54 protein-coding genes and 1 pseudogene (1 of these 55 only partly in view) are annotated in these 55239 nt (G+C 61.8%); 19 read left to right on the top strand and 36 right to left on the bottom strand.

Annotation, left to right across the window (positions count from 1 at the left end; all coding sequences use genetic code 11):
* The 4 genes from BCF11_RS11245 to BCF11_RS11230 all read left to right on the top strand — a co-directional run.
* Positions 1 to 1141 carry the 3' portion of a sensor histidine kinase KdpD gene (locus BCF11_RS11245; protein WP_098494820.1) on the top strand. The gene continues 179 nt to the left of window position 1, outside the view, so 1141 of the gene's 1320 nt are visible here — the last part of the coding sequence; its start codon lies beyond the left edge, outside the window; the stop codon is at positions 1139 to 1141.
* A gap of 53 nt (positions 1142 to 1194) precedes the next feature.
* Positions 1195 to 2208 carry a response regulator gene (locus BCF11_RS11240; protein ID WP_098497446.1) on the top strand — a complete coding sequence of 338 codons (1014 nt, stop codon included), beginning with the start codon at positions 1195 to 1197 and terminating at the stop codon, positions 2206 to 2208.
* A gap of 14 nt (positions 2209 to 2222) precedes the next feature.
* Positions 2223 to 2960 (top strand): LuxR family transcriptional regulator, encoded by a 738-nt coding sequence (locus tag BCF11_RS11235; protein ID WP_098494819.1) that lies wholly within the window; start codon positions 2223 to 2225, stop codon positions 2958 to 2960.
* Between the two features lie 104 nt (positions 2961 to 3064).
* Positions 3065 to 4264 carry an MFS transporter gene (locus BCF11_RS11230; RefSeq protein ID WP_098494818.1) on the top strand — a complete coding sequence of 400 codons (1200 nt, stop codon included), beginning with the start codon at positions 3065 to 3067 and terminating at the stop codon, positions 4262 to 4264.
* A gap of 31 nt (positions 4265 to 4295) precedes the next feature.
* Here the strand turns inward: BCF11_RS11230 and BCF11_RS11225 are convergent, their stop codons facing one another.
* The 3 genes from BCF11_RS11225 to BCF11_RS11215 form a co-directional block, all read right to left on the bottom strand.
* Complete coding sequence (locus tag BCF11_RS11225) at positions 4296 to 5285, bottom strand: alginate lyase family protein (protein WP_098494817.1); 990 nt, start codon at positions 5283 to 5285, stop codon at positions 4296 to 4298.
* Positions 5286 to 5411: 126 nt separating this feature from the next.
* Positions 5412 to 5666: a hypothetical protein gene (locus BCF11_RS11220; protein WP_098494816.1), complete on the bottom strand. Its 255-nt coding sequence runs from the start codon at positions 5664 to 5666 to the stop codon at positions 5412 to 5414.
* Positions 5667 to 5762: 96 nt separating this feature from the next.
* A complete protein-coding gene (locus BCF11_RS11215; protein ID WP_098494815.1) occupies positions 5763 to 6179 on the bottom strand; it encodes a MarR family winged helix-turn-helix transcriptional regulator in 417 nt (138 codons plus the stop codon).
* Positions 6180 to 6326: 147 nt separating this feature from the next.
* On the opposite strand from BCF11_RS11215, the gene BCF11_RS11210 reads away from it, so the two are divergent.
* The 3 genes from BCF11_RS11210 to BCF11_RS11200 all read left to right on the top strand — a co-directional run bounded on the left by BCF11_RS11210 (position 6327) and on the right by BCF11_RS11200 (position 8747).
* Positions 6327 to 6896, top strand: a complete 570-nt coding sequence (locus BCF11_RS11210; RefSeq protein ID WP_098494814.1) for a TetR/AcrR family transcriptional regulator — start codon at positions 6327 to 6329, stop codon at positions 6894 to 6896.
* 154 nt (positions 6897 to 7050) lie between these two features.
* Positions 7051 to 7686: a glutathione S-transferase family protein gene (locus BCF11_RS11205; protein WP_098494813.1), complete on the top strand. Its 636-nt coding sequence runs from the start codon at positions 7051 to 7053 to the stop codon at positions 7684 to 7686.
* Positions 7687 to 7754: 68 nt separating this feature from the next.
* On the top strand, positions 7755 to 8747 hold the full coding sequence (locus BCF11_RS11200) for a pyridoxamine 5'-phosphate oxidase family protein (RefSeq protein ID WP_098494812.1): 993 nt from the start codon (positions 7755 to 7757) through the stop codon (positions 8745 to 8747).
* An 86-nt stretch (positions 8748 to 8833) separates the two neighbouring features.
* Here BCF11_RS11200 and acpA read toward each other — a convergent pair whose 3' ends face one another.
* Complete coding sequence (acpA, locus tag BCF11_RS11195; RefSeq protein ID WP_098494811.1) at positions 8834 to 10978, bottom strand: acid phosphatase; 2145 nt, start codon at positions 10976 to 10978, stop codon at positions 8834 to 8836.
* A 192-nt stretch (positions 10979 to 11170) separates the two neighbouring features.
* On the opposite strand from acpA, the gene BCF11_RS11190 reads away from it, so the two are divergent.
* On the top strand, positions 11171 to 12439 hold the full coding sequence (locus BCF11_RS11190) for a cytochrome-c peroxidase (RefSeq protein ID WP_098494810.1): 1269 nt from the start codon (positions 11171 to 11173) through the stop codon (positions 12437 to 12439).
* A gap of 65 nt (positions 12440 to 12504) precedes the next feature.
* Here BCF11_RS11190 and BCF11_RS11185 read toward each other — a convergent pair whose 3' ends face one another.
* The 9 genes from BCF11_RS11185 to BCF11_RS11145 all read right to left on the bottom strand — a co-directional run bounded on the left by BCF11_RS11185 (position 12505) and on the right by BCF11_RS11145 (position 22591).
* Positions 12505 to 14169, bottom strand: a complete 1665-nt coding sequence (locus BCF11_RS11185) for a bifunctional aspartate transaminase/aspartate 4-decarboxylase (RefSeq protein WP_098494809.1) — start codon at positions 14167 to 14169, stop codon at positions 12505 to 12507.
* Between the two features lie 65 nt (positions 14170 to 14234).
* The gene (gene aspT / locus BCF11_RS11180; RefSeq protein ID WP_098494808.1) at positions 14235 to 15920 is read right to left on the bottom strand and encodes an aspartate-alanine antiporter; all 1686 of its coding nucleotides are present in this window, start codon (positions 15918 to 15920) and stop codon (positions 14235 to 14237) included.
* A 178-nt stretch (positions 15921 to 16098) separates the two neighbouring features.
* Positions 16099 to 16632, bottom strand: a complete 534-nt coding sequence (locus tag BCF11_RS11175; RefSeq protein ID WP_098494807.1) for a response regulator transcription factor — start codon at positions 16630 to 16632, stop codon at positions 16099 to 16101.
* Positions 16629 to 17894 carry an ATP-binding protein gene (locus BCF11_RS11170; RefSeq protein WP_098494806.1) on the bottom strand — a complete coding sequence of 422 codons (1266 nt, stop codon included), beginning with the start codon at positions 17892 to 17894 and terminating at the stop codon, positions 16629 to 16631. The genes BCF11_RS11175 and BCF11_RS11170 overlap by 4 nt, the downstream gene beginning before the upstream one ends.
* A 74-nt stretch (positions 17895 to 17968) precedes the next feature.
* On the bottom strand, positions 17969 to 18601 hold the full coding sequence (locus BCF11_RS11165; protein WP_098494805.1) for a glutathione S-transferase family protein: 633 nt from the start codon (positions 18599 to 18601) through the stop codon (positions 17969 to 17971).
* Positions 18602 to 18696: 95 nt separating this feature from the next.
* Entirely contained in the window at positions 18697 to 19401 is a 705-nt protein-coding gene (locus tag BCF11_RS11160) for a YafY family protein (RefSeq protein ID WP_233212444.1), read from the bottom strand.
* Between the two features lie 99 nt (positions 19402 to 19500).
* Entirely contained in the window at positions 19501 to 20640 is a 1140-nt protein-coding gene (locus BCF11_RS11155) for a branched-chain amino acid ABC transporter substrate-binding protein (RefSeq protein WP_098494804.1), read from the bottom strand.
* A 154-nt stretch (positions 20641 to 20794) separates the two neighbouring features.
* Positions 20795 to 22045, bottom strand: a complete 1251-nt coding sequence (locus tag BCF11_RS11150; protein ID WP_098494803.1) for a glycosyltransferase family 9 protein — start codon at positions 22043 to 22045, stop codon at positions 20795 to 20797.
* Positions 22046 to 22123: 78 nt separating this feature from the next.
* On the bottom strand, positions 22124 to 22591 hold the full coding sequence (locus BCF11_RS11145; RefSeq protein ID WP_098494802.1) for a hypothetical protein: 468 nt from the start codon (positions 22589 to 22591) through the stop codon (positions 22124 to 22126).
* Positions 22592 to 22813: 222 nt separating this feature from the next.
* Between BCF11_RS11145 and BCF11_RS11140 the strand changes: the two genes are divergently transcribed.
* Entirely contained in the window at positions 22814 to 25225 is a 2412-nt protein-coding gene (locus tag BCF11_RS11140; protein ID WP_098494801.1) for an alkaline phosphatase family protein, read from the top strand.
* Positions 25226 to 25329: 104 nt separating this feature from the next.
* Entirely contained in the window at positions 25330 to 26670 is a 1341-nt protein-coding gene (locus tag BCF11_RS11135; RefSeq protein ID WP_098494800.1) for a cytochrome-c peroxidase, read from the top strand.
* A 6-nt stretch (positions 26671 to 26676) separates the two neighbouring features.
* On the opposite strand, the gene BCF11_RS11130 is transcribed toward BCF11_RS11135, so the two are convergent.
* The 4 genes from BCF11_RS11130 to BCF11_RS11115 all read right to left on the bottom strand — a co-directional run bounded on the left by BCF11_RS11130 (position 26677) and on the right by BCF11_RS11115 (position 32281).
* Positions 26677 to 27192 (bottom strand): BON domain-containing protein, encoded by a 516-nt coding sequence (locus BCF11_RS11130; RefSeq protein ID WP_098494799.1) that lies wholly within the window; start codon positions 27190 to 27192, stop codon positions 26677 to 26679.
* 72 nt (positions 27193 to 27264) lie between these two features.
* Positions 27265 to 28248 carry a prolyl aminopeptidase gene (gene pip / locus BCF11_RS11125; RefSeq protein ID WP_098494798.1) on the bottom strand — a complete coding sequence of 328 codons (984 nt, stop codon included), beginning with the start codon at positions 28246 to 28248 and terminating at the stop codon, positions 27265 to 27267.
* A 529-nt stretch (positions 28249 to 28777) separates the two neighbouring features.
* Positions 28778 to 30853, bottom strand: a complete 2076-nt coding sequence (locus tag BCF11_RS11120) for an NADPH-dependent 2,4-dienoyl-CoA reductase (protein ID WP_098494797.1) — start codon at positions 30851 to 30853, stop codon at positions 28778 to 28780.
* A 162-nt stretch (positions 30854 to 31015) separates the two neighbouring features.
* Positions 31016 to 32281 (bottom strand): SGNH/GDSL hydrolase family protein, encoded by a 1266-nt coding sequence (locus tag BCF11_RS11115; RefSeq protein ID WP_098494796.1) that lies wholly within the window; start codon positions 32279 to 32281, stop codon positions 31016 to 31018.
* Positions 32282 to 32413: 132 nt separating this feature from the next.
* Here BCF11_RS11115 and BCF11_RS11110 point away from each other — a divergent pair, with 132 nt between their 5' ends.
* Positions 32414 to 33331 carry a LysR family transcriptional regulator gene (locus tag BCF11_RS11110; RefSeq protein WP_098494795.1) on the top strand — a complete coding sequence of 306 codons (918 nt, stop codon included), beginning with the start codon at positions 32414 to 32416 and terminating at the stop codon, positions 33329 to 33331.
* A 14-nt stretch (positions 33332 to 33345) separates the two neighbouring features.
* Here the strand turns inward: BCF11_RS11110 and BCF11_RS11105 are convergent, their stop codons facing one another.
* The 4 genes from BCF11_RS11105 to tagH are packed head-to-tail and all read right to left on the bottom strand — an operon-like array spanning position 33346 to position 37578.
* Positions 33346 to 33816: a TssQ family T6SS-associated lipoprotein gene (locus BCF11_RS11105; protein ID WP_098494794.1), complete on the bottom strand. Its 471-nt coding sequence runs from the start codon at positions 33814 to 33816 to the stop codon at positions 33346 to 33348.
* A 27-nt stretch (positions 33817 to 33843) separates the two neighbouring features.
* Positions 33844 to 35517 carry a serine/threonine-protein kinase gene (locus tag BCF11_RS11100; RefSeq protein WP_098494793.1) on the bottom strand — a complete coding sequence of 558 codons (1674 nt, stop codon included), beginning with the start codon at positions 35515 to 35517 and terminating at the stop codon, positions 33844 to 33846.
* A 53-nt stretch (positions 35518 to 35570) separates the two neighbouring features.
* Positions 35571 to 36383 (bottom strand): PP2C family serine/threonine-protein phosphatase, encoded by an 813-nt coding sequence (locus BCF11_RS11095; protein WP_098494792.1) that lies wholly within the window; start codon positions 36381 to 36383, stop codon positions 35571 to 35573.
* A complete protein-coding gene (gene tagH, locus BCF11_RS11090; RefSeq protein WP_098494791.1) occupies positions 36376 to 37578 on the bottom strand; it encodes a type VI secretion system-associated FHA domain protein TagH in 1203 nt (400 codons plus the stop codon). The genes BCF11_RS11095 and tagH overlap by 8 nt, the downstream gene beginning before the upstream one ends.
* Positions 37579 to 37862: 284 nt before the next feature.
* Between tagH and BCF11_RS11085 the strand changes: the two are divergent.
* Positions 37863 to 38194 (top strand): annotated as a pseudogene (locus BCF11_RS11085) (type II toxin-antitoxin system RelE/ParE family toxin).
* Positions 38184 to 38489 carry a DNA-binding protein gene (locus BCF11_RS11080; RefSeq protein WP_098494790.1) on the top strand — a complete coding sequence of 102 codons (306 nt, stop codon included), beginning with the start codon at positions 38184 to 38186 and terminating at the stop codon, positions 38487 to 38489. Before BCF11_RS11085 ends, BCF11_RS11080 begins: the two are co-directional and overlap by 11 nt.
* Positions 38490 to 38494: 5 nt before the next feature.
* Here the strand turns inward: BCF11_RS11080 and alaC are convergent, their stop codons facing one another.
* The 9 genes from alaC to BCF11_RS11035 all read right to left on the bottom strand — a co-directional run bounded on the left by alaC (position 38495) and on the right by BCF11_RS11035 (position 46540).
* Entirely contained in the window at positions 38495 to 39694 is a 1200-nt protein-coding gene (gene alaC / locus BCF11_RS11075; protein WP_098494789.1) for an alanine transaminase, read from the bottom strand.
* A gap of 756 nt (positions 39695 to 40450) precedes the next feature.
* Positions 40451 to 41668 carry a hypothetical protein gene (locus BCF11_RS11065; protein ID WP_098494787.1) on the bottom strand — a complete coding sequence of 406 codons (1218 nt, stop codon included), beginning with the start codon at positions 41666 to 41668 and terminating at the stop codon, positions 40451 to 40453.
* Between the two features lie 45 nt (positions 41669 to 41713).
* The gene (locus BCF11_RS11060) at positions 41714 to 42421 is read right to left on the bottom strand and encodes a hypothetical protein (protein WP_098494786.1); all 708 of its coding nucleotides are present in this window, start codon (positions 42419 to 42421) and stop codon (positions 41714 to 41716) included.
* A gap of 26 nt (positions 42422 to 42447) precedes the next feature.
* A complete protein-coding gene (locus BCF11_RS11055; protein WP_098494785.1) occupies positions 42448 to 42987 on the bottom strand; it encodes a hypothetical protein in 540 nt (179 codons plus the stop codon).
* Complete coding sequence (locus BCF11_RS11050) at positions 42984 to 43262, bottom strand: DnaJ domain-containing protein (protein ID WP_098494784.1); 279 nt, start codon at positions 43260 to 43262, stop codon at positions 42984 to 42986. Before BCF11_RS11050 ends, BCF11_RS11055 begins: the two co-directional genes overlap by 4 nt.
* A 182-nt stretch (positions 43263 to 43444) precedes the next feature.
* Positions 43445 to 44083 carry a tRNA-uridine aminocarboxypropyltransferase gene (locus tag BCF11_RS11045; protein ID WP_098494783.1) on the bottom strand — a complete coding sequence of 213 codons (639 nt, stop codon included), beginning with the start codon at positions 44081 to 44083 and terminating at the stop codon, positions 43445 to 43447.
* An 82-nt stretch (positions 44084 to 44165) separates the two neighbouring features.
* Positions 44166 to 44315 (bottom strand): hypothetical protein, encoded by a 150-nt coding sequence (locus BCF11_RS28155; RefSeq protein ID WP_199110827.1) that lies wholly within the window; start codon positions 44313 to 44315, stop codon positions 44166 to 44168.
* Positions 44308 to 45510 (bottom strand): MFS transporter, encoded by a 1203-nt coding sequence (locus BCF11_RS11040; protein ID WP_233212442.1) that lies wholly within the window; start codon positions 45508 to 45510, stop codon positions 44308 to 44310. Before BCF11_RS11040 ends, BCF11_RS28155 begins: the two co-directional genes overlap by 8 nt.
* 136 nt (positions 45511 to 45646) lie before the next feature.
* Positions 45647 to 46540, bottom strand: a complete 894-nt coding sequence (locus BCF11_RS11035) for a LysR family transcriptional regulator (protein WP_098494782.1) — start codon at positions 46538 to 46540, stop codon at positions 45647 to 45649.
* Positions 46541 to 46643: 103 nt separating this feature from the next.
* On the opposite strand from BCF11_RS11035, the gene BCF11_RS11030 reads away from it, so the two are divergent.
* Positions 46644 to 47579: an alpha/beta fold hydrolase gene (locus BCF11_RS11030; protein ID WP_233212441.1), complete on the top strand. Its 936-nt coding sequence runs from the start codon at positions 46644 to 46646 to the stop codon at positions 47577 to 47579.
* Here BCF11_RS11030 and BCF11_RS11025 read toward each other — a convergent pair.
* Positions 47554 to 48549 carry a LysR substrate-binding domain-containing protein gene (locus BCF11_RS11025; protein WP_098494780.1) on the bottom strand — a complete coding sequence of 332 codons (996 nt, stop codon included), beginning with the start codon at positions 48547 to 48549 and terminating at the stop codon, positions 47554 to 47556. The genes BCF11_RS11030 and BCF11_RS11025 overlap by 26 nt on opposite strands.
* A gap of 124 nt (positions 48550 to 48673) precedes the next feature.
* On the opposite strand from BCF11_RS11025, the gene BCF11_RS11020 reads away from it, so the two are divergent.
* Positions 48674 to 48937 carry a hypothetical protein gene (locus tag BCF11_RS11020; RefSeq protein WP_098494779.1) on the top strand — a complete coding sequence of 88 codons (264 nt, stop codon included), beginning with the start codon at positions 48674 to 48676 and terminating at the stop codon, positions 48935 to 48937.
* Here the strand turns inward: BCF11_RS11020 and BCF11_RS11015 are convergent.
* Together BCF11_RS11015 and BCF11_RS11010 are read right to left on the bottom strand one after the other, a co-directional pair.
* Positions 48934 to 49848: a 1-aminocyclopropane-1-carboxylate deaminase/D-cysteine desulfhydrase gene (locus tag BCF11_RS11015; RefSeq protein ID WP_098494778.1), complete on the bottom strand. Its 915-nt coding sequence runs from the start codon at positions 49846 to 49848 to the stop codon at positions 48934 to 48936. The two genes, BCF11_RS11020 and BCF11_RS11015, sit on opposite strands and share 4 nt — an antisense overlap.
* A gap of 18 nt (positions 49849 to 49866) precedes the next feature.
* Positions 49867 to 50862, bottom strand: coding sequence for an LLM class flavin-dependent oxidoreductase (locus tag BCF11_RS11010; RefSeq protein ID WP_098494777.1), 996 nt, complete (start codon positions 50860 to 50862; stop codon positions 49867 to 49869).
* A 221-nt stretch (positions 50863 to 51083) separates the two neighbouring features.
* Between BCF11_RS11010 and BCF11_RS11005 the strand changes: the two genes are divergently transcribed.
* Complete coding sequence (locus tag BCF11_RS11005) at positions 51084 to 51563, top strand: HAD domain-containing protein (protein WP_098494776.1); 480 nt, start codon at positions 51084 to 51086, stop codon at positions 51561 to 51563.
* 36 nt (positions 51564 to 51599) lie between these two features.
* Positions 51600 to 52454 carry a cysteine hydrolase gene (locus BCF11_RS11000; protein ID WP_098494775.1) on the top strand — a complete coding sequence of 285 codons (855 nt, stop codon included), beginning with the start codon at positions 51600 to 51602 and terminating at the stop codon, positions 52452 to 52454.
* A gap of 84 nt (positions 52455 to 52538) precedes the next feature.
* Here BCF11_RS11000 and folE read toward each other — a convergent pair whose 3' ends face one another.
* Positions 52539 to 53174 (bottom strand): GTP cyclohydrolase I FolE, encoded by a 636-nt coding sequence (folE, locus tag BCF11_RS10995; RefSeq protein ID WP_098494774.1) that lies wholly within the window; start codon positions 53172 to 53174, stop codon positions 52539 to 52541.
* A gap of 77 nt (positions 53175 to 53251) precedes the next feature.
* Between folE and BCF11_RS27970 the strand changes: the two genes are divergently transcribed.
* On the top strand, positions 53252 to 53392 hold the full coding sequence (locus tag BCF11_RS27970; RefSeq protein ID WP_158229177.1) for a hypothetical protein: 141 nt from the start codon (positions 53252 to 53254) through the stop codon (positions 53390 to 53392).
* An 11-nt stretch (positions 53393 to 53403) separates the two neighbouring features.
* Here BCF11_RS27970 and BCF11_RS10990 read toward each other — a convergent pair whose 3' ends face one another.
* Positions 53404 to 53688 carry an HU family DNA-binding protein gene (locus BCF11_RS10990; RefSeq protein ID WP_061935477.1) on the bottom strand — a complete coding sequence of 95 codons (285 nt, stop codon included), beginning with the start codon at positions 53686 to 53688 and terminating at the stop codon, positions 53404 to 53406.
* 179 nt (positions 53689 to 53867) lie between these two features.
* On the opposite strand from BCF11_RS10990, the gene BCF11_RS10985 reads away from it, so the two are divergent.
* Entirely contained in the window at positions 53868 to 54491 is a 624-nt protein-coding gene (locus BCF11_RS10985; protein WP_098494773.1) for a glutathione S-transferase family protein, read from the top strand.
* 15 nt (positions 54492 to 54506) lie between these two features.
* Here BCF11_RS10985 and BCF11_RS10980 read toward each other — a convergent pair whose 3' ends face one another.
* Positions 54507 to 55166 (bottom strand): epimerase, encoded by a 660-nt coding sequence (locus tag BCF11_RS10980; protein ID WP_098494772.1) that lies wholly within the window; start codon positions 55164 to 55166, stop codon positions 54507 to 54509.
* Positions 55167 to 55239: the final 73 nt, after the last annotated feature.

The raw sequence follows: 55239 nt of genomic DNA, 5'->3' as shown, positions 1-55239 counted from the left end.
TCCGCAGCCGTATGAAAACCTCGGTCTGCGCATGTTTTGCGTCGCCCTGTGCGCGCCGATTATTTTCATCCGCCATCTGCGCCAGAGAAAATGGCTGGCGGTGTATTTTTTTGTTTGCCTGACTTACGGGCTGCCGTTTTTTTTCACCTTCATGTTTCTCATGAATGACGGTTCAGCGGTCTGGGGCCAGTCATTGCTGATCGGGCTGATTCTCCTGTTTCACTTCGATACTACGCTGGCTTTCCTTTCCTATCTTGTCGGCACCCTGGTGGCTTATGTCATTTATGCAACGCTACACGGCAGCATCATGCCGCTGAGCGCCCAGATGCTGGAACAATTGCCGATCCAGGTCTTTGCCATCTTCACGGTATCGCTGGCCAAGGTGGGCAGAAAGGTGCTGGCTCAGGAAAAGCTGGCCGGCATGGCAACCGCCCTGGCGACGGTATCGCACGAATTGCGCACGCCTTTGCGCAGCATCAACGCCAACGCCCGCGGCCTGAGCCGGCTGCTGCAGGAAAACGCCGTGCCGCTGGCAGCCAGCGGGGTGCCGATAGAAAAGGCGCTGGCGCGCATCGAGTTTGAAGTGCGGCACATGAACAATGTGATCGACCTGTTCCTGCTGAGCGCTTCCACCGGCAAGGAGAATCTGATTCCAAAGGATATCGTGTCGATGGCGGCGGCGGTCGAACTGATGATGCAGCGCTATCCTTTCGTCAATCAGGAACAGCGCGACCTGGTTGCCATCACGGTCCGCTCCGATTTCCGTTTGCTGGGCCAGAGCGAGCTGTGCTCGATGGTCCTGATCAACCTGCTGCGCAATGCGCTGACTTCGATCCAGCGCGTCGGCAAGGGCCGCATACGGATCGTGCTGGACGGCGCGCGGGCCCGGCCCAGGCTGCTGTTCATCGATACCGGCAGCGGCATCGAAGCCGGCCGCATGTCGCAGATATTCGAACGTTTCTACGCCTATCCAGAGCACAACGGCACCGGCATCGGACTGGCTTTTTGCCGCGATGTGCTGAATGCCTGGGGCGCCCGCATACGGGTGATTTCGCGGCCGCTGGCCTACACCGTTTTTGTGCTGGAATTTCCGCCGGTAGTGCAACAAAAAGCAGCAGATGTGCGCTCTCTGTTAAATTAGCAGTCTTATCTAATCAAGCGCATATGCCGTAATTGCGCCTGCAACGCACCGCCATGAATATTTCATTACCTGTTTATCAACATCCGACGCTGACGATCCTGATCGACGACAGCCAGAGCTTCCTGGACAGCCTGGCTTTCCAGTTGCCGCCGCATATGGCGCGCAAGGTCTTCCATGATACCCAGGCCGCCCTGGACTGGCTGCGCGACGCCTATCGCCATTCACCCAGCAAAAGCCAGTCGATCCGCGTCAACTACGACGAACAGACCTATTCCTTCGACCGCCGCACGGTCGCGGTCGATATCGACCAGATCTACCGGCAGTCGATGAACCGCCGCCGCTTCATGCTGCCGTCGGTACTTGTGATCGATTATGCAATGCCGCAGATGAACGGCCTGGCGTTCTGCCAGGCGGTGCAGGACCTGCCCTGCAAAAAGATCCTGTTTACCGGCCAGGCCGACGAAAAAATCGCCATCGAGGCGTTCAACCGGGGTCTGATCGACCGCTTCATCAAGAAAAGCGACCACGACGCCCTCGATCATCTGGAAATGGAAATCCGCGCCCTGCAGAAGGAATTCTTCCACGCTCAGTCGCTGACGCTGAAAGACCTGCTGTCGCGCCATTCCTACACCTTCCTGTCGGATCCGGCGCTGGAGGCGCTGGTGGAACAACTTTGCAAGCGGCACGGCTTTGTCGAGTATTATCTGTTCCCTAACCCGACCGGCATCCTGTTCTTCGACATCCAGGGCAAGGCGACGCTGATGGTGGTGGAAACCGAAGCCAGCCTGATGTCGCAGCTGGAGGTGGCGCAAGACTATGGCGCGCCGCTGGAACTGCTGACCGGCTTGCGGGAAATGCGGCTGGTGCCCTTCTTTTCCGACACCGGCGGCATGTACACCGACGCCTTGCGCCATGATTGGATATCATATTGCCTGCCGGCGCAGATTTGTTTTGGCGCGCAAGACTATTATTGGGCCTTGTTTGATTTCCCGGCGCACTATCTGCGCGAATCGTTTTATTCATTCGCGGAATTTTTACGTGATCAATCCGCTGACGTTAAATCCTAACCGAAGATAAATCCATGCTGCGAAGCGAAACCGCTCCTCGATTATCCGCCCCCGATCTGCTGCTGATCGCGCAAGCTCCTGACTGGGATCAGTTGCGGGCGCGCAGCCAGCGCCTGCTGGCGCAGCTCGGCATCTGCGACTTCATGCTGAAGATGGATGTCACCGGCGCCAACGGCGCCTCGGTGGTGCAGATGTTCGGCACCCTGCCCGGCGCCACCCTGCAGCTGTTCACCCAGCCCACGGACGACAAGACCGATCCGGTCCAGCAGCACCTGGCGCGTTCCTGCCTGCCGCTCAGCTGGCAGGTCGAGCAGCTGTGCCTGCTGCATGGCGGCCAGATCTATCCACTCTTGAAAACCATGGGCATCACCCATGGCATAAGCCTGGCGCTGCATACCAAGCAGTCGTTCAACCGCCTCGATTTTTACAGCAACGCGGCGCCGTCGACGGCGCCGCCGGCCGGCAGCCAGGCCGACACCCTGCTGCTCGGCCTGTATCTGCAGGAAGCCGCCGAAACGCTATGGCGCAAATCCACCCCGAATCAGGAATCGCTGTTGTCGGCGCGTGAACTGGAATGCCTGCGCTGGAGCGCCGACGGCAAGACCAGCAGCGAGATCGGCCTGATCCTGGGCATTTCCCAGCGCACCGTGTATTTCCACATGAAGAACGTAGCGATGAAGCTGGGCGTCTACAGCACCCGCCACGCCATCAGCCGCGCGGTCATGATGGGCATCATCAAACCCAATAATTGATTTGATTTTCAACTAGCAAGCGCGTACCGGCATTCCGCATTGATGGCCCCGCCATCGACTGTTTCCTGCTGCAGCCAGCTGCAAAACTTTAAACGGAACTGTCCATGGATCGTCGTATCTATCTGCTGGCGCTGACGGCTTTCATTGCCGGCCTCGATGAAAACCTGGTCGGCGGCATCCTGCCCTTGCTGGCGCACGACCTGGCGGTATCGGTCAGCGTCGCCGGCCAGCTGACCAGCATCTTTTCCCTCTCCTTTGCCCTGTGTGCAGCACTGCTGCTGTCGCTGACGGCCCGCATTGAAAGGCGCACCCTGCTGCAGGCGGCGCTGGCGATTTTCGCGCTCAGCAACCTCGCGGCCGCGCTAGCGCCCAACTATGCCAGCCTGTTTGTCCTGCGCATCGCGTCGGCCGCCAGCTGTTCGCTGATCGTGGTCCTGTGCACCACCTTCGCCTCCGCGCTGGTGACCCCCAGCCACCGCGGCCGCGCCATCGGCGTCATCTTCATGGGCATCAGCGCCTCGCTGGTGCTGGGCATCCCGTTCGGCATCCTGCTCAGCGACCGGCTCGGCTGGCGCCTGCCGTTTGCCGCCATGGCGCTGCTGGCCGCCGCGCTGATCTTCTGGCTGCAAGCCAGGCTGCCGCGGATGACCGCGCCGCAACCCTTGCCGCTGCGACGCTACTGGCAGCAGCTGGCGGTTCCCAGCCTGGCTTTGGCGCAGCTGGTGTCGATCCTGATGATCGCCGGGCATTTCACCTTGTTTGCCTACCTGGCGCCCTACCTCGGCGCCACGTTCGGCCTGCACGGCGACAGCCTGAGCCTGATGTATGCGCTGTTCGGCGTCTCAGCGGTGAGCGGCGGCTATCTCGGCGGCTGGCTATCGGATCGCCTCGGCGCGCGCCGCACCGTATGGCTGGTGCCGGCGCTGTTCACGCTGGTGCTGGCCAGCCTGCCGCTGTTTGCCGGATCGTTCTGGCTGTTCTTGCCGGCGATGATGTTATGGAGCAGTTTGAGCTGGAGCATTTCGCCCACCGTGCAGAGCTACCTGATCAGCTCGGCGCCAGCGGCCAGCGAAGTGAATATCGGCCTCAATACTTCCGCCATGCACCTCGGCGTGGCGCTGGGCGCCGCCTGCGGCGGCCTGGTGATTGCCTGGCGGTCGCTGGTCTGGACTCCGCTGGTGGGCGCAGCGGTGTCCGCCGCCGCGCTGTCATGCGCGCTGGCGTCTCTCTATTTCAGCCGCGGCTGCGGTCTGCATGCAAACACCTCAGCTGGGTCAGGCCAGCTGACGCAGCCGGCCGAATAGGAAGCTGCGCTTTCCCGCTGGCGCCTGCAGCTCAGGGCCGCTCGAAGAAATGTTTTTCGGCCAGCACGCTGAGATTGCCGCCCAGCTGTGCGTAGCGGAATGGCGCCTGCTCCATCAATGCCTGCGACGGCGCCGTCAGTTCCGGCGCGATTTCACGATAGAACACGATCCAGCCCAGGATTCCGCCTTTCGGTATTTCCTGTGCCGCGCCGGTTTTCTGCACGAACCAGGCCGGATCGGCGATACCGTCCAGCACCAGACGCGCCAGCCTTTGCAGGCGGCCGTGGCGGCGCTGGTACCAGTTATCGTGATTCATGCGCGACAGCTCAGCCATCATGACCAGCGGCGCCAGCGCATAGTTGTGATAAGCCAGTGCGCGGCCTGCGCGATTCAGCTCAAGCGGCAGGCTACCGTCGTCGCCGATGTCGTTCAGCGCGCTGTCGTAGATCTTGCTGGCGGCGTCGATATAGCGCGCATCGCCGGTAGCGACGCCGGTCGCCATCACCGCCAAGCCGACCCAGTAATAGTGATTATTGCGCGCCCGCTTGGCGTCGCTGACATACGCCAGCGCGGCGTCCGCCAGCCGCGGCAGCCAGCTCTCGATATGCAGACGTTGCGCCGGCTCGGCCAGCGGCCGCAATTTGATATACGCAAGCGCCACGCCGGCCAGCGTCCATTTGCGTTCGTACTGCGCCTGGCTGCTGCTGACCTTGCCCAGCATCGCGCCATCCACCGCCCAGCGGTCGAGCCAGCGCAAGGCGCACTCGGCGGCTGCGGTATCGCCGCTGGCGATGTAACGGTCGGCATTGGCGCTGACTGTCGCCAGGTAGTCGCTGAACGGCTTGACCGCGGCTTCGTTGCGGGCTTTCAGCACCGGATCGACGATGGAGTAATGCGCATCCGAGTAATAGCCGTTGGCCTCGATATTGCGCAGGCCGGCAGGCGCGTCGGGACAGGCAGCGAAGGCGCTGCTGCCGTACAGGCAAAGCGGCAGGATAAACGGGAGTAATCGACGCGGCATGCGGCTCTCTCAAAAGGTATATGGAAACAGGTGAACAGGCGATCTAGCCTGGGCAATGCCAAGCCACGCAGGAATTAAAACATAGGCTTGCCACGCGTACAGCTGCTGAAATTTCTTGTTGCAATTTCATGGCGTCATGCCGCTGCAGGCAGACAGGATCGCAACCAGGTTCTCCTGATAACGCATCTGGCTGGCCAGCTGCTGCCTGCTGATGCCGCGTTCGGCGGCGTGCGCCGCGATGCACGCAGCCTGGCCCGTCTCCGGCTCGGCAATTGCCAGATAAGCGATGGCGAGCAACAGCGCGATCACCGTAACGATAACGCTAACGATCAAGGTGGAACGGCGTGCGGCTTGCTGCGGATTTTGTGAAATGACAGGCATGGCGGCTCCTCGCGCAAAAGAAGTTAGCTAAACAACTAAATGATGAAAAATAATGCGCCCGGGCGGCGCACTGTACTCACTGTGCTTACTGCTGTATCAGCCTATGCTTTCGCGAATCCCGCGCAGGGCCGCAATCGAGCCGTCGAAACGGTCGCCGCCGATCTGCTGCCGCAGCCGCTGCGCCACCTCGGCGCTGACGGCGTTGATCGGTCCGTCCAGCGCCAGCCCGGCGGCGGTCGGGAAAATATTCCATTCGCGGCCGTCTGCCGCCGACGGCCGGCGCTCGATCAGCTGCTTGGCCAGCAAGGCATCCAGTAAACGGGTCGCGGTCGGCCTGGCGATGCCGAAGACATCCGCCACTTCGCTGCTCAGCAGACCGGGCCGCCGCAGCACGGTGCGCAAGACAAAACCTTGCGGTGCGGTCAGGTCGAAAGGCTGGTAGGCAGCGTTCCACTCGCGCTCGACGATGCGCGCCAGCGCGGTGGTATTGAAATAAAGGCAGTGATCAAACATAGGGCCAGTGTAGATAAATATGATTAGCTAAGCAATCATTATTTGTCGCGGTGTTGCCGGGTTTTTGTCTTTTTTACGCGCTAAGTGCTTGCTGTTTTGCCATTTCACCTCTAAATTGATAACAACGAACATTCGGTACAAATCATCATGCCCACCGCCGCCCTTACCCGAGACGAAGTCATCGAACGCATCCTGGCCGCCTTCCGCCGCTTCGGCTACGAGGGCAGCAGCCTGTCGCGCCTGTCGGACGCCACCGGCCTGGGCCGCTCCAGCCTGTATCATTATTTTCCGAACGGCAAGGAAGACATGGCCAGCGCGGCGATGGCCGCGGTCGGCGGCTGGTTCACCCAGTATGTGCTGCCGACGCTGACCAGCAAGCAGCCGCCCGAGCAGCGCGCACTGGAGTTTGCCGGAAAATTGTCAGAGTTTTATTCCAACGGCATGGCGCCTTGCCTGACCGATGTATTCACCATCGGCGAGGCCGGCTCCTTGTTCCAGCAGCATCTGGGCAGCCGCATGCGCAGCCTGATGGCTTTGCTGGCGGCGGTGGCGGAAGACGCCGGCATCGACAAGGTCGAGGCCGCGGTGCGCGCCGAAAATGCCGTGATCGCGATCCAGGGCTCGCTGGTGGTGTCGCGCGCCCTGGGCAGCAACGGGCCGTTCATGCGCATGGTCGAGAATTTCCCGAATATCTTGCTCGGCGCGCCGGCCGCCTAAAAAATCTTGCGCCGGTTTAGCTGGTTTTTACTTGACAAGACTGTTTTGGCTTTGTATTGTACCGATTGTTCGGTACAGAACTACCGTATTACAGCTAGCAGCGTCCGCGCCGCATTTTGTCAGCGTCTTATTCAAATTCTCCAGGAGTCTTGCCATGCCAGTCGTCCGCCCAGCCCAGCCTATCCGCCTCTACCGCTCGCCCTTCTCCGGCCATGCCCACCGGGTAGAACTGTTTTTGTCGCTGCTGGATTTACCGTTTGAAATGATCGAAGTCGATCTGCGCGCCGGCGAGCAAAAAAAGCCGGCATTCCTGGCCAAGAACCCGTTCGGCCAAGTGCCAGTGATTGAAGACGGCGCGGTCACACTGGCTGATTCAAATGCCATCCTGGTCTACCTGGCCAGCAAATACGGCGATGCCGCCTGGCTGCCGCGCGACCCGCTCGGCGCCGCCGCCGTGCAACGCTTCCTGTCGCTGGCGGCCGGCGAGATTTTCCGAGGCCCTGCCAGCGCCCGCATGGCGGCCTTGTTCGGCGCGCCGCTGGACCGCGAAGCCGCGCGCGCCACCGCCTTGCAGCTATTCGCGATCCTGGAGCCGCACCTAGCCGGCCAGAACTACCTGACCGGCGGCCATCCGACCATTGCCGATGTTGCGGCCTACAGCTATATCGCGCATGCTCCGGAAGGCGGGATCGCGCTCGATGCTTATCCGCAGATCCGCAGCTGGCTGCGCCGCATCGAAGCGCTGCCGGGCTTTGTCGCCATGCGCGCCAACCAGCCGCTGGCGGCCTGAGCTGGCGCGATCTGCTGTGAACGCGCCGCGGGTAATACTGTGCTCAATCATTGACGAGGCAAGCAATCATGAACCATCCGGAAACAGCCAGCGCCGGCGCTGGAAAATCGGTGTTCCATCGCGGCGAGCGGGCAGTGCAGCAACGCGCCGGCGTACTGGAAAAAATGGCGGCGCGCAGCCAGGTGATCCGCGCCGCGATGCCTGACCAGCACCGCGAATTCTTCAGCCAGCTGCCGTTCATGATCGTCGGCAGCGTCGACCGCCAGCAACAGCCATGGGCCTCGATCGTGACCGGCGCCCCCGGTTTCGTCACCTCGCCGGATGCCGAGCATCTGCGCATCCATGCCCATGCGCTGGCGGCCGATCCGCTGCAGCAAACCCTGGCCGCCAACGCCGCCATCGGCTTGCTGGGCATCGAGCCGCACACACGCCGCCGCAATCGCATGAACGGCAGGGTCGAGCAGCTGGATGCGGATGGCTGGACCCTGAAAGTCGAGCAGAGCTTCGGCAACTGCCCCAAATACATCCAGGCGCGCCGCCCAAGCGCCATCGACAGCGCCAGCGCCGCGGCGCCGCGGGTGCATCGCACCGGCGAGCTGGACGGCGCCATGCAGCAGCTGATCAGCAGCGCCGACACCTTCTTCATCGCCACCGCTTTTCTGCAAGAGCAATCCGCAGATGGCGAGGCCGGGGAGGGCGGCTACGGCGCCGACGTTTCGCATCGCGGCGGCAAGCCCGGCTTTGTCCGCATCGACGACGCCAAGACGCTGACCGTGCCGGACTTCGTCGGCAATTTTTTCTTCAACACCATCGGCAACCTGGTCGTGCATCCGCGCGCCGGCTTGCTGTTCATCGATTTCGCCAGCGGCGACCTGATCTACCTGGCGGTGACGGCCGAGCTGATCTGGGACGGACCTGAAGTCGCATCGTTCGCCGGCGCGCAGCGCTTGCTGCGCTTCCATGTGGAACAGGCGATACGGGTCGAGGCATCGTTGCCGCTGCGCTGGAGCGCAGCGGAATTCTCACCGGCGCTGGCGCCGATGGGCGCCTGGCCGGCGTAAAAAAACCGGCTGCCTTTTTCAAGGCAGCCGGTGCGATGTCGCCAATCAATCGTTGCCCGGACCTGCAGCAGCGACCTTCCTGCAATTTACTCCTGCGGCACTGGCGTCAGGGCGCCGGTCAGATCGCCCATCGGCTTGCCGCCGTTGGCCACCAGCGCCTTATCGCGCGCCGTGATGCCGGGCAGTACCGGCAGCGAATAGCGGTTCGTGATGAAGCGCAGGATCGAAGCGGTATCGTACTGAGTGTGGTCGACAAAGCCCTTTTTCGCATACGGTGAAACCAGCAAGGTCGGCAGGCGCATGCCCGGACCCCAGCGGTCGCCCTTAGGCGGCGCGACGTGGTCCCAGAAGCCGCCGTTTTCATCGTAGGTCACGACGATCAGCATGTGTTTCCACTGCGGGCTGGCTTGCAGCTTGGCGATCACATCGGCGATATGCGCATCGCCGTCGACGACGTTGGCGTAACCAGGGTGCTGGTTGAGGTTACCCTGCGGCTTGTAGAACGCTACCGCCGGCAGTTTGCCCGCCGCCGCATCTTGCAGGAACGAGGCGTCGAAATCCTTCAGGTGGCTGGCGCGTTCGGCGGCGCCGGTCGCCGTGGCCGGATCGAAACGGCTGTAGTAGTTGAACGGCTGGTGATGCGGCTGGAACTGCACCTTGCCGCTATAGATCACGCTGCGGCTGGCGTTCGGCGCATCCGCCAGCGCGGCGTTCCAGGCGCCGGCATACCAGGCCCAGTTGATGCCCTTGGCGCTAAGCTGGTCGCCAATCGTGGTCTGCGATTGCGTCGGCAAGGTAGTCGCCTTGCTCGGATCGGCATACGCAGCCACGGCGGCCGCGGCATTGCCACTAGGCTGGTACGGCGGCTGCATGGTGTTGACCGCATAGAACATGCCGGAGGCGTCTTTCGGTGTGATGGTGCTGTCTTTCTGGTAGACAGGCGCGCCATTCAATACCGAGGTCGGATTGCCGGTGCCCGGCGCCAGGCCGATCAGGTTGCCGCTGGCGTCCAGGTTGACCGCCGAAATGTTATTCTTGGCCGGCGAAGTGGCGGCGTCGGCATTCGGATAGGTCGGGGCGCAGGCGCAGATCAGGTATTGATGGGTCAGGAAAGAACCGCCGAAGGCGCCCATGAAGAAGTTGTCGGCCAGCGTGTACTGCTTGGCGATGTTCCACAGCTTCATCTTGCTGCCGTCGTAGTAGCCCATGCTGAGGCCGCCGGCGTCAGAGTAGGCGGTGAACTTGTCGTTCTTGCCGCCGTTGATCTGCATCTGATTATTGTAGAAACGATGCACCAGGTCGCGCGTGATCACGGCCGAGGACATGTAGATCGGGCTATTGCTGTCATCGATCTGGAACGGCTTGTTCGGCAGATTGGCCGACTGCGCCTGAGTGATGACCGTGCTCTGGCCGGCCAGGGTCATGCCGCCCCAGGTCGGCGGCAGGACGGGCAGGGTGCTGCCGTCGAAGTCTTTCTGCGGCACGTAGGCCGAGGTTGAAGTCGGATTGACGCCGGGAATGCCGTTAGCGCCCGGGTACAGGCCGTACAGATTGTCGAAGCCGCGGTTTTCGGCAAAGATCACCACCACGTTCTGGATGTTGTTCATGGCCAGCGCGCGCCCCAACGCCTGGCCCAGATCAACGTCGCCACCCTGCGCCACGGCGGCAGCGATGGCGGCATTGATTGCCGCGGCTTCTGCCTTCAAGGCAGCCAGGTCCTGGCCGCCGAGCTTGTTGATGTCGGCCAGCAGGTTGGCTTCAGCGGTGCCGATTTTTGCCGCCAGCTTCTTGCTGGCATCGGCGAAATCGCCGCCGTTGGCGTCCATGGCCGCAGCCAGTTCAGTGGAAATCGCGCTGACGAAGGCGCTGCGGCCTACAGGTGCGCGGAACAGCAGCTTTTGCGCGACGGCCGTGCCTTTGTCGCCCAGCACTTCGTGATGGATGGCGCTGGTGTCGATGGTCGCCAGCACCGGACCCTGGCCTCGCAAGGAGTAGGAACCGTCGGCGCCGGTCTTGACTACCGGCGATGCCGCATCGCAGGTGGCTTTCTTGACCTTGTCCTCAAAACATACTTGCGCATTTTCGTAGTAGCTGCCAGTCACCTGGCCGGCGGTCACTGCGCCTGTATCGCCGCCGACCGAACCGCTGCCACCGCCGCCACATGCACTCAATCCCGCCGATAACGTCACCGCGGCTACCGTAACCGGCAGCCAATCCATAGTCCGCTTCATAACCCCTCCCTGGGCGATAAAAAGCGCAATCCTATGCCCCGAATATTTCAACTGTGTGAAATGCCGGTCTCCGGCCGGTATTTATTTTTTTGCAAAGGAGCGTGTCATCGTTCTGTCATGCAGGACTGCTAGTCTTGCGCACAAAATAACAACACTTGCGGCAGTTCGCCCACCACTTCGCCTTCCATCATCATGAAACCAGCGGTCCTTGCATTCCTGAGCGGCATAGCCGCGCTCTTCCTGAACGGCTGCGGCCAGCAGCATGCCGACGCCGGCCCGGTAGCGGCCGCCAAGCCGGCGACGCCGGCCTATCTCGGCGCCACCTACGCGCCCACGCTGAAACAGCAGCCGTCGGTAGCTGCGATGACGGCGCTGGGACGCACCATGTTTTCAGATTCCTCGTTGTCGGCCTCAGGCAAGATGTCCTGCGCCACCTGCCATAGTCCGGAACACGCCTTCGGCCCGCCCAACAACCTGGCGGTCCAGCTCGGTGGCAAGGAGATGAAAACCCTCGGTACGCGGGCGGCGCCGTCGCTGCGCTATATCCAGAACGTGCCGGCGTTTACCGAACACTTCTTCGATGACGACGGCGACGACAGCATCGATGCCGGCCCTACCGGCGGCCATAACTGGGATGGCCGCGCGCCGTCGACGCACGACCAGGCGCGCATTCCCCTGTTGTCGGCGCATGAGATGGGCAACGCCAGCCCGGCCGAGGTGGTGGAAAAACTGAAGCGGGCCAGCTATGCGGCACAGTTCCGCCAGACTTTCGGCGCAACTATTTTCGACAACCAGGAACAAGCCTTCAAATGGGCGCTGATGGCGCTCGAAGTGTTCCAGGAAAGTCCGACCGAGTTCTACCCCTACAACAGCAAGTACGACGCCTTCCTGCGCCAGCAAACCCAGCTCAGCAAGCAGGAGCTGCGCGGCCTGCAGCTGTTCAACAATCCCGCCAAGGGCAATTGCGCCTCTTGCCACATCAGCGAAATCAGCCCCAGCGGCGCCTTCCCGCAGTTTACCGATTACGGCCTGATCGCCATCGGCGTGCCGCGCAACAAGCATATCCCGGCCAACACCGACCCGAAATACTACGACATGGGCCTGTGCGGCCCCGACCGCACCGACCTGAAAGACAAGACCGAATACTGCGGCATGTTCAAGACGCCATCGCTGCGCAATGTGGCGACGCGCAAGGTGTTTTTCCACAACGGCAGCTTCAGCAGCCTGGAACAGGTCATCAAATTCTATGTGGAGCGCGATACCCAGCCGCAGAAATGGTATCCGAAAGCAAAAGACGGCAGCGTCATGAAATACGACGACTTGCCGCCGGCTTATCACGGCAACGTCAATGTGGAGGCGCCGTTCGACCGCAAGCCGGGCGGCCAGCCGGCATTGACGGACAGCGAAATCAAGGATGTCATCGCCTTCCTGAAAACCCTGAACGACGGCTATAAGCCGTAACGCGGTCATCAAAAAAAAATCCCATGGCATGCCATGGGATTTTTATCGTCTGCCGCTATCTTTACTTATTTCTTCGCTTTCTTCGCAGCCTTGGCTTTTGCGCCTGCCGCCTTGCCGCCGGCCGCGCTCTTGGCGCTTTTTTCGCCGCCTGCATTTTTCTCAAACTGCACATGGAATTCCAGCGCCAGCTTGCGGATCGCCTTGCCGATGTTGGCGTAGTCGTATTCATTGAGATTGGCCAACGACACGCGTCCCGACGCGTGCGCCGTGCCGAAGCCGCGCCCCGGCAGCAGGATCACGCCGGTTTCTTCCGCCAGCCGGAACAGCGCTTCGTTCGGCTTCAAACGCTGCACCATCCATTTGGCGAAATCGGCGCCATACATTTGCGTGGCCAGCGTTTCCAGGTCGAGCAGATGGTAGTAGTGGACCGAATCGGCGTCTACCGGCATCGGCAACGCCAGCGCCCGGTACAGTGCTTCCTTGCGGCGCAGGACGATGCGCTTCATCGATTTCTTGTATTCCTGCGGTTCGTCCATCAGCGAATACAGGGAGAACAAGGTCATCTGCGCCTGCACCGGAGTTGACAGGCCAGCGGTATGGTTGAGCGCCACGGTGCGGCTGTCGGCTACCAGGCGGTCGATGAATTTCAGCGCGCGCGGCTCGGTGGTGATCGAGTTGTAGCGCAGGTCCAGCTCCTTGCGGCGGGCTTCCGGCAGGGCGGCGATCTTGTCGTCCAGGATATTCTTTTCGTGGGTGGCGACCACGCCCATGCGCCAGCCGGTGGCGCCGAAGTATTTCGAGAACGAGTAGACCAGGATGGTGTTGTAGGGACAAATCGCAAACAGCGAGACGAAGTCGTCGGCGAAAGTGCCGTAGACGTCGTCGGTGAGGATGATCAGGTCGGGGCGTTGCTTGACGATCTCGGCGATATGCGCCAGCGTCTCGTCGTTGATCCTGACCGATGGCGGATTGCTCGGGTTGACCAGGAAGAAGGCCTTGACTTTGGGATCGAGCAGCTTGTCGAGCTCTTTCCTGGTGAACTGCCAGTTGTTCTCGGACGGCGCGTCGACCAGCAGTTCGACCAGCTGGTAATCGTTGAGCTGCGGGATCTCGATATACGGGGTGAAGATCGGCATGCCGAGCGCGATGGTGTCGCCGGCCTTGAGGATATGGTTTTCGCGCAGGCTGTTGAAGATGTAGGTCATGGCGGCGGTGCCGCCTTCCACCGCGTACATGTCGAAGTTGCCGATGAACGGATGCGCCCCTATCATCTCGCGCCGGATGTACTGGCCGACGATCTTCTCGCTCAGGTTCAGCATGCGGTCCGGCACCGGATAGTTGCAGCCGAGGATGGCCACGCACATCTCGTAGAGGAAATCGGCGGCCGACAAGCCCAGCTGGTCACGCACATACGACACCGCCGCTTCGATGAAACGGATGCCTTCGACGCCGGCGTGCGACTTGGTAAATATCTCGAAACGCGCTTCGATGCCGTCGAGCTTCGGAAAGCCGCCGACGCCATCCATGTAGATATAGGAACGCTCGGCTTCGCTCATGGCGAACAGGCCGAACTGGAAAAAACCGTGGCGCGGCGTGGTCGCCAGGAAATTCGGGTTGCCGCGGCCGGCGTTGAGCATCGAGCGGTCGTTTTTCGCCGCCACGTGGATCAAGGCATCTTTCAATTCAAACGGGCTGAGCAGGGCGAGTTTATCTGGGTTGCTGAAATCCATTTCCGATACTCCTTATTGAATAGTGTGAGTCCGCCGCGGCAGACCCGGGATGGGTCACAAACGGATCAGACCAGCGCCACCACCAGCGGTCCGAGCAGGGTCAGGAATACATTGGCCAGTGCATAGGTGATGGCGAAAGGCACGGTCGGGATGGCGTTTTCGGCCTTGTCGAGCACTTCGCCGAAAGCTGGATTGGCGCTGCGCGAACCGCTCAGGGCGCCGGCGAACACCGCCGTATTGTCATAGCGCAGCACATAGCGGCCGATCAGCATGGTCAGGATCATCGGCAAGATGGTCACCACCATACCGACGCCGAAGATGGTGAAGCCCTGCTGCCGCACCGTCTGCACCGCCTGCAAGCCGGAAGACAGGCCGACCACCACCACGAAACCGGCCAGGCCGAGGTCTTTCAGGATCTGCACCGCCGCCACCGGCATGGCGCCGAAGGACTGGTGCTTGGAACGGAACCAGCCGAACAGCAGGCCGGAGAGCAGGGCGCCGCCGCCGCTGCCGAGGGTCAGCGGAATCGAGCCGACCTTGGCCACTAGCAGGCCCGCCAGCAAACCCACCACCAGGCCGGCGCCCAGATAGACGAAATCGGTTTTGGCGGTGGGAACGATCACGTAGCCGACGATATCGGCCACCCGCTTGACGTCCTGTTCGGCGCCATAGATGGACACCACGTCGCCCACCTGGACGATGGTTTCAGGCAGGATGGGCAGCACCTGCCCCATGCGGCTGATCTGCACCACGTAGATACCGTGGCGTACGTCGCCCGCGGTTTGCTCCCGGATTGCCGCCACGCTCTTGTTATGGAATTCCCGGTTGGTCAGCACCACTTCCCGATGCTGCATGGTCAGCTCCATGCCTTCCACCGCATACACTTCCTTGCCGAGGAAACCGGAGGTGCTGACCACCGCTTCGCGGCGACCCACCACCAGCACGATATCCTGCGGCTGCAGCTGCAGCTGCGGATTGACTTCGATCACCTGGCCCGCGCGCATGACTCTTTCAATCGTGACGGCGGTGGCCGGATCGAGATTTTCCACTTCCTCGACCGAGATCTTGCCCTGGGTGACTTCATACAGGCGCCCGACCAGCTCCGGCAAGGCCGCATGCTGCTCCGGCCCCAGCACCTTGACCCCGGCCTGCATGGCGGTCTCAGCCCTGGCCGCATCTTCGCGGATGCTGCGCCCCATCAGCTTGGGCAGGATATTGACGCAGACGATGATGGCGCCGAAGGAACCGAAGACGTAGGTCACGGCATAGCCCACCGCGACATTGCCCTGCAGGCGCGCCACTTCGGCCGCATCCAGCCCGAGCTTGGTGATGGCGTCGCCGGCGGTGCCGATGATGGCCGACTGCGTCAGGCCGCCGGCCGCGATGCCTGCCGCCAGTCCCTTGTCGAGGCCGAACAGCCGGGCCATGATCACTACCGTCGCCAGGCCGGTGAGCGCCAGGATCGCCGCCAGGAAGATTTCGCGGATCGACTGTCGGCCCAGAGAATTGAAGAATTGCGGACCGCTTTCATAGCCGACCGCATAAATGAACAGTGCGAACAAGACTGCCTTGACGCCCGGATCGACCTGCACCCCCACCTGGCTGACCAGCACCGCCACCAGCAACGACCCGGCGACGCCGCCGAGCTGGAATTTGCCAAACTTGATCTTGCCGACGTAATAACCGACTGCGAGCGAAAAAAACAGCGCTATCTCAGGGGATCTCTTGAATAGGTCATGCAGCCATTCCATAGCGGACATCCTTCCATGACGAGTTTGGACAATAAAAATTGTATTTTTACAAGTTTCCAAAAGGCATTTTTCATCATAGCAGAGTTGCTATTTCCGGAAAGAAATCATCGGTGCATTGCAAGCCGCACCGGCAATCCGCCCAGTGCTGCCCTTGCCGTTCCGGGCCGGCCTCGGGCGCTTACTTGGCCACCGGCTTTTTCGCCAGGCGCCGCTGCAAGGTGCGGCGATGCATGTTGAGGGCGCGCGCGGTCGAGGAGACATTGCCCTGGTGCTGGGCCAGCACGTACTGGATGTGCTCCCATTGCAAACGGTCCACCGATAAAGGCAGCGCCGCCGCGGCTGCCGTCGGCGGCTGAGCGGCGCAGTCGTGCTGCAGCGCCAGCAGGATGGAATCGAGATTGGCCGGCTTGGCCAGGTAATTGTCGGCGCCCAGCTTGATCGCCTGCACCGTGGTGGCGATGCTGGCATAGGCTGTCAGCACCAGCAGCCGCGCCTGCGGCAAGGCCTGGCGCAAAGGCGCGATCCACTGCAGGCCGGAATCCTGCTCCAGCTGCAGGTCTATCGTCACCAGCTCGAAAGCGGTCTGGCTGGCGGCTGCCAGCGCTTGCCGGCCGTCATGGGCGACCGTCACGCTGAAACCGCGCCGGCCCAGCGAACGCGCCAGCGTCTCGGCGAACACCAGGTTATCGTCAAGTATCAGGAAGCTGCTCATGCCAGCGCGACCGTCAAGTCAGCAATGGTGCCGCCGGCCGCTGGCGCGCTCAGCCTGATCCCGGCGCCGATCTGGCGCGCGCTCTCGAACGCCAGCAGCAAGCCTATACCCTTGCCGCCGGCGCTGCCGGCGACCGGCTGGTAACCGAGCCGCGGCAACAGTCCGGCATCGATGCCGGCGCCGTCGTCCCGCACCCGGATCAGCGCGCCGGCAGCGCTTATCGTCAGCGTGACCTGGACCCAGCCGCCAGCAGCCGCCACCGCGCGCGCCGCATTGTCGAGCAAGGTCAGCAGAATCTGGCCCAGCACCTGGATGTCGCTGCTCATGCCATCCTGCTCCGGCAGGGACAGAGACAGCTTGATCGCCGGATAGCGCAAGCGCCAGGCGTCGATGAATTTCCCCAGCCATTCTTTCAGCGCGTGCGGCCCCAGCGCGGCCTGCGGATCGGCATCGACGCGCATGCGTTCGAGCGCGTTCTTGCACACCGCGATCTGCTGTTCGATGAGGGCCAGGTCGGCGCCATACACCAGCAACACCGGACTTTGCCGGGCTTCATTGCGCAATTCGCCGGCGATGACCGCGATGGTAGCCAGGGGCGTGCCCATTTCGTGCGCCGCGCCGGCGGCCTGGGCGCCCAGCGCGACCATGCGCTCGCCTTGCAGCTGGCGCTCGCGGGCCTGCGCCAGCTGCGTCTCGCGCTGCCGCAGGTTGGCGGAAATGCGCGTCACGAACCAGGTGATCAGCGCCGCCGAGACGGCAAAATTGGCCCACATCCCGGCCAGGTGATAAGCCATGCCGCGGCTGCTGTCGTGGATGTGCAGCGGCTGGTAGACATAGGTCAGCAAGGAATAGCTGGCAAATGCATACAGCGCCAGCGCAAACGCCAGCCGCCACGGCAGGATGGCGGCGCCGACCGCCAGCGCCGGCAGGTAAAACGAGACGAAGGGATTGGTGGCGCCGCCGGAAAAATACAGCAGCAGCGACAGGCTGCTGACATCCACCAGCAGCTGCATGAACAGTTCTGAATCGCCGGCCGGCCGCGCATAGCGCATGCGCCACCAGCTCAGCAGGTTGAATATGCCGAGCAGGGCGATCACGCCAAACAGCGACTTCAGCGCGCCGGCCGACAGGCCGACATCGAGGGTGAAATGCACCACCGCGATCACCAGCAACTGCGCCACGATGGCGATCCAGCGCATCCATATCAGGCGGCTGAGGATCTGGTGCTGCGGCAGGGTGCTGAAAATCGGCGGAAGGTCCATCGCCGGATTATAGCCTTGCCGGCGCCGGACCTTGCGAATTTGCCATCGGATCTGCTATTGAATTTGCTATCGCCTCAGGCCACCATCAGCTCTTCTTCGAGTTCGGTCTGGCGCCAGGCTTCCAGTTCCTGCATGCGGCTGAACCAGGCTTGCAGATGACGGTAGGGCGCCAGCGGCACCCGCCCTGGCCCGGTCGCCATCAGCGGCGCGGCGATGGCAAGGTCGGCCAGCGTCAGGCCGTCGCCGCAGACCCACTGGCGCCGCGCCAGATGGCCATCAAGCACGGTGGCGACCGCTTCCAGGTCGACCGCGCCGCGCTTGAGTTCGAGCGGATCGGGCTGGCCGGCGCCGATCAGGCCCTTGATGAAATTTTCCCAGTAAAAGATGCTGATCGCCGGCGTCAAGTGCTGGGCCGACCAGAACATCCAGCGATTGACGTCAGCGCGCGCCTGCAACTCGGCTGGATACACGGTCTGGCCCGGCGTCTTGTCGGCCAGGTATTGCATGATGGCGCAGGATTCCCAGAGGATGAAGTCGCCATCCACCAGCACCGGGATTTTTTCGTTGGGATTGAGGCTGAGCAGGTGCTTGCGCTGCTCGCTGCTGGACAGGTCCAGCAGCACCAGTTCTACCGGCTGCTGCAGATGATGGGCAGTCATGACGGCGCGGCGGGCGTTCGATGAAATTGGATGGTGATAGAGGCGCATGATGAAGATCTCCCGGGGTGGTTGAGGCGATGCAGCCATCTTAGTCCCGGGCTACTGACAGTCTGTGTCAGTAGCGTTTTGACAAGCAACATCTGCTAATCTTCTGGAAACGGATTCTCGCGCCGCCAGCTTTGCAGCAGCACGCTGCGATGCTCCGGATAGCGCAATTTAGTGAGCGTCAGCAGCTTGATGCGGTCGCAACGGAAATGGCGGAAGCCGCTGCGCAGCTCGCACCAGCCGATCACCAGGCGCTTGCCCTCGAAGAACGCCAGCGCAATCGGCCAGATCAGGCGTTCAGTGGCGCTGCCGCGTTCATCGCTATAACGGATGTTGATCTTGTGCTGGCGCCGGATCGCTTCGCGGATCGGGCCCAAGGCAGTGTTGTCGACCGCTTCCTGCTGATAGCTGGCCGCCAGCAAACCCATGTCCGCCATGCTGTCGCGCAGGTCGGCCGGCGCAGCGCTGGCGATCTTGCTGAGCGCATTGGCGGCGGCCAGCGCCAAGTCGGCGTCGCCCTGGCGCTGCACCCAGCGCGCGCCCAGCACCAGCGCTTCCAGCTCATCCTCGCTGAACATCAGCGGCGGCAGGAAAAAACCGGAGCGCAGCACGTAGCCGAGCCCGGCTTCGCCTTCCAGCGGCGCGCCCAGTTCAACCAGTGTCTGGACATCGCGGTAGATGGTGCGCACAGAGACCCCCAGCTGCTCGGCCAGCCGCGCCGCCGTGACCGGCCGCCGGTGGCCGCGCAATGCATCCATCAGCATGAATAAGCGCCCGGTGCGGCTTGCCGCCTGTGCCAACATGCTCTCCTTGTGTTATCTGCCGCGCGGTGCGCGGATCGAAATGCGGCGGCCATTCGGCCGCCGCGTTCTCTTACTGAAGACTAAAGCCTTACCCGGGCCTTACCTGGTCAGCGACAGCAAAGTCTGCTGGCCGTTGCGGAAGGTATAGATCGACAGCGTGCCGTTCTTGATGTCGCCCTTGTCGTCGAATGCGATCTTGCCGGTGACGCCGGTGTACTGGATCTTGCTCAGCTTCGGCAGATACTTCTTCGGATCGACCGAATCCGCCTCTTGCATGGCTTTGGCCATGAGCATCACGGCGTCATAGGTATACGGCGCGTACTGCACGATATCGGCCTGGTATTTCTGCTTGTAGGCCGCCTTGAAGACATCCAGCGGCGCCTGGTTTTCAACGCCGCCGGCGATCGCGCAATACACCTGGTCATCCTGCAAGCCTTCGCCCGCCAGGCGCGGCAGGGCGCCGGTGCAGATGGCGTCGCCGCCCATGAACTTGGCGGTAATGCCGAGCTGGCGCATCTGCCGCAGCATGGTGCCGGCGCTGGCATCGATGCCGCCGAAGAAAATCAGGTCAGGCTGCCTGGCCTTGACAGCGGTCAGGATGGCGCTGAAATCGGTGGCGCGGTCATTGGTGTACTGGGTAGCGACGATATCGACGCCGTTAGCCTTGGCGTCCTTCAGGAACTCGGTAGCCAGGCCCTGGCCGTAGGCGGTGCGGTCGTCGATCACGGCGATTTTTTTGGCATGCAGTGTCTTGGCCGCATAGCGTCCCATGGCGGCGCCAAGCTGGGCGTCGTTAGCCACCACGCGGAAGGTAGTGTTGAAACCTTGCTCGGTATATTTGGCGCTAGTGGCCGACGGTGAAATTTGCGGAATGCCGGCATCGAAGTAAATCTTGGAAGCCGGAATCGAGGTGCCCGACTGCAGGTGGCCGACCACACCCGCGACCTTGGCGTCCACCAGTTTCTGGGCGACGCTGGTGGCCTGCTTCGGATCGCTGCCGTCGTCCTCGGCCTGCAGCACGAACTTGATCTGCTTGCCGCCGATGACCAGGTGCTTGGCGTTGAGATCCTCGATCGCCATACGCGCGCCGTTTTCATTGTCCTTGCCGACGTGCGCCACCGGGCCGGTGATCGGGCCGACATGGGCAATCTTGACTACCTGTTCCTGTGCCTGCACGGTGCCCGCCAGCGTCAAGGCAATGGCGGCGGACAGTAACGTGGTTTTGGCATTGATCTGCATTTTATCTCCCAATTTTGAGTGGCTGAAATACCGCATTATCGCCGCCGGCAGCGATCAGCCGTCGGCTCCATGCTGGCGTGGACTATCCTGCGGCGGCTTCAGTGATTTATGTGACCCTTGGATTCTACCTAAAAGCGGCGCCAGGCCCTAGAGTCTAGCGCGACAGGTCGGCGCTGATGGCGGCGACTACTGGGCTCCAGTCACCCAGTTCGGCCTGGCGGTACAGGCGCATGGAAGAATACCAGGGCGTGAAGCGCTGGCAGTCGTACCAGCGATAGTCGCAGGACTGCGCCAGCATCAGCCACACCGGGCGCTGGCGGGCGCCGGCCAGATGCGCCGGCGCTGAATCGATAGTCAGCAGCAGGTCCAGCTGTTCCAGCACATGCGCACTGTCTTCGAACGACCGCAGCTGCGGCGCCAGGTCGATCACCTGGTGCTGCTCCAGCAGCTGCCTCTCAGTCACGCTCAACGCGCCTACCTGCAGCGAAAAGAAGTCGGCGTCGACGCCTGCCAGCAAAGGCGCCAGTTCGCGCAAATCCATCGAACGGTAAGGTTCGTGCCGCGCCTGGGTGTCGCTGCGCCAGACCAGCCCGATGCGGCGCCGGCCGCCGCTGCGCTGAGCGAGCTTGTCGCGCATAGCGTCCGGCAAGGCATGTCCTGCCGCCAGCTCCAGGTAAGCCTCTGCCGCAACAGGAAAATACGGGCTTTCCTGATAACGTGTAAACAGCGCGAATGCCCAGGTAACGAAGTCGCAAGCCGCCAAATGGCTGATGGTGTCGTCGACCACGACAATCGGCAGGCCGCTATTCGCCATCAAGCTCTGCGCCGCCAGCGGCACGTGACAATAGATCAGCGCGGCACCTTCTTGCTGCAGATTCTTGACGTAGCGGGAAAATTGCAGCAGGTCGCCGATGCCGCCTTCGCTGCCGATCAGTATCGTTTTGCCGGCAACCGGCTGGTCATGCAGCACTTTGTCCTTGAACGGCAAAAACCAGCCGTTGTCACGATTGTGCGAGGCCAGCCTGGTCCACACCTCACACCATCGCGTATCGTGCAATACGCGTTGCAGCAAGCTCGCTTCATGAAATTTGCCCAGGCCGTATTTGACGATCGCCAGTTCCAGCCTGATCTGGTAGTAGGTCTCCTCGCCCGGCTCGACCAGCGGCAGGACCTCCTGCAACAAAGCCTCCGCCGGCGCCAGCATACCCAGACAGCTCATGAAATAAGCCAGCTGCGCGCGCTGCACCGGCGCTGCCGCTCGCTCCGACCATTTCAGCGCCAGGTCGATGGCGTCCCCGGCCTTGCCGGCCTGGTGCAGCTTGCGGATCAGGTCCAGCGCAGTCCCGATATGCGTCTCCTGCTGGTAGGCGGCGTAAGCAGTCGTCAGATCATCGAGGGATGGCATGTTGGCTGGGCGGACCTTATTGATATGTGCGACATGGGAAAGTTGACGATATTTTAACGGCTGCGGCAGGACTTGCGTTCAAGGATTTTTCGGCGCCGCCTCGATACCGTTCCAGGAAGCCCCGCTGCATTTGCCGGTCTGCGTCAGCAGCCAGCCTTGCAGCTGGCGGCCGATCACCAGCGGACTGCTGTTGAAGCATTCGCCCTTGGGCGGCGCCGACATCTGCCGCACCGAGACGAACAAGGGTCCGCGCGGTTCGATGATGGCCGCGCTGTTGCGCACCTTGCCGCTTTCCAGCTCGGCGTAGCAATCGTAGCGGCGGCCGGAACTGTCGGCGGTGACGACGCCGACCAGCCCGCGGTTCATCGGATAGACGTTTTCGACAAAGATATTACCGCCTTGCGGATGCCTGGCCAGACAGGCATTGGCAGCTTGCATCACATCTTTGTCGGCCAGCATGTCGGGCATCGACATCGACATATCGTCTGCCAGCGCCTTGTCGGCAACCAGGGCGAACAATAGCAAGGACATCAAAGACATCTTCATAAGGCCTTCCTTCTATTTCTGTGGCGCAACACAATAATGCATTCGGCGCAATGGACGACTCACTCTAAACGGTTTGTTGTTTTTCGCAAACCCTAAAGTTTCCTGACATCAGGCAGTCATATTTGCTGGCGACAATAGAAAGCTAACTAGGTGCACGCTGTGCGCGCCCGCCGCGCCTGTCTTCCGGCCTGACTATTCAACCATCCATCACAGGATAAATTCATGAAACCTCATTCCCTGGCGCTGGCATGCGCAACGCTGGTTTATCTGTGCGGCTGCAGCGGCAGCAGCGGCGGCAGCATCATGTCCGGCGGCGCCACGGTGAGCGGCGTCGCCGCCAGCGGCAAGGCGCTGGCGGGTGTGACTGTCACCATCACCGACAGCAGCGGCCAGAATGTGCAGACCGCGCTGACCGACGGCAGCGGCAAGTTCACGCTGCCCTTGAAAGGCACGGCTCCTTTCGTCCTCACCGCGCCGTTCAACGATGCCGACGGCAGCGCCGCCACCTTATCCTCGGTGATCAATCCCGGCGCCGGCAATGCGGTACAAGCCAACCTGACGCCGCTGACCTCGCTGGTGACCCAGCGCGTGCTGGGCATGGTCCCTAACGGCAGCCCGACCGCGGCGCAGATCAGCGCGGCGAAAATCAGCTCGGCCAGCATTGCGCAGGCGGTCAGCGACGTCACCCTGCCGCTGCAACCCTTGTTTACCGCGCTGGGCGTGCCCGCCAGCGAAACCGCCGACCCTATCGGCAGCACCGTCTACCAGGCCGTCGCCGGCGATCCGCTCGACAACCTGTTCGAGCTGGCCCGCTTTAACGTGCACAGCGGCCAGATCGCGGTAGGCGCCGACGCCAACCGCGCGGTGCTGACCATCCCGCCTAGCGGCAACATCGGCGGCTCCCTGCCGGCCACCGCGATCCAATCGGTGCTGGCGCTGAACAACGGCCCGACCACCACGCCAATCCAGAACGTGATCGTGATCGTCGGCGAAAACCAAACCTTCGACGCCGTGTTCGGCGCCTACCAGCCGCCGAGCGGACAGACCGTCAGGAACCTGCTGTCGCAAGGTATCATCAATGCCGACGGCACGCCTGGCCCGAACTTCAGCCTGGCCATGCAGAACCAGGGCGCAACCCAGACCGCTTATACGATCAGCCCAACACGCGCCGGCGCCTACGCCACGCTGCCGCAACCGACCGCGATCGGCGAATTGAAACCGCCGACCTTCCAGGATCCGGGCGGCGTGCCGGATACGCGCTTCCCGGGCAACCTGCCTAGCGGACCGTTCCAGCTGACCAAATACGTCCCTTACGGCACTGCCGCCAGCGCCCAGACCGGCGATCCGGTGCATCGCTTCTTCCAGATGTGGCAACAGACCGGCGGCGATAATTCCAAGCTCGATTTGTTTACCTGGGTGGCCGCGAGCGTCGGCCAGGGCGGCGACACCAAGGGCATAACGCCCAGCAATCCGGGGCAGGGCGGCGAGCTGATGGGCTTCCTCAACATGGCCAGCGGCGATGCGCCTTACTTCAAATCGCTGGCGCAGCAATATGCGCTGAGCGATAACTACCATCAGGGCATCATGGGCGGCACCGGCGCCAATTTCTTCACCATCGCCACCGGCGACCTGCCTTACTTCAATAACGGCGGCGCTGTCGGCACGCCGCCGGCGAACCAGATCGAGAATCCGAATCCACTGGCGCAAACGCCGAACTTTTATTCGCAGGACGGCTATCAGGGCGGCTCCTACGTCAATTGCTCGGATGCTAGCCAGCCGGGTGTCGGCGCGATCTTGAATTTCCTCAGCGGCAAAAAGGTCAAGAGCAATTGCGACAGCGGCAAATACTATCTGGTGAATAACTACAATCCGGGCTACGACATGAACGGCAACGTCCAGCCCATCGGCCCCAACAACTACAACTACCCGCCGCAAACCGTGCCGACCATCGCCGAAGGCCTGGCCAAGAAAAACGTCGCCTGGAAGTGGTATACCGGCGGTCGCGAAGTGGCCGACGTGACGGCCGATGCCGCCGCCCTCGGTTTCCCGGTAGCGATCGCGCAAGGAGCGCAGTACAACGCCATCGGCGACCCGCTGGTAGCCTCCAGCAATGTCATGAACAGCAGCCTGAAATCCAGCCTGGCCGGCCTCACCAGTTTCTACAGCGACATCGCCAAAGGCACCCTGCCGGCGGTTTCGTTCGTGGTGCCGAAGAACCTCGACAGCGGCCACCCGGGCTATTCCGCGCCGGCCCGCTATGAAGCCTTCCTGCAAGATCTGATCGCCAAGGTCAAGGCCAATCCGACGCTGTGGGCGCATACCGCGATCCTGGTCACCACCGATGAAGGCGGCGGCCATTTCGACAGCGGCTACATCCAGAACGTCGACTTCTTCGGCGACGGCCCGCGCATCCCGTTCCTGCTGGTCTCGCCCTACGCCCGCACCGGCTTCGTCGACCACACCTATTACGATCACGCATCCGTGCTGAAATTCATCGAACGCAACTGGCGCCTGCCGCCGCTGTCGCCGCGCAGCCGCGACAACCTGCCCAACCCGGTCAGCGTAGCCGCCGACCAGTACCACCCGGTCAACACCACCGCCGTCGGCGACCTGATGGCCATGTTCAACTTCTAAGCCCCTTTAATTGGGGTCAGAGTCGAATATGTCGCTCCGGCTATATTCGACTCTGACCCCAATTAAAGAGGTGGCGGCAAATATATGAAAATGGATCAAACGTCTTGAGCAGAAAATATAGGGGGGTTGTTGTCTTGTTGGCGTCGGCCGCACTGGCGCTGTTGCTGGGCGGGTGTCGTGATGCCGATGCGCCGGCGCATGCTGGCGGGGCGGCGGCTTCTGCAACTGTGCAGGCTGCTGTGCCGGTTACACCAAAGCCTGGCTTGAAAATGTGGGTACGGTATCCTGAACCGGCTGCTACCCTGAGTGCCGCAGCGCAGCTGGGGAAACAATTGTTTTTCGATGCTTCCCTATCGACTTCCGGCAAGATGTCTTGCGCGACCTGCCATAGTCCCGATCATGCTTACGGGCCGCCGAACGGGCCGCCGAACGGGCTGGCGGTGCAACTGGGCGGCGCCGACATGCGGCGGCAGGGCACGCGCGCCGTGCCGTCCTTGCGCTACCTGGGTTTCACGCCCAAGTTCACCCGCCACTACTACGTGCCAGGACCGGACGATACCGAGGATGAAGGGCCGACCGGCGGCTTCACCCATGACGGCGCGGTCGATACGCTGCACGAACAGGCATTGATCCCCTTGCTGAATGTGAACGAGATGGCGAATCCGGATCCTGCCGCGGTGGTCGCCAGATTGCAGCAGGCCAGCTACGTGGCGCAGTTCCGGCAGATATATGGCGCCGACATCTTCGATCATCCGGCGGCGGCGCTGGAAAAAGCGACGCTGGCTTTGGAGGCGTTCCAGACCGAAGACCCGAGCTTTCATCCCTACACCAGCAAGTTCGATGCGGCGATGGCGGGCAACGCCGATTTCACGCCGGCCGAATTGCGCGGCTACGGTTTGTTCAACAATCCGAACAAAGGCAATTGCGCCAAGTGCCACGTCGACACGCCGGGACCGGGAGGACGGCCGGCGCAGTTCACCGATTTCGGCTTCCAGGCGCTGGGCGTGCCGCGCAATCCGGAGATCGCCGCCAACCGCGATCCGCACTATGCCGACCTCGGCATTTGCGGCCCGGACCGCAAGGACATGATGAAGGAAGCGGAGTTCTGCGGCATGTTCAAGTCGCCCACCCTGCGCAATGTGGCGACGCGCGGCGCGTTCTTTCATAACGGCCGCTTCCACACACTGGAAGACATGCTGCATTTCTACGCGGAGCGCGATACCGATCCCGGCAAGTGGTATCCCAAGGTCAAAGGCAAGATAGACAAGTACGACGACCTGCCGCCGCGCTACCGCGGCAACATCGACAGCCTGGATGCGCCGCTGAACCGCAAGGCTGGCCAGGCGCCGGCGCTCGACGATGCAGAAATCGGCGACCTGATCGCCTTCCTGAAAACCTTGAACGACGGCTATTCGGCCAGGCCGGGCGCGGCCCGCATCGAATAGAAATCGTCAGGGCGGCGCCAGCGGATAAGGCATCTTGCTGGCGCCCGGCGCGCGCAGGTTGACGATCACCCTTTCAACATCAGGTGCGGCGCGGACAAAGGCTTCCAGCGCGGCGGCAGTGATGGCCGGATCGGCGCTGCAACCTTCGACCCAGACGAAACGGCGCTGGAAGGTCAGCCACAGGCTGCTGCGGGCAAAGGCCGGATCGACGGCGAAGTGCGCCTGCACCGCCTGCGCGATAGCCACATCGTAAAGATAGGAGTTCGGCTTGCTGCACTGACCGGCCAGCCAGCAGCTGGTGCCGCGCTCAGTGCGCCAGTGGGACTCCCTGCGCGCCTCTTGCTCGCTGACTAGCGGCCCCAGCGGCGGCGGGCAATCGGGTACGGCGTGGCGCACCTGGATGAAGGGATCGTTGAACCAGTTCTTCAAGGTCTCGCCGTAGAGCGGAGACATCGGAGACATCAGCGCGGACAGCGCCAGCAAGACAGCAGGCAGAGATCGGAAGCGAGGTAGTCGCAGCATACGCTCCTCCGCAAGAATCGGCGATTGCGCCGCGTTCGGCCGGAGCGCAGGACGCGCTCCGGCCATCTCACATCAGCCGGCGAATTTGTCGGTGGCCGTAATCAGTTGATGCAGGATGCCCGGCTCGCTGTAGGCATGGCCGGCATCTTCCACGATATGCAGCTCCGCTTCCGGCCAGGCCTTGTGCAGTTCCCACGCGGTCTTCGGCGTGCAGCAGACATCGTAGCGGCCTTGCACGATAACGCCCGGAATGCCGCGCAGGCGGCCGACATCGCGCAACAGCTGCTGGTCTTCAAAGAAGCATTCGTTGATGAAATAATGGTTTTCGATGCGGGCAAAAGCGATCGCGAATTCCGGATCTTCATGCGCCTGCGCCAGCGACGGATCGGGCAACAGCTTGACGGTGCTACCTTCCCACACGCTCCACGCCTTGGCCGCCGCCAGCTTGGCGACTTCGTCAGTACCGGTCAGGCGGCGGCTGTAGGCTTGCACCATCTCATGCCGCTCGGCCGGCGGAATCGGCGCCAGGAAGGCTTCCCACTTGTCCGGGAACTGGCGTGACGCGCCATCCTGGTAATACCATTGGATTTCTTCACGGCGCCCGGTGAATATGCCGCGCAGCACCAGCTCGCTGACGTGTTCAGGATGTTTCTCGGCATAAGCCAGCGCCAGGGTGCTGCCCCATGAGCCGCCAAACACCTGCCATGTATCGACCCCGGCCATTTCCCGCAGCCGCTCGATATCCGCCACCAGATGCCAGGTAGTGTTCGCTTCCAGATTGGCATGCGGCGTAGACCGCCCGCAACCGCGCTGGTCGAACAGCATCACGCAATATTTGGCAGGATTGAACAACCGCCGATGGTCAGCATTGCAACCGCCCCCCGGCCCGCCATGCAGGAACACCGCCGGCTTGCCGTCAGGATTGCCGCACATTTCCCAATAAACCTGATGCCCATCCCCCACATCCAGCATGCCCGACTTGAACGGTTCCAGCGGCGGATAAAGGCCTAACAGTTGAGGAGGAGTTTGCTGCACAGCGGGTTGGCTGATAGTCATGAAATGGTTTCCTTGTGGGAGTGGAGAACGATGATCATAACAAATCTGGCGGGGTAGTTCAGCAGACGAGAAAACACCACTCAAGCTCAGCAAGACAGGTGTTTTTGACGTTGCCGTTGTTTTTGATTTTGAAGTTGGGGTTGCTTTTGAAGTGTCCCGCATTGAGACGTTGCCAAATCCGGCGCGTGTCAGCCGGGAATTGTGGGGGACATGTTTGAGCCGAAGGCGAGTTTTGTCCCCCACCCGGCTGACACGCGCCGGATTTGGGGACCCGACCGAAGGGAGGGCAACGGCTTTGCGGTCGCCTTTTCTTTGCTTACTTTCTTTTGGCCGGGCCGCGCAGGCAAGCAAAAGAAAGTAAGTAGCTGCCGGGCTACCCCCGGCAAGCTTCCACGGAGTAGCTACCGTGTTATCAACCCACAGACCGTTCTTAGCACGCCACCGACCGTGCTCCGTAGAACGTCAATTGGGGTCAGAGTAATTTTCGCATAAGGCCGCGAAAAAAAACTCTGACCCCAATTGACTGCACTTATAGTGATGCGGCGAGTTCTGCGCCTTCGCGGATGGCACGCTTGGCATCCAGTTCGCTGGCGAACGAGGCGCCGCCAATCAGGTGGTAGCGCAGGCCGGCTTGCTGCGCCTTGGTCTTGACCGGCTCGCCAGGCTTGCCTGGAACAATAGCATCAACAGGAACCAGCTCATACAGCGACTCCTGCCCCGCGCAAATCACCACGTTATCCACCTCCAGCAAACGGTCGACGCCACCTACTGAGATATGCAAGCCCCGGTCATCGATCCGCAGATACTCAACCCCGCCCAGCATCTCCACCCCATTACGCTGCATCACGCTACGATGGACCCAGCCCGAAGTCTTGCCAAGCCCCGCCCCCACCTTGCTCTGCTTACGCTGCAGCAAATGAATCTCCCGCACCGGCTCCGCCGCAACAGCAGGCCGCAAGCCGCCCGCCGAGGCAGCCAAAGGATCCACCCCCCACTCATCCATCCACTCAGCAATCGGCACCGGCAAAGGCACATCCGCATCGTGCAGCAAGAATTCGCACAAGTCGAAACCGATGCCGCCAGCCCCGATCACCGCCACCCGCTTACCCACCGCAGCCTTGCGCTGCAAGACATCCAGGTACGACAGCACCATAGGATGGTCGATACCCGGAATCCGCAAGCTGCGCGGCGCCACCCCGGTAGCCACGATCACATCGTCAAAACCGAGCGCCTCCAGCTGCCGATTGCCGACCCGGTGATTGAGCTTGAGCTCGACACCGGTGCGCTCCAGGCGGCGCTGGAAATAACGTATGGTTTCGCTGAACTCTTCCTTGCCGGGAATCTGCATCGCGATATTGAACTGGCCGCCGATCTGCGCCGCCGCCTCGAACAAGGTCACCTGATGCCCTCGCTCAGCCGCCACGCTGGCCGCCGACAAACCCGCCGGCCCGGCGCCGATCACCGCCACCCGCCGCGCCTTGGCGACCGGGCGGTAGACCAGCTCGGTTTCATGGCAAGCCTGCGGATTGACCAGGCAGCTGGCGCGCTTGTTCTGGAAGGTGTGGTCCAGGCAAGCCTGGTTGCAGGCGATGCAGGTATTGATTTCATCGGCGCGGTTCTGCTGCGCCTTCAGCACGAATTCGGGATCGGCCAGGAACGGCCGCGCCATCGAAATCATGTCGGCGTCGCCCTCGGCCAGGATCTGCTCCGCCACCTCCGGCGTGTTGATGCGGTTCGACGCAATCACCGGAATCCCGACCGCGCGCTTGAGGCGCGCCGTCGCTTCACGGAAAGCGCCGCGCGGCACCGAGGTGACGATGGTCGGAATCCGCGCTTCATGCCAGCCGACGCCGGTATTGATCAGCGTCACGCCGGCCTTTTCCAGCGCCTGCGCCACTGCCACCACTTCCTCGCCGGTATTACCGCCCTCGACCAGGTCCAGCAGCGACAAGCGATACATGATGATGAAGCGCTCGCCCACCGCCGCGCGCATGCGCTGCACGATTTCCACCGCCAGCCGCATGCGGTTCTCGATGCTGCCGCCCCAGCGGTCGGTGCGGCGGTTGGTGCGCGGCGACAGAAACTGGTTGAGCAGATAGCCTTCGCTGCCCATGATCTCGACGCCGTCGTAGTTGGCGCGCTGCGCCAGGGTCGCGCTGCGCACGTAGGCATTGATGGTGGACTGGATGCCGCGCTCGCTCAGCGCGCGTGGCTTGAACATCGAGATCGGCGACTTGATGGCCGAAGCCGACACCACCAGCGGCTGGTAGCCGTAGCGGCCGGCGTGCAGGATCTGCATCACGATCTTGCCGTCTTCCTCATGTACCGCGCTGGTCAGGCGCCGGTGGTTGTAGATGTCGCCCAGGCTGTTCATGGTGCCGCCGAAGGGCAGCAGCCAGCCTTGCCGGTTAGGCGAAATGCCGCCGGTGACGATCAGCCCGACGCCGCCTTTGGCGCGCGCCCGGAAATATTCCGCCAGCTTGGCGTAATGGAAAAAGCGATCTTCCAGACCGGTGTGCATAGAACCCATCACCACCCGGTTCTTCAATGTGGCGAAGCCGAGGTCGAGCGGGGCGAGCAGATGGGGGTATACGGGATGGGACATAGGTCTCTAGTGGTTTTGTGGATTCTTCAACGGGCCACGGCAAACGCCAACAGTTTGCCATAGGGCTGGAATCTACCTGAAAAGCCGCGGCAGATTGCTGGGACAGCCCTGTTTTAGCGCCGATTAGAGGCAAAAACCTATTTAGATCCCATCCTCGATTATTCAGCGCCGGCCGAGTAAAGTTGTCAGATCGATCGCCTCGGCCATGGCCCGGTAACCAGCATCGCCCGGATGCAGATGGTCGCCGCAATCGTAGGCTGGCAGGAGGCGTCCCGTATGTGCCGGATCCCTCATGGCGGCGTCGAAATCGATGACGGCGTCGAATTGGCCGCTGCCGCGTATCCATCGGTTCACCGCTTGCCGGGTCTTTTCCTTGCTTTCGGAATAATAGCTTTTCAGCTCGGTGTCCTGCAATGCGCCCTCGAACGGCGTCAAGGTAGCACCGACGATACGTACATGATGCAGACGCGCTCGCGCTATCAGCTGCCGGTAGCCGTCGATCAAGCGCTCCGCCGCTAAAGCCGGGTCCTGCGGCGTGAAGCTGCTGCCGGGCCAGCCGATGTCGTTGATGCCCATCAGCAGGATCACGGTGTCGAGGCCGGGCTGGTTCAGCACATCGCGCTCGAAGCGGGCGAGGGCGTTGACGCCCATCTTGTCGCTCAGCACCCTGGCCCCGGATATGCCGGCGTTGATCACCGCAACATCCTGCGCGGCCAGGCGCTGCGCCAGCAGGTCGGGCCAGCGTTGGTTGCTATTCGAAGTGGAACCGCCGCCATCGGTGATCGAGTCGCCGAAGGCCGCCACCACGCGCGTTGCCGGCCTCGCCTCGACCAGGATCGTGCTGAGGAACAAACGTGCGTCCAGGGTCTGGGCGTTATCGATCAGGGGCGCCGCCGTCAGGTTGCCTTGGGCGATGTAGGCGGTCTGCTTGCCGTCCCAATGGAAGGTTGTGAGCGGCGTGATTTGCGGCAGGAAGATGCTGACCGCGACCTGGGCCAGCGGCGCCAGTTCGAGATCGACAGGATCGCTGACCACCGGCGCGCCCGGCGCAATCGTCACCGTTTGGCGGCCGCCGAAGGTGAGGCTACGGTCCGAGCCGGCGACGATGCCGGAACCGTCGCCGGCCAGCGCGATATGCGCCGCGCCCAAGGTCAGCGGGGTGCTCCCGAATTCGTTCGACAGCACCACCCTGGCGCGCTTGCCGCCCAGGCTGATGCGGGCGATCTGGCGTACGGTCTGGTTCGACAGGCTTGCCGGGATGTTGGTCGACAAAGCGAAACCGGCCTCCCAGATCGGTTGTGGACTGGCGCTCCAGCTGGCGACCCATTGCTGCGTCGCCGGCGGCGCTTCCGGCGCCGCCGCGGCAAGCGTGCTGCCGGTCAACATCGACAGCGCGGCCAGGGCAGCGAGAATCTTCTGATGCTTCATGAATGCTCCTGTTGGTCAGGCGGAAATCCGCAGGTAATCGAGATATAGCCAATGCCTATGTCAAGATAAGTCATTCCCAAGCAATGTACTAGAATGCATAATTGCATATCTCCTATTCCAAATTGGAATGACATGGATCAAATCAAAGCTTGCCGCAGCTTCGTCCGCGCGGTCGAACTGGGTAGCCTGTCGGCGGTGGCGCGCGAACAGCACAGCACGCAGCCGACCGTCAGCAAAACCATCGCCGCGCTGGAGAAGCAGCTTGGGGTGCGGCTGCTGGAACGCAGCACCACCAGCCTTACCGCTACCGAGCAAGGCAAGCGGTTTTACGAGCGCGCCAAACACGTGCTGGAAGAGTTCAATGAGGCAGTCAGCGACGCCCGCGGCCTGACCGAAAAACCGGCCGGCCTGCTGCGCGTAAATGCGCCGCTCGGCCTCGGCCAGTTGCGGCTCAATGCGCTGGTGCTGGAATTTCTGGAGTTATATCCGGAGATCGAGGTCGAGCTGATCTTGAATGACCGCTTTGTCGACCTGGTGGAAGACGGCGTCGACGTGGCGCTGAGGCTGGCAGGCACGCTGCCGCCCAACATGATCGCGCGCAAGATCGCCGGTGCGCATCGCTATCTGGTGGCAGCGCCGGCCTACCTGGCGCGCCATCCTGAAATCCGCCGCCCCGAGGACCTGGCCAGCCACCGCTACATCGGCTTTGCGCGGCCCGCCAACGGCGAAGTGAGCCAGCTCAGCGGCCCCGGCGGCACGGTCGAGATCGCCACCCGCAGCGGCTACCTGGTCAACAGTTCACTGGCGATACGCGAAAGTTTCCTGATGGGCGCCGGTCTTGGCATATGCCCGTCCTGGCTGGTGCACGATCTGCTGGAGTCGGGCCAGCTGCAGCGCATTCTTCCAGCCTGGAGCGCAGCGGGACAGGAAGCCTCCCTGCTGTATCCGTCGCGCCGCTACCAATCCTTGCGCGCCACGGTGTTCATGCAATTCATGACGGAACGGATTCCCCAGCTGCCGGGATTTTCCGCTCCGGTGTTCGGCCGTTAGGAGCTTAGGTCCCGTTATTTTTTTGCGCTGGCGGCAACCGAGCGTTTGGCCTGGGTGAATACCGGGCCCCACAAGGGATGGCCTTGTTCGCCCGGCGCCAGGTCGAAACCCGGGTCCAGCTTGAGGGCTTTTTCAAATTGCTGCTTGCACAGCTTCCTGCGGGAAGTAACGCAATAGCTGAAGGCCATGTATTTCAAGGCTTCGGTCTGGAGCGCGGTGTCCGCCGACCAGATATCCTGGCCGTTGGTCAGACGTTTGATGGCGGCGCTATAACTGCCCTTGTTGTACAGGGCGATGCCGTCGCTCAGGGCTGCCGGCGGCGCCGGCGGCTGGGGAGCGGCAGCAACTGCTGCCGGCGTTGGAACGGAGGGTTTCTGGCTGGCCGTTGCCGGCGTTTTTGCCGTATCGATCGTATCGCAGGCGCTGAGCATGAAGGCCGCAGCCATCATGGCGGCGCTGCCGACACGGTAAAAAGAGGTGGTCATGGAATGTGCCTGGCTGGAAAGCGTTGATTAGGGCGAAAAATTGTAATCGATACTACGCGATTTCTTCTGATTGACGTCAATTTCAAAGACCTTATCGGGGAAACTCGGATTCGCCACCTTGATCTGATGCTTGCCCTCCGCCAGGACCAGCTTTTTCAACGGCGGACTGGCGCCCTTCAGGTTACCGTCCACAATCACGTTGCCCCACGGCCTGATGGCCAAGGTGACTACGCCGGTAGCATCGGCCGGCTTGGGCTCGGCGGTCTTGGCTTCCGCGCTTTTCACCTCGGCCGGTTTGGCGGCAGCTTCGGCGGCGCCTTTGCCTTGCAGCTCCGCCAGCCGGGCGCGCGCCACCGCGGCATGCTTGCTGTCCGGGTATTTCTGTAGGAAGGCGGTGATCTGCTGCGGCGTGACGTTTTTCAGCTCCTTGAGAGTTTCCCAGCCGATGGTTTCTTCGTCCAGGATCTGCTCGCCGGCCACGGCAGCGTTCGGCGCCGGCTTTGCCACCAGCACTGCCGCTGCGCGCGACGCCACCAGCGGCGCTTCCGGCTGCTGCGACGGCGCCGGCTTGAGCCACAGATAGGCGCCGGCCACCACCACGCAGACTGCGCCGGCAATCCATAAAGCAGGCGCCCGCAACGGCCGTTCCATGACGTTGGCGGCGGCAAGTGTCTGTGCGCTGCTCTCATGCTTGCTGCCGGCAGTAGCGGCCGGCTTGCGCCTGCCGCTACTGGAAGAGCGCGGGGGCACGGCGTCGTTGTCGGGCATCGGCATCGGCACCGAAAGCTCCAGGTCGAGCAGCTGGCGGAATTCTTCTATCGATTGCGGACGGTCTTCCGGCCTGACCGCCAGCCCCTTGTCGATCGCCGCCAGGAAGGCCTGGCTGAAATCGCTGTGGCCGCCGTTTTGCAGCTGTTCGATAGGGTCCTGGATCATGCGCGCCACGGACGTCGGCGGCGCGGTTTTCTTGATGGCGAAGTAAATCACCGCCGACAGCGAATAGATATCGGTCCACGGACCTTGCTTCATCATGGCGTCGTCGGCGTACTGCTCGATCGGCGCGTAGCCCGGCTTCAGGATCACCGTCAGCGAATGCGTCATGTCGCCGATGATCTGGCGCGCCGCGCCGAAGTCCAGCAGCACTGCCTCGCCGCTCTTCTGGATCATGATGTTGTCGGGCGAGATATCGCGGTGCAGGATCTGCACCCGGTACATGGCGGCCAGCGCTTCCAGCATCGGCTTGAGCATGCTTTTCAGCCAGGCTTCAGTGACCTGCGCCGGCGAATTCTGCACCACGCTCTTGAGCGTGCGGCCTTCGTAGTAACGCATCGCCATATAGGCGGTGTTGTTCTGTTCCCAGAAGCGGTACACCTTGATCAAGGCTGGGTGGTCGAACTGCGCCAGCAGGCGCGCTTCCTTGATGAAGCTCTTGAGGCCGATGGTGAATGTCTCGCGGTGGCGCTGCGAGCGCACCACCACCTTCTTGTCCGGTCCACGCCCGGCAAAGGCGCCCGGCATGTATTCCTTGATGGCGACCATGCGGCGCAGCGAGCGGTCGAATGCAAAATAGACAATACCGAAACCGCCTTCGCCGATCACGCCGATGATTTCAAAATCGGCCAGGCGCGTACCTTTCGGCAGGCAGTTCTCGACAGCCATGGCAGAAGGTTCTTGCGGGTCAACCGATTGGGCGTTTTGCATATTCAGTTGGATTCGACGTTAGCAATATTATTAGGATAGTTATCAACACGTCTTCAATGATTAAGGATTTTGGCTGCTGGCGGCTCGGCTACGTATATCGTAAACGCGGTGCAGTTATCCAGCGGCACATTGCAGGTCTGGCCATTCTTTTCCACCACCGCGTGCATGATGTTGAGCCAGTCCTGGGCTGAACCGGCTTGCGCGGCCGCCAGCGCCATTTCGGCTTCGCTGATCCATTCCCAGAAACCGTCGGTGCACAACAGGAAGGCGTCGCCGTCCTGTATCGGCACCGGATTCTGGGTCACTTGCGCCGGTGCGCTGCCCTCGACCCCGGCCGCGGCGCACAGGATGCTGCGGCGCGGATGACGCCGCAGCTGCTCGGGCGAACAATGGCCGGCATCGACGAATTGCTGGATCAGGCTGTGATCCTTGGTGAAGTTTAGGAGCTGGCCGCGGCGGAACTGATAGATGCGGGTATCGCCCATATGGCCCCACAGGGCGCAGCGGTTTTTCTGGTCGATCAGCAGCGTCGCCACGGTTGCGCTCATGTCTTTCAGGCGCGGAATCTGTCCTTGGCGCCGGTTCAGCTGGGCCACCGCGTAATCGAGATAGGATTGCAGCGCGCGCGGACCGAAGGAGGCTTCTTCGACAAACATTTCCATGATCGAATGCACCACCACGTTGGATGCAATCTCGCCGCCATACTCGCCGCCGACGCCGTCGGAGACGATGATGCAGGTCAGGTCGTCTTGCTGCGCGCTGCCCCAGGAATCCTGGTTGACTTGCCGGCCGCCGGCATGGCTAAGCTGCGCCAGGCTCAGCAGCATCGGCGCTGCCGTGTTGCTGAGCAGGGACTGCTCAGGCATGTGGGGAAGCCTTCTTCAGCTTCTCGATTTTTCTCTCGTAAGCTTGCAAGAAGGCTTTACCGAACAGGGTCTGGAAATCATCCTGCGACGCTTCACCGATGATGCGCTGATAGCGCAGCACATAGGCATCCCACAGCTTGGCCTTGCGCGTAGCCGGCAACAGCGTATCCAGCATGCCGCCTTTTTGCGAATGCCTCTCCATTACTTCCGGATTGAAGCGCTGCATGGTTTCGTTCATGGTGGCGCGCATGCCGGAAACAACGGCAACCTGATGCCCGTGCAGATCTTCGTAGGCATCCTGCATGGCTTCGGTGGCGCCCATGAAGCCCGGCATTTTCTTGCGCAGCATCTGGATCAGCACGGTCTGGCTGTCCGGGAAGAACTTCAGCGGATTATTGTTGCGGACCACCACCTTGGTCACGTCCGCATGCGCTTCGCGCTTCACCAGCGCGCGCGCGGCGTTCAAATCAATCGCGCCTTGCACGGCAATCGCCAGCAGCTTGCCCACTGTTTCCATGAATTCCGGCGTCAGGGTAGGCGCCAGCGCGCCGGGCGTCAGGCCGGCGCCCTTCATGAAGGCTTGCATCAGCGCTTCGCTGGCGGCATTCGGTTCGGCGGCAGGATGGCTGTCGTCCGTGCTATTCAGCGGCGCGGCGGCCGGACTGGCCGGCGCAGCAGTTGCCTGGCTTACCGAGCGCGCCATCGTCGCAGCGGCGGGCGCGGAGGTCGGCAACGCGGCGCTGGCGGTAGCGGCCAGCTCCAGGTTCAGTTGCGCCAGCGCGGCCAGGCGTGTCTCGGATACGCTAAGCAGTGGCTTGCTGGCATTGACTCGGCGCACCGGATTGGTCGAGGTCATGTCTGGGTTGTCTTTCATTAAATTGAGCTGCGCTTCAGCGCGCAACAGATACAGTCCAATCTGGATTTCATCGCCTATCTGCAGATCGACCTCGCACTCGACATCAATCTCACGGCCATTCAGCAGGATCGGATTGGCGCGGCTGAGATTGGTGATGGTCTGTCGGATGCCGTCGCTCTTGATTTCAGCCTGGGTGCGCGACACCAGGTTGCGCGGATCGACCAGCACGAAATAATTTTCTTCGCTGCGGCCGAGGGTTTTCGGCTCACGGCCGAAGACGGCCGACATGGGCTGCTCTGGCGCCATGTTGTTGTAAGAAATAACACTAATTTTGATCATCGATGTGGTCCAAGCCTGGTTTTGCAGACACAGTGCAAACACCTGCGACCATGCGCAAATCGTGTGTACCTGTGGCTGTTTGCTTGGCAGCAATTTCCATGCCCAAGCAAGGCTATCGAAAACTGGTCTGATAGGCGCGTAAAACCTGGTAATTGGCCGGTTTCAGGCCTGCAAAACTGCCCTCTCTTGTCATCCGTGGTGACATTTTGTGTCAGCTAGAGAAGGGCGCTTTCAGGCAGGTGAAAAAGGCCTTTGACGAATATTCGTTTATAAGTGAAAATATTATGTACGAAATCTACCATTACCTGGGATCCGGCAACAAAGACATTTATCTCGACTGGTCACGCAAGTTGTCATATCTGAAGGCAAGAATTGCGATCGATAGACGCGTGAACCGCATGGAATTGGGCAATTTCGGCGACCATAAATTTTGCCGTGACGGCGGCTGGGAAATGCGCATCGATGTTGGCGCGGGATATCGGGTGTATTACGCCATGGCAGGGAAAAAATAGTGCTGCTGCTATGCGGCGGCGCCAAGCGAACGCAAGGTGCGGACATCGAGCAAGCCTGTAAATACTGGCAAGACTGGCAAAGGAGAATAAAAGATGAAAAATAGAAGCCATGACGAAGCGATGGCCGAGGTCTATCGCCAGGATCCCGCTTACGCCATTCAAATGCTCAACAGCATTCTCGCAGACGGCGAACAGAGCGATCTGCTGATCGCCCTGCGGCAAATGACAAAAGCGTTTGGCGGCATGCAAGCGGTGGCGGCAACGGCGCAGCTGAATCCGACCCAGCTTTACCGCATCCTGTCGCCGGCGGGTAATCCGGCCTTGAGCAGCCTGACAGCGATCCTGGAGGCCATGGGACTGCGCCTGGCGGTACAAGCAGTCGCCGCACCGCCAGGCTGAGATGCTTACGCCGCCGGCGCGCGCAGCATGCTCTTGATGCCGCGCACCGCCTGGCGGATGCGGGCTTCGTTTTCAATCAAGGCAAAACGCACGTATTCGTCGCCGTACTCGCCGAAACCGATGCCGGGCGAGACGCACACCTTGGCTTTTTCCAGCAGCTGCTTGGAAAATTCCAGCGAGCCGAGATGCCGGTAGGCTTCCGGAATGCGGGCCCAGATGTACATCGAGGCCTTGGGAATGTCGACCATCCAGCCGGCTTCATGCAAGCCCTTGGCCAGCACGTCGCGCCGGCTCTGGTACTTGGCGCAGATATCCTTGACGCACTGCTGGTCACCTTCCAGCGCTGCGATCGCCGCCACCTGCACCGGCGTGAAACTGCCATAGTCGTGATAGCTCTTGATGCGCGCCAGCGCCGCCACCAGTTCCTTGTTGCCGACCATGAAGCCGATGCGCCAGCCCGCCATGTTGTAACTCTTCGACAGCGTAAAGAACTCCACCGCGACATCGCGCGCGCCCGGCACCTGCATGATGGAAGGCGCCTGCCAGCCGTCGAACACGATGTCGGCATAGGCCAGGTCGTGCACCACCAGGATGTTGTGTTCCTTGGCCAGCTTGACCACGCGCTCGAAGAATTCCAGTTCGACGCATTGCGCGGTCGGATTCGACGGGAATCCGAGCACCATCATTTTCGGCTTGGGATAGCTTTCCCGTATCGCTCGCTCCAGTTCGGCGAAGAAATCCACCCCAGGACTCATGCGCACCGAACGGATGTCGGCGCCGGCAATCACCGCGCCGTAGATGTGGATCGGATAGCTAGGATTCGGCACCAGCACGGTATCGCCGCGGTCCAGCGTCGCCAGCATCAGATGCGCCAGTCCTTCCTTGGAACCGATGGTGACGATCGCTTCGCTATCGGCATCGAATTCGACATCGTAGCGCTTCTTGTACCAATGGCTGATAGCCCGCCGCAACCGGGGAATCCCCTTGGAGGCGGAATAACCATGAGTATCAGGCCGCTGCGACACCTCGATCAGTTTTTCCACGATATGCGGCGGCGTCGCGCCATCGGGATTACCCATCGACATATCGACAATATCCTCGCCACGCCGCCGTGCCGCCATCTTCAGTTCGGCGGTGATATTAAAAACGTAGGGAGGCAAGCGATCGATGCGCGAAAATCTGCGCGGAGTTGGGGATTCAGACATGTTTTTCTCTCACGTAAGCGCCCGGAACCGTCCGAGCGACGTTGGAACAAGAATCCCGTTGTGCGGGTGTTCCAGCGACGATTCTAGTGAACAACGGAGGAGAGCGCAATGAGGAAAAATGCGAGTTGAAAAATAAAATCTTAGCGTGCCATCGAATGTACTCCGTAGAACGTCAAATGGGGTCAGAGTAATTTTCGCAAAGAACGCGAAAAAAAACTCTGCCCCCATTTGACTCCGCATCGGCTGAAAGAACAGGGCTGTGGCTTTTGAAGTTGGGGTTGCTTTTGAAGTTGCAGTTGCAGTTGCGGTTGCTTTTGACGTTGAGGTTGAGGTTGAGGTTGAGGTTGTTTTTGAAGTACCCCGCATTGAGACGTTGCCAAATCCGGCGCGTGTCAGCCGGGAATTGTGGGGGACATGTTTGAGCCGAAGGCGAGTTTTGTCCCCCACCCGGCTGATATGCGCCGGATTTGGGGACCCGACCGAAGGGAGGGCAACGGCTTTGCGGTCGCCTTTTCTTTGCTTACTTTCTTTTGGCCGGGCCGCGCAGGCAAGCAAAAGAAAGTAAGTAGCTGCCGGGCTACCCCCGGCAAGCTTCCACGGAGTAGCCACAGCGTTATCAATCCTCAGACCGTTCTTAGCATGCCACCGCACTCACCCCGTAGAACGTCAAATGGGGTCAGAGTAATTTTCGCAAAGAACGCGAAAAAAAACTCTGACCCCATTTGACTGCCGCTGGCTTAGCGCAACCGGTTTTCTTTACTTGGTAGCGGCTTTTAGCTTGATGTTGCAGTTCTCTTTCAGGAATTTCATCGCGCGCGTAAGTTTGAGATCGTCCTCATCGAGCAGGTATTGCTCCGCCTCCGGCAGGAACTCGTCCTCCCACAAAGACAGCAGGTTATCCTTGATCTCGAACGGCGCCGCATCCCGGATGAACGCCAACACTGCTTCACTCTCGAAACCATGCTCGCGCACCCGCCGGATCATGCTGCGCGCTTCGGTCTCCGACACTGCAGTCTTAGGCTTCGCCCCCGCCGCAATACACATGAACACCGTCAAACGCGAATAAGGATCTTCCTTACCCTTGGTAACCTTGCTCCACTCCTTCGACACCAGCGCATCAAACCCGTCCACATCCTCCAGCCCACCTTCAAGCACGAAGTAACGCAACTCGATCAGATTCAGCAAGGAATCAAGCCCCACCCCAGCATCCGCCAGCGCATCCTGCTTCTCGATCTCACGCCGCACACGACCCGCAATATCGCGATGCTCAGCCGGCACATCATCCAGCAACTGCCGAGGAATTTTCAGCTTGCCGCCGACAACAGCTTCATCGCGCACAGTAGCAACCAGCTTGGCAAACCCCAGCCGCCCAGGAAACTCCTCGGTGCCGCCAAGCCGCACCAGCAAGGCCGTACGAATCACAGTCTCAGCCCCCGCAAACTCCAGCGCCGCACGCTCCACCCCCATGTCATCGGCAAACCACAAAGCCGCCGCCAACACCGCAGCAGCCTCCTCGCGCGACTTCAATTCCTTGCGATAAGCATTCGGGGAAAACGGCTTGGCCAGCGTCCGCTCATCCTGGAATTCCTTGAGCCCCTGGCCCTTGGTATCGCCGAAAATGGTGGAATCCGGCAGTGCATGCAAAGCCTTCAGCATCTCGTTACCGCCGCGCGAATGCGACAGGAAAGTGTTGTCACGCATGGATTCCGCGGCCTTCCGCAGATCGCCGCTGAACGTCTGTTCCAGGTACAGGCTGATCAGGTTGACGATACGCTGCCGCGCATTTTCCAGGTCGGTATGCAGATGGCTGGTGCCGAAAAAGGCGGCCACCTGCACCGTGCCCTTGGCGGCGTCTTCTATCATGGCGCGGCATTTTTCCTGGTCCAGGATGCCGCTCTTGAGACCAAAGCCAAGCGCCTTTTCAAAAAAAGGGCGCTTGTCGATGAGATCGATATTCCGGTGCTTGTCGGACATGGGATGCGTCAGTTCAGGAACGGTGAAAACAGAAACAGCCGACGCTCAGAGCGCCGACTCTTCGCCGGAATCGGCGACAGCCGCCGGCGCTGCGCCAGCGGCGGGACGTTCGCGCCGCTCTTGCGGCTCCTGCGCCTGCTGCTCCAGCAATTCCTGCTCGGCTTCGCGCTTCAGCCGTTCCTTCATACGCTTCTTCAGCACCGGCCAGATCTGCTCGAACATGTCGGCATGCTCATGCTTGAGCAGCCAGGTCAGCTCTTTCCAGTCGCGATCGCTGATTTCCGCCTTGTCGACTTCATCGCCTTCTTCCATGCGGTTGACGTTGAAGGTATCGTAGGTGACGAAATGCACGACCTCTTCGTCGCGATCCGACAGGTAATCGATCAGCGCTTCGCAGCCGCCGTCGACATCGCCGATGGCTTCGATGAATTCGCCGGTCTGGCTATCGTCGCGGAACAGCACCGCGTTGATCATGCCGCGCAGGCGCACATGGCTATGGTCGCCATACAAACGTTCCATGACCACGGCGCGCGCAAACTGCTCTGGCGTCACCACCAGGTTGACGACTGACTCTTTCGAGGTATCGTATTCGCGGATCACCGCCAGCAAATCTTTCGGCGGCAGCGTCTCGAGCGCGGCGACCAGGGCGTAATCGCCTTCGGTCTCGGCCAGGCTGACCAAAGCGAATTCAGCCCCGGCGATATCGCCGTTGCGGATCAGGTTTGCTGCTTTTACTACGAGCGCGTTTGTCATGGAATCACAGTGTCAAAATGTTTAAATCAGCCCAGCCGTTCGAAGCCCTGCTCCGCCAGCCAGTCGGCGCCTTCGATTTCCAGGTCGCGGCCGTCTTCTTCGTCTTCCTCGACACCTTCCACCGCATCGTCCGATTCGCCATGGGCCGAGTGGCCGTAGACGCCCTGGTAGCTGCCGTTGCTCTTCTCATACAGATATTCGAGGCAAACGCTGGTGATCAGGAAACGCTCGCCGCCCGGTTCCTGCAAGGCGATGTCGGCCAGCTTTTGCGCCCACGACTCGAACTGCACAGCGTCGGCGACGTCGTTCCAGGCAGGAAAGTCATCCGGCTCTTCGCCCAGCAGCATGGTCAGCTGTTGCGGATTGGTGAAATCGACACCGCCATGAAACGCCACGGCCACCATTTCCGGATCGGTTTCTATCATCGGCATCATCAGCGCAAACTGCGAGCGCTTGCTCTTCAGGCGCGATGTCAGGATATCGTTGCCTTCGGAATCGCTTTGCAAGTCTTCCAGTTCAGCCTGGTAAGCCTTGGTCAAGTCTTCAAAAAAAGCGGAAAGCATCATTGCATAACCTTGTTCATATAAGTGGTCCAGATTTGTCGGGCGCTCTCAAGCGGATTTTCCAGCAGGCTGCGGCGCCGGTTTTCATCGTATTCCTGGCGTTTCACGGTATCCGACAACAGATCGTAGGCTTCCTGCACATCGCGGAAGCGGGCCGGCGCATCGGGTGCGCTATTCCTGTCGGGGTGAAACTCTGAGGCTTTCTTGCGATAGGCGTTTTTCAGGGCGCCGCTCGTTGCATCACTGTCTAAGCCGAGAACGGCGTAATAATCCTTCATGCGTCCTCACACGTTGGCGTCGCGGTCAGGCCGACCGCCAGACCGTTATCTTGTTACTGATGGAATACTTGCAGGGTAAGCATTTGTTGCCGAGAGAAAACAAACACTTGGGGAGAGACTGCGGAGGATACACGAGCGCAGGCCGGAAGTCGATGCCAGGCGTAGCTGGAAAACCACGGTTTTCAGCGCCCCTCATAGACAAGCTGCTGCGCCACGAAGCCATCGAAAGCTGTCAGCAGGGGCAGATAGCGCTCCTCATCATGCTCCAGTTGCATCAAGGCGTGGCAAGTCGCCTCCAGGGTGGACAACTGCCCCGGCCGCTGGGCCTTGCGGATCAGGTAGCGCGATGCCGGCATCGAAGTCGGCATATTCTGCAGCGCCAACCGTGGCAGCCGCTGCAGCAGCGGGTTGAGATACAGCATTTTCCGGCTCTTGCGCCAGGTGCCGTCGAGCACCACCAGCCGCAATTTTTCCGCTTCAGGCAACAGCGCCGGATACAGCGGCGGCGGCGTGGCCAGCTGCAAGCTCTGGTCTTCAGGCGTGTCCGGATACAGCAGGACGGTGCGGCCGCCGGGCGGCGCTTGCAGCAGCGTCTGCAAAACCGGCTCTGCAAAGACTTCGCCAACCTCCAGCCGGCTGCCGGCCAAACTCAACTGCAGCAGGGCGGCGCTGCCCTTGGCCTGATGGACTTCCAGCGGATGCTGCAGGATCAGCACTTGCACCGCGTGCACGGTCGGCCTGATCCAGGCGCAGATGCAAGTACGCTGCGGTCGCATGCAGCGAGGGCAGGTGAGGCGTTTGACGGGATCCGGCTGGGTCATGGCGTAAAGGAATCGATGGCAGGCCCAATTTTAACCACCGTTGGCAGCCGCGTGAGCGCCATGCCCTCAATTTGCACATCAATCAGCACATTAAATTGCTTGAAATCAGCTCCAGCAGGAAATCCGGCCGCAGATAAGCGCGGAAGCAGGCCGCCAGCAAAGCCAGCAACAGGGCGCCGCCGAGCAGGATCGCCAGCCATTGCCTTAAACGCAGGGGTGCCGGCTCAGACATGGACGGGCCTGGCCTGGACCGCGCGGTCGTCGATCGGCAGGCTGATGATGGCCGCCACCGCGCTGAGGCCGATGGCGATGACCCAGACCGGCTGATAGCTGCCAGTCATGTCGAACAGCAAGCCGCCCAGCCAAACGCCGAGAAAGCTGCCCAGCTGATGGCTCAGGAAGACAAAGCCGTACAGGGTGGAAATGTATTGGTAACCGAAGATCTGCCCCACCACGCCATTCGACAGCGGCACCGTGCCCAGCCAGATCAGACCCATGACGGCGGCGAAGACATAAGTGGTCAGCGGCGTCACCGGCAGCAGGACGAAGGCCGCCAGGGCGAAGCCGCGGATGCCGTAGATCGCGGCCAGCAGGTACTTCTTGCTGAATTTTTCACCGAAATAGCCGCACAGCCAGGTGCCCAGGATATTCGCCAGCGCCACGATTGCCAGCGCGGTCACGCCCACCGTCGGGCTCAGGCCCTGGTCCGCCAGGTAAGCCGGCAAGTGGGTCGCGATGAACGCCAGCTGGAAACCGCAGGCGAAAAAGCCCAGGGTCAGCAGCAGAAATCCTTTATGGCGGAAAGCCTGTCTGAGCGCCTGTCCCATGCTTTGGCCAGTGCTGGCAACCGGCTTGCCGGCGCCGGCCGGCGTGCCGAAGGCGAGCGCCGCCATCAGCAGGCACAGGCCGCCGCCAATCAAAAGCGCATGCGACCAGCCCAGATGGCCGATCAAGGCCTGGTTGGAGGGCAGCATGGCAAACTGGCCGAGCGAGCCGAAGGCGCCGACAATACCCAGCGCCATGCCGCGCTGCTCCGCGCTAACGAGCTTGCCGAGCGCGCCGTAGACGATGCCGAAACCGGTGCAGCTCTGGGCGATGCCGACCAGCAGTCCGGCGCTGACAGCCAGCTGCAGTCCGCTGCCGGCTTGCGACATGCCGTACAAACCCAACGCGTAGCATATGCCGCCGGCGATGAAGCTGCGCCTGGCGCCGTAACGGTCAGCCAACATGCCGGTGAACGGCTGGCTGACGCCCCACACCAGATTCTGCAAGGCGATGGCAAAGGAAAACGTAGCGCGCTCCCAGCCCAGCTCCATGCTCATCGGCCGCAGGAACAGGCCGAAGCTATGGCGCTGGCCGATGCACAGGAATAGGATCATGCCGAAGCAGGTCAGCATCAGCCAGGTGGCGCGCGGCTTGGCAGTCATAGGGTTTCCGCAGAGGGGGTTGAGATGCGGCGCAAACGCCGCCGTCCGGGAATCATTGTAGGCGCTGCGCGAGAGCCGGATAAGATAGCGCCGGATCACTTCTGCGGTGAGAAAAACTCAACAATAGCGACAATCACTAACTGCGCCGGGCGAGGAAATCGATCAGCCGCTTGACCCGCAGCGGCGTCATGCGGCCGGGCAGATGCAGCGCGTAGACATGATCGCCGTAGCCCGCATCGACCTGCCACTCGGGCAGCAAGCGCAGCAGGCGCCCGGCCTGCACGTCTTGCCTGGCGTAATAGTCAGGCAGAACCGCCATGCCGAGCGAGCGCAGCAGCGCATCGCGTACCACCTGCAATTCATTCGACACCAGCACCGGCGAACGCATCGCCAGCAGCTTCTGCTTGCCGCGCGTGAGGACGATGTCGTGCAGCTGGCTGGCCCGGGCGAAGCCGGCCACCGGTATCGCCGAAATATCGGGCACTGCCAGCTCGCCGGCAAAGCGGGCCGCCAGTTCCGGGCTGGCGCACAGCCACCAGGAAATCCCGAACAGCTTCTTCGCCACCACATTCTCCGGCGGTTGCGAGGTCACGCGGATCGCCAGGTCGAACGGGTCCCTGGTGATGTCGACCGCGAATTCGTTCAGGCGCAAATCGACGCTGACCAGCGGATTGGCCTCCATGTAGGCCAGGATCAGCGGCCGCAGCCAGACCGTGCCAAGGCCGGACGGCGCCGAGATGCGCAGCAGGCCGGCGCTGTCCTGGTTAAGGCCGTTGGCCAGCAAGTTGGCCTCGCCTAGGGTGTCGGCTATCCTGCCGGCATAGGCCGCCAGGCGGTAGCCGGCGTCGGTCAGGCTGACGCTGCGGGTAGTGCGAATCAGCAGCTGGCAGCCGAGCCGCGCTTCGATCGCCTTGATGCGGTGGCTGAGCGCGGAACGCGACAGCCCCAGCGCCTCGGCGGCCTTGGTCAGGCTGCCGCCGCTGGCGACGTGGTGGAAGATGATCAGTGAATTGGCGTCGAGATTATTCATATTGGTGAGTCATGCTCAACAAAGAGATGATGGCAGCATACCTTATGCCTGCGCCTTTTGCTCTCTACAATCGATGGCATACAGAGCCGCAATTCGAGGACACATGCAGATCGAATCTCCTACCCGGATCGCCGCCACCGATGGCTATCCATTGGCGGCCACCTTGTACTACTCCGACCGGTTGCAGCTACCGCAAAGAGTAGCGATCATCAATTGCGCCACCGGCGTCAAGGCCGGCTACTATGCGCGCTACGCCCGCTTCCTGGCAGCCCATGGCTATCTCGCCATCACCTATGACTACCGCGGCATCGGCGCCTCGCGGCCGCTCTCGCTGCGCCGCCTGAAGGCCAGCAAGTTCGACTGGGGCAGCAAGGATTTCGAAGGCATCATGCAATGGGTGATCAAGAATTTTCCGGATGCCGGCATCGCCGTGGTCGGCCATAGCATTGGCGGCGTGCTGCCGGGCTTCAGCGCTTCCAGCGGCCGCATCGACCGCATGCTGACTGTGGCAGCGCAGTTCGCCTACTGGCAGGACTATGCCGTCCGCGCGCGCTATCGCATGCTGCTGAAGTGGCATGTGCTGATGCCGCTGGCGACCGCGCTGGTCGGCTACTTTCCAGGGCGGCGGCTGGGCTGGCTGGAAGACTTGCCGGCCGGCGTCGCGTATGAATGGGCGTTCCGCCGCGCCCGGCTGCAAGCGGACGGCGCCGGCCGCCTGTTCCCGCAGCTGCGTTGTCCGTTGCTGGCCTACAGCATCAGCGACGACGACTTCGGCACCCCGGCCGCGGTGCTGCGGCTGCTGCGCCACTACCGCGGCAGCGAGCGCAGCCATGTAGTGGTGCAGCCGCAAGAGCTGGCGCTAGCCGAAATCGGCCATTTCGCATTTTTCCACGATCGCTTCAGCGGCAATCTGTGGCTGGAATCGCTGGCCTGGCTGGATAGCGGCACAGTGGCGCGCCAGGTTGCCGACTTCTTACCGGCGGAACCTGCCGCCTGCCGCGCACCTGAGGTTTCTAAGGTTTCGGTTTTGCCGCTTTAGCGCGCGCCGCCGATTTCCTCGGCGGCTCCGCTGTCATCGGCGTAATGACTGGCGCCGCCGGCGCAATGTTTTTCTGCAAGGCGCACGCTTCGTCATGCAGCCAACCGCGCAAGGCTTGCAGCGGCGCCCAGTCGCGCAGGGCGGGCGGATACACCAGGAAGTAGGATGCGTAGTCGACATCCGGTTCCAGCCGCTGCTCCGACAGCTGCACCAGCAGGCCGTCGCGCAAGGCGTCGGCCACCATGAACTCGCGTCCCAGCGCAATCCCCAGCCCTTGCTCGGCGGCTTGCAGCATCAGGCCGGCATCGCTGAAAGTGGCCACCGGATTGCTGCGCAGCTTGAGTCCGGCTTCGCTGAACCAGCGGTCCCAAGACTCGGCGCTACCCAGCAGCGGTTCGTGCGCCAGGGCGGCGACGCTGCCGCCTTGCAAGCGGCGCGCGGTGGCGGGCGAAGCCACCACCACCAGCGGACTGTCGATCAGGCGCTCGTCGCTCAAGCCCGGCCAGCCGCCTTTGCCTTGCCTCAGCGCGACGTGGAAACCATCGCGCTGCAAGTCCATCAGCTGCTGCGAAGAATGCAGTTCCAGCGCAATGTCGGGATGACGCTCGCGCCAGCGATGCATGCGCGGCAGCAGCCAGCGCTGCAAAAAAGAGGGCATGACGGTCAGCCGCAAGCGTTGCGAGGTGCCGACTGCAGTGGCGGCGGCGGCCAGCACGCCGGTGTCCAGTTGCGCCAGCGCCGACTCGACGCTGCACAGCAAAGTCTGGCCGGCTTCGTTGAGCACGATGCGGCGGCCGCGGCGCTCGAACAGGGGGAAGCCCAGCTGCTGCTCCAGCACGCCGATCTGCTGGCTGACGGCGCTGTGGGTAAGGTGCATTTCGACCGCGGTGGCGCGCAGGTTCTGCGAACGGGCGGCGCTGCGGAAGACTGGCAAGGTGTGTAGTGGAAGTCGGCTCATGTTGGTAAGCATAACTGACCAAGATGGTTAAAACAAGTCGTTTCCCAAGAGGCGATTGGTTCGATATGCTTACCAATACCGAAGTTGCTTTAAGAAATTATTTTAAAACTCCCTTCAACTCACCTGTGAGCCCGCCATGAACTGCACATCGACATCTTGCCAAACTGTTACAGCATTAACTGGTTCGTCCCTCGTCGCATCGGCGCGCTCGCAAGGTACCGCGGACGGCGTCCTGCAAACCCTGCGGCTGGCCATCGGCCGCTTGCAGCAACGGCTGGAGGCCCAGCCCGCCAAACCGCTGATTACCCTGCAAGATCTGAGCGATCATGTCCTGCGCGATATCGGTTATCTGGATGGGGCGCAGCCGCGCCAGGACAGCCGCCGGGCGTACGAGTATTAATCTTGCCTCTGATCGATGAAACCGCGTGCTCCCTGCATGCCGCCGGTATGCACGGCGAGCACGCGCTCATCCTCGCGGAATGCATGCGCTTGCTGCAGCTGCCGGAGCGCGTGGAATAATTTTCCGGTGTAGACCGGCTCGACCGGCAAACCCAGTTCTTGCGAAAAATCGCGGCAGAACTGGCGCAATTCCGACGGCGCCTTGCCATAGCCGCCGTGATGGGCATCGGTAAGCAACTGGTAGTTCTGGTAGTCGGGATAGCCGGCCTGCTGCAACAGACGCTTGATTTCCTGGCGCAGATAAGCGGCATCTTTCAAGACAGCGACGCCGATCACCCGGCCGCGACCGTGCAAGCCCGCCAGAATCCCGGCCAGGGTAGCGCCGGTGCCGCATGCGACCATGATCACTTCAGGAATGAACTGCAGCTGCTGCTCGATTTCATCCACCAGCTCCGCCACACCACGCAATGCCGCCGGCGCGCTACCACCCTCAGGAAGCCAGACATGGCTGTCATCGGCAGCCGCGACATGGCGGCGCCAGGCTTGCCCATCTTCGCGCAGCTGGCGATAGTCCATGCGCGACACGAAGCGGATTTGCATGCCCAGGCGGCGGCAATCGTCCAGCGTCGCGCTGCTCATCTCGGCGGCGCCGCGCACCAGTCCTATGCTGGGCCAGCCGCCGAGGGCAGCGGCATGCGCCAATGCATGCAAATGATTCGACCACGGGCCGCCCATGGTGACCAGGGTCGGGTGCCTGCCCTGCAGCGCCAGCAGGGGGTATTTGAGCTTGCGGAATTTATTGCCGGAGACCTCGGCATGCAGCAGGTCGTCGCGCTTGACCCAGATATCGCGGCCGAGGAAAGCCGTGCTGTCGATCAGCTGGCAAGGCGAGGGGGAAGCAGACAACGGCATGCGGCAACCAGCTCAGATTCAGAGCGGCTCGATGCCGCGCGCAATTTCGGCGATCAGTTCGAACGAATGCAGGCGCGCCTTGTGCTCGAAGACGTCGGAGACAATCATCAGTTCATCGGCGCCGGTGAGCAGCAGGAAGCGCTCGATGCCGGCGCGTACGGTCTCGGGCGAGCCGATGATCGAATGCGCCAGCATGTGCGAAGCCTGGGCCTTTTCCAGCGGCGACCAGTAGCTTTCGATATCGTCGATAGGCGGCTTGCTGAGGCCGCGCACGCCGCGGTGCATGTCGGTGAAGGACATCTGCTGGGTAGTGGCCAGGCGCCGTGCTTCGGCATCGCTGTCGGCGGCGATGATGTTGACACCGACCATGGCATGCGGCTTGGCTTGCTGGTGCGACGGCTTGAATTGCGCGCGGTACATCTGCAGCGCCATCTCCAGCGAATCGGGGGCGAAATGCGAGGCGAATGCGTAAGGCAGGCCGAGCTCCGCCGCCAGGCGCGCGCCGAAAGTGCTCGATCCCAGGATCCACAGCGGCACATTGGTGCCATGGCCCGGCACCGCGACGATGCGCTGGCCGCTCTCGGCCGGCGCCAGGAAGGCTTGCAGTTCCAGCACATCTTGCGGAAACGATTCCGCGCTGGCCGGGTCGCGCCGCAGCGCGCGCGCAGTGGCCTGGTCGGAGCCGGGCGCACGTCCCAGGCCCAGATCGATACGTCCGGGGAACAGCGAGGCCAGCGTGCCGAACTGTTCGGCAATCACCAGCGGCGAGTGGTTCGGCAGCATGACGCCACCGGCGCCGACCCGGATCGTGCTGGTGCCGGCGGCCACGTGGCCGATGGCGACCGCGGTGGCGGCGCTGGCGATGCCGCGCATATTGTGATGCTCGGCCATCCAGAAGCGGCGGTAGTTCCAGCCCTCGGCATGCAAGGCCAGATCGCGCGCATTATCGAGCGCGACGCGGACATCGCTGCCCTCCCTGATGCGGACCAGGTCCAGAATTGAAATTGGTATCACGGCTACTTCCTTGTTCAGCTATCGGTGCGGTTTTCGAGTATAGCCGCAGTGCTTTAAGCCTGCTGGCGGCGCGCTGTTTTGATGGCGCCGCGCCCGATGCGGCCAATTTGCGGGACCATGGCGATCCACTTGGAGTAAACTTGCTGGTCTAATAGCGGCATTCCTGCCCAGGCAGAGATTCCGATCCAACCTCGCGATTCAACCTTGATAACCAACGCTCCATGAAAATTCTCTATCTGGACTACAACGGCGTGCTGCACGACGCCAAGGTAATCCGCAACCGCAAGCGCGGTCTCTATATCGCCACCCCCGACCGTGCATTCTTTGAGTGGATGCCGATCCTGGAAGAATTGCTGGCGCCTTATCCCGAGATCAAGATCGTCCTCTCCACCAGCTGGATCCGGGCGCTGGGATTCGACGACACCCGGCAGGAACTGACGGAAAGCCTGCGCGAGCGCGTGATCGGCTCCACCTTCCATCACCCCAAGCTGACGCCGGCGGAATTCGACACTATGCCGCGCGGCATGCAGGTCTGGCGCGATGTCGAACGGCGCAAGCCGACCAGCTGGCTGGCGTTGGACGACGATGCCTTCGGCTGGCCGGCGGCCTGCCGCGACCATCTGCTGGAAACCAAGGGTAACCTGGGCCTGAGCGATCCGGCCACACAGGACGCCTTGAAGAAAATGCTGGCAGCGCTGTAATCCGGGAACACCAGACAGGTAGTATAGGAGCCGCAGATGCGCCGCAATCTACACATGTTGATCATCGATCCGCAAAACGATTTTTGCGATCTCCCTCCCGGCTACCTGCCGGATAGCCAAACCGCGCCGGCGCTGCCGGTGCCGGGCGCCCACGCCGACATGCTGCGCCTGGCCGGCCTGATCGAGCGCGGCGGCGCCGGCCTCAGCGCCATCAGCATCACGCTCGACTCGCATCACCGGCTCGATATCGCCCATCCCGGTTTCTGGATGACAGCCAGCGGCGGCGAAGTTGTACCGTTCACCCAGATTGCGGCGGCAGAGGTACGCGACGGCAGCTACCTACCGCGCTTGGCCAGCGCTTTGCCGCGGATCTTGCACTATCTGGATCAGCTGGAAGCGGCCGGACGCTACCGGTTGATGATATGGCCGGTCCATTGCGAGATCGGCTCATGGGGGCACAACGTCCATGCCGACGTGCGGCGCGCCTACAACCGCTGGGAAGAACGCACCCTGCGCAGCGTCGGCAAGATCAGCAAGGGCAGCAATCCGTGGACCGAGCACTATTCCGCCGTGCAGGCCGAAGTGCCGGATCCCAACGACCTGCTGACCCAATCCAACCAGACCTTCCTCGACAGCCTGGCCGCGGCAGACCGCATCTATATCAGCGGCGAAGCCGGCAGCCATTGCGTGAAAGCCACCACCGAACACATCGCCGGTCATTTCGGTCCGCGGCATATGGCGAAACTGGTGCTGGTGACCGACTGCATGAGCCCGGTAAGCGGCTTCGAACAGCAGTACCGGGAATTTGTCGCGGCCATGACGGCGCGTGGAGCGCGCAATGCGCAGGTCGCCGAGGTACTGACGGAGCTGTTGCAAAACGCGGATAGCTGAAACGCCTGGCCGGGATTATTCGCAAGCGCCAGTCCCATCCAGCTCATATCCGTACGCTGAACGATGGTGGTTACCCGTAACTGATCATCGACGTCCGACAGCGTGCAAGAACTCGGTGCGAGCCTGGGCATTGCGTTCGAACTCGCCGGCGTAGCATTGGGTCACGACGCGTTCGTCGCCGCGCCGGTTTTCCCCCATCAGCAAGCAGAGCTGCTCGGCTTCGATCAGGCAAGCCGCGCCTTGCGCTCCGCCATGCCTGACCAGCAGGTTGGCGATGTCGTTCGTCATCCATTCCTGATAGGTGTAGCGATGGCCGATGGCGTCGATCATGCGCGCTATCCGGCCGAAACCGTGCAAACGCCCGCCCGGCAGATAGGCGACATGCGCCACGCCGCGGAACGGCAGCAAATGGTGCGGGCAGACACCATGCACCGCGATATTGCGGATCACCACCATGTCGCGGCGCGCATCTTCAAAGCCGGCGCCTAGCGCTTCCGCCGGATCGATATCGTAGCCGTCCAGCAGGCGTCTTTGCCAAAGTTCCCCCACCCGCTGCGCAGTCCTGCCGGTATGCAGCGGATCGATTTCGATGCCGCTGGCCTCCAGCATGGCAGCCACCGCCTGCTCGAACGCCGCCGCATCGAACGGGCGTACGCGGCGGATGCCGACCTGCCCGCTCTCGGGCGAAAAATGGTGATCGCAATGGTCTGCCGTGGACATGCTGCTTCCTTCCCTGGTTGCATGCGTGGAGATTCCAGGCACGTATTTGATAGACAAATTTACTTGCAATTTAGTTCATGAAAATGATAACGCCCGAAGCGCCGCGCGGAGTAGGCCATAGCGAGGGCCGTCAGGATTTTTCTGCTCGTGAAAAAGAAGGGACGAAAAAAAACCCCTCGAATCGCTTCAAGGGGCTGGCACTCAGTCAAGCTGAATGACGATTGTTACCTTATTTCTTCTTCTTGTTCACTGCATCTTTGAATGCTTTACCAGCTGTGAATTTCACAGTCTTGGCTGCAGCGATCTTGATTGCTTCGCCGGTACGTGGGTTGCGACCGACGCGAGCGGCACGCTTACCGGAAGAGAACGAACCAAATCCAATCAATTGAACAGTACTGCCTTTAGTAACAGCCTTGATCACATTGTCCACGACGGACTCCAACGCGCGCTGTGCAGCGGCCTTCGAGATTTCGCAGTCGGTAGCAATGGCGTCGATCAATTCGGTTTTGTTCATTTCGTTAAATCCTCAAAAAAAGTGGTGAGTTGCAAATTCTAGCACCGTATTTGCTTGGAATCGGCGATGTAGACTACCGCAATCGCGGGTTTCAGACAAATTGCTTTTAAAATTCCGCTTGCAGCGGTGCATATCTGTAGCATAAAAACCCGCTTTTGCGACAAAAAAAGAGAGTCCTCATGCTGAAAATTCTGGGAAAAGCGTCGTCCATCAACGTCCGCAAAGTGCTTTGGACCTGCGATGAACTGGGCCTGCCGTTCGAACGGGAAGACTGGGGCAGCGGCTTTCGCGCCACCGATACGCCCGATTACCTGGCCCTGAATCCGAACGCCATGGTGCCGGTCATCCAGGACGGCGACTTCGTGCTGTGGGAGTCCAACGCCATCATCCGCTACCTGGCCGCGGCCTACGGGGACGGCCGCCTGCTGCCGGCGGCGCCGCGCGAACGCGCCCTGGCCGAACAATGGATGGACTGGCAGGCGACCGAACTGAACAATTCCTGGCGCTACGCGTTTGTGGCGCTGGTCCGCAAAAATCCCGACTACAACGACGCCGCCGCCCTGGCCGCCTCGCTGGCCAGTTGGTCGCGTCATATCGGCATCCTGGAGCGCCGGCTGGCCGCCACCGGCGCCTACGTATTGGGCGACAGCTTCACGCTGGCCGACGTACCGCTTGGCCTGTCAGTCAACCGCTGGCTGATGACGCCCATGCAGCATGCCGCATATCCGGCCGTGAGCGCCTACTTTGAACGGCTCAGCCAGCGCCCCGGCTTTCTGCGTCACGGCCGCAACGGCCTGCCCTGAAGAGATTGAGGATGCCTACACGGCGTTGATGTCAGCGCTTTCCAGCACCCGGCTGGGGCCGCCCTGGCGCGCCAGCTTGATCATGGCGCGGCCGATCTGCTCGGTGCTGGTGATGTGTTTGGGGAAGAGCCGCTTCATCAATGGCAGCAGCGGCCCGGCCAGCATGTAGAACAGGCGGTAGGAACGGGTCTTGGACACCACCCCGTGCAGCGGCTGGATCACTCCTGGACGGAACATGAAGGCGGCCTTGATCGGCAGCCGCAGCAGGGCGTTTTCGGTGCGCCCCTTGACGCGCGCCCACATGCTGCTGCCTTGCTCGCTGGAGTCGGTGCCGGCGCCGGATACGTAAGTCAGCGCCATGCGCGGACTGGCTGCCGCCACGGCGCTGGCGGCAGCCAGCGTGAGGTCGTAAGTCAGTTCGCTGTAGCGCGCTTCCGACATGCCCGCAGCCGACACCCCGAGACAAAAGAAGCAGGCGTCGATATCCTGCAAGGCGCCGGCGTGCTCGGCCAGCCGGCTGATATCAGGCAGCACGATCTGGCTCAGCTTGTCGTGCGTGACCGCCAGCGGCGCGCGGCCGACCACCAGTACCTTATCGACGCCATCGTCCAGCAGGCACTCGCGCAGCACGCCTTGTCCGACCATGCCGCTGGCGCCAAACAGTATGACTTTCATCGCTTATTCCGATCTTGAACGCCGCATATCCGGCAAATAATTACACTTCGCAGCGTAGTGCCTATTTTTCAAA

The sequence above is a fragment of the Collimonas sp. PA-H2 genome (assembly GCF_002564105.1).
Classification (GTDB): domain Bacteria; phylum Pseudomonadota; class Gammaproteobacteria; order Burkholderiales; family Burkholderiaceae_D; genus Collimonas.
Note: the sequence above shows the minus strand (reverse complement) of the source record. Positions and strands in the feature narration are given on the sequence as shown.

Coding starts and splice junctions, on each gene's coding strand:
- BCF11_RS11240 (WP_098497446.1), top strand. CDS start 1,195: ATGAATATTTCATTACCTGTTTATCAACATCCGACGCTGACGATCCTG.
- BCF11_RS11235 (WP_098494819.1), top strand. CDS start 2,223: ATGCTGCGAAGCGAAACCGCTCCTCGATTATCCGCCCCCGATCTGCTG.
- BCF11_RS11230 (WP_098494818.1), top strand. CDS start 3,065: ATGGATCGTCGTATCTATCTGCTGGCGCTGACGGCTTTCATTGCCGGC.
- BCF11_RS11225 (WP_098494817.1), bottom strand. CDS start 5,285: ATGCCGCGTCGATTACTCCCGTTTATCCTGCCGCTTTGCCTGTACGGC.
- BCF11_RS11220 (WP_098494816.1), bottom strand. CDS start 5,666: ATGCCTGTCATTTCACAAAATCCGCAGCAAGCCGCACGCCGTTCCACC.
- BCF11_RS11215 (WP_098494815.1), bottom strand. CDS start 6,179: ATGTTTGATCACTGCCTTTATTTCAATACCACCGCGCTGGCGCGCATC.
- BCF11_RS11210 (WP_098494814.1), top strand. CDS start 6,327: ATGCCCACCGCCGCCCTTACCCGAGACGAAGTCATCGAACGCATCCTG.
- BCF11_RS11205 (WP_098494813.1), top strand. CDS start 7,051: ATGCCAGTCGTCCGCCCAGCCCAGCCTATCCGCCTCTACCGCTCGCCC.
- BCF11_RS11200 (WP_098494812.1), top strand. CDS start 7,755: ATGAACCATCCGGAAACAGCCAGCGCCGGCGCTGGAAAATCGGTGTTC.
- acpA (WP_098494811.1), bottom strand. CDS start 10,978: ATGAAGCGGACTATGGATTGGCTGCCGGTTACGGTAGCCGCGGTGACG.
- BCF11_RS11190 (WP_098494810.1), top strand. CDS start 11,171: ATGAAACCAGCGGTCCTTGCATTCCTGAGCGGCATAGCCGCGCTCTTC.
- BCF11_RS11185 (WP_098494809.1), bottom strand. CDS start 14,169: ATGGATTTCAGCAACCCAGATAAACTCGCCCTGCTCAGCCCGTTTGAA.
- aspT (WP_098494808.1), bottom strand. CDS start 15,920: ATGGAATGGCTGCATGACCTATTCAAGAGATCCCCTGAGATAGCGCTG.
- BCF11_RS11175 (WP_098494807.1), bottom strand. CDS start 16,632: ATGAGCAGCTTCCTGATACTTGACGATAACCTGGTGTTCGCCGAGACG.
- BCF11_RS11170 (WP_098494806.1), bottom strand. CDS start 17,894: ATGGACCTTCCGCCGATTTTCAGCACCCTGCCGCAGCACCAGATCCTC.
- BCF11_RS11165 (WP_098494805.1), bottom strand. CDS start 18,601: ATGCGCCTCTATCACCATCCAATTTCATCGAACGCCCGCCGCGCCGTC.
- BCF11_RS11160 (WP_233212444.1), bottom strand. CDS start 19,401: ATGTTGGCACAGGCGGCAAGCCGCACCGGGCGCTTATTCATGCTGATG.
- BCF11_RS11155 (WP_098494804.1), bottom strand. CDS start 20,640: ATGCAGATCAATGCCAAAACCACGTTACTGTCCGCCGCCATTGCCTTG.
- BCF11_RS11150 (WP_098494803.1), bottom strand. CDS start 22,045: ATGCCATCCCTCGATGATCTGACGACTGCTTACGCCGCCTACCAGCAG.
- BCF11_RS11145 (WP_098494802.1), bottom strand. CDS start 22,591: ATGAAGATGTCTTTGATGTCCTTGCTATTGTTCGCCCTGGTTGCCGAC.
- BCF11_RS11140 (WP_098494801.1), top strand. CDS start 22,814: ATGAAACCTCATTCCCTGGCGCTGGCATGCGCAACGCTGGTTTATCTG.
- BCF11_RS11130 (WP_098494799.1), bottom strand. CDS start 27,192: ATGCTGCGACTACCTCGCTTCCGATCTCTGCCTGCTGTCTTGCTGGCG.
- pip (WP_098494798.1), bottom strand. CDS start 28,248: ATGACTATCAGCCAACCCGCTGTGCAGCAAACTCCTCCTCAACTGTTA.
- BCF11_RS11120 (WP_098494797.1), bottom strand. CDS start 30,853: ATGTCCCATCCCGTATACCCCCATCTGCTCGCCCCGCTCGACCTCGGC.
- BCF11_RS11115 (WP_098494796.1), bottom strand. CDS start 32,281: ATGAAGCATCAGAAGATTCTCGCTGCCCTGGCCGCGCTGTCGATGTTG.
- BCF11_RS11110 (WP_098494795.1), top strand. CDS start 32,414: ATGGATCAAATCAAAGCTTGCCGCAGCTTCGTCCGCGCGGTCGAACTG.
- BCF11_RS11105 (WP_098494794.1), bottom strand. CDS start 33,816: ATGACCACCTCTTTTTACCGTGTCGGCAGCGCCGCCATGATGGCTGCG.
- BCF11_RS11100 (WP_098494793.1), bottom strand. CDS start 35,517: ATGCAAAACGCCCAATCGGTTGACCCGCAAGAACCTTCTGCCATGGCT.
- BCF11_RS11095 (WP_098494792.1), bottom strand. CDS start 36,383: ATGCCTGAGCAGTCCCTGCTCAGCAACACGGCAGCGCCGATGCTGCTG.
- tagH (WP_098494791.1), bottom strand. CDS start 37,578: ATGATCAAAATTAGTGTTATTTCTTACAACAACATGGCGCCAGAGCAG.
- BCF11_RS11080 (WP_098494790.1), top strand. CDS start 38,184: ATGAAAAATAGAAGCCATGACGAAGCGATGGCCGAGGTCTATCGCCAG.
- alaC (WP_098494789.1), bottom strand. CDS start 39,694: ATGTCTGAATCCCCAACTCCGCGCAGATTTTCGCGCATCGATCGCTTG.
- BCF11_RS11065 (WP_098494787.1), bottom strand. CDS start 41,668: ATGTCCGACAAGCACCGGAATATCGATCTCATCGACAAGCGCCCTTTT.
- BCF11_RS11060 (WP_098494786.1), bottom strand. CDS start 42,421: ATGACAAACGCGCTCGTAGTAAAAGCAGCAAACCTGATCCGCAACGGC.
- BCF11_RS11055 (WP_098494785.1), bottom strand. CDS start 42,987: ATGATGCTTTCCGCTTTTTTTGAAGACTTGACCAAGGCTTACCAGGCT.
- BCF11_RS11050 (WP_098494784.1), bottom strand. CDS start 43,262: ATGAAGGATTATTACGCCGTTCTCGGCTTAGACAGTGATGCAACGAGC.
- BCF11_RS11045 (WP_098494783.1), bottom strand. CDS start 44,083: ATGACCCAGCCGGATCCCGTCAAACGCCTCACCTGCCCTCGCTGCATG.
- BCF11_RS28155 (WP_199110827.1), bottom strand. CDS start 44,315: ATGTCTGAGCCGGCACCCCTGCGTTTAAGGCAATGGCTGGCGATCCTG.
- BCF11_RS11040 (WP_233212442.1), bottom strand. CDS start 45,510: ATGACTGCCAAGCCGCGCGCCACCTGGCTGATGCTGACCTGCTTCGGC.
- BCF11_RS11035 (WP_098494782.1), bottom strand. CDS start 46,540: ATGAATAATCTCGACGCCAATTCACTGATCATCTTCCACCACGTCGCC.
- BCF11_RS11030 (WP_233212441.1), top strand. CDS start 46,644: ATGCAGATCGAATCTCCTACCCGGATCGCCGCCACCGATGGCTATCCA.
- BCF11_RS11025 (WP_098494780.1), bottom strand. CDS start 48,549: ATGCTTACCAACATGAGCCGACTTCCACTACACACCTTGCCAGTCTTC.
- BCF11_RS11020 (WP_098494779.1), top strand. CDS start 48,674: ATGAACTGCACATCGACATCTTGCCAAACTGTTACAGCATTAACTGGT.
- BCF11_RS11015 (WP_098494778.1), bottom strand. CDS start 49,848: ATGCCGTTGTCTGCTTCCCCCTCGCCTTGCCAGCTGATCGACAGCACG.
- BCF11_RS11005 (WP_098494776.1), top strand. CDS start 51,084: ATGAAAATTCTCTATCTGGACTACAACGGCGTGCTGCACGACGCCAAG.
- BCF11_RS11000 (WP_098494775.1), top strand. CDS start 51,600: ATGCGCCGCAATCTACACATGTTGATCATCGATCCGCAAAACGATTTT.
- folE (WP_098494774.1), bottom strand. CDS start 53,174: ATGTCCACGGCAGACCATTGCGATCACCATTTTTCGCCCGAGAGCGGG.
- BCF11_RS27970 (WP_158229177.1), top strand. CDS start 53,252: ATGAAAATGATAACGCCCGAAGCGCCGCGCGGAGTAGGCCATAGCGAG.
- BCF11_RS10990 (WP_061935477.1), bottom strand. CDS start 53,688: ATGAACAAAACCGAATTGATCGACGCCATTGCTACCGACTGCGAAATC.
- BCF11_RS10985 (WP_098494773.1), top strand. CDS start 53,868: ATGCTGAAAATTCTGGGAAAAGCGTCGTCCATCAACGTCCGCAAAGTG.
- BCF11_RS10980 (WP_098494772.1), bottom strand. CDS start 55,166: ATGAAAGTCATACTGTTTGGCGCCAGCGGCATGGTCGGACAAGGCGTG.